The sequence below is a fragment of the Sandaracinaceae bacterium genome, assembly GCA_020633055.1.
Taxonomy (GTDB): Bacteria; Myxococcota_A; Polyangia; order Polyangiales; family Houyiibacteriaceae; genus JADJJE01.
In genome coordinates this window covers 346,030-403,700 of the sequence record JACKEJ010000011.1, presented here as the reverse complement: position 1 = coordinate 403,700, position 57,671 = coordinate 346,030, and the positions used below count along the sequence as shown (strand labels likewise).

Sequence of the window (57,671 nt, the reverse complement as noted above, 5' to 3'; positions counted from 1 at the left end):
CCGATCATCCTGAGCAACCACGACGACCTGCGTCCCGTGGCCGAGCAGTTCGGCGTGCGCTTCGAGCATCTCCCCGTCTCCAAGGCCACCAAGGCCGAGCAGGAGCGGCAGGCCCTCGCGCTGCTCGGCGAGTGTGGCGTGGAGCTCGCGGTGCTCGCGCGCTACATGCAGATCTTGAGCGACGACTTCCTGCGGGCGTTCGAGGGCGACGTGATCAACATCCACCACTCGTTCCTGCCTGCGTTCGTTGGCGGCAAGCCCTACCACCGCGCCTACGAGCGTGGCGTGAAGCTGATCGGCGCTACGGCGCACTTCGCCACAGCCGACCTCGACGAGGGGCCCATCATCGAGCAGGACGTCGTGCGCTGCTCACACCGCGACAGCGTCGACGACCTCGTCCGCAAGGGACGCGACCTCGAGAAGGTCGTGCTCGCTCGAGCCGTGCGCCTGCACCTGTCCGACCGCGTGCTCGTCTATGGCAACAAGACCGTGGTCTTCGACTGAGGCGCGCGCGGGGGCATGGTGCTGGCGCGCCCGCAGCGTGTTCGGAACGTCGCGGGCGGCATCCCGGTCCAGCGCTTGAACGCCCGCTGGAAGCTCGATGGTTGCGCATAGCCCAAGTGGTAGGCGACCTCGTCGATGGCGAGGCGCTGCTCACCGAGGAGGCGGATGGCGACCTCTCGGCGGGCCTCTTCCAAGAGGAGCCTATGGCTGGTGCCTTCGTCGGCCAGCTTCCGGCGCAGCGTGCGCTCGCTCATGTTGAGCTCGCGCGCGACCTCCACGGCGGACGTGCCGCGCAGGGGGAGCTCCTCCACCAGCAGGGCGTACACGCGCGGTCCGAGCGCGCCGCGGGCCTCGAGCTTGCCGAGCTCGCGCCGTAGATGCTCTGTCAGGATGGTTCCGATGCCGTTGTCCCCCGCGCCGTGGCGCAGATCCAGCGTGCCGGCAGGGAGCACGATGGCCGTGGACTCGGCGGCGACCCGCACCGGGCATCGGAACGTCTGCTGGAACGCTTCGGCTGCCGTGAGGCTCGAGTGAGCGAAGTGCACCGCGGTGAGCGGGAAGTCACCGAAGATGAAGCGCGCCATGCGGTAGAGCGCCGCCACGGCGAACTCCACCAGCGACGCCGGGACCCCGTCGGGGTCGACCAGCGCGAACCTCAGCGTGGCCTGCTCTGGCGCGAGTGCGGCGCTGACGGTGACGTTGCCGTACACCAGCCGGTGATAACGGCAGGTGAGGTCGATCGCGTCGCCGAGGCGGCTCGCTGCGTTGATGACGTAGCCTTGCGGGTCGATGTCCCCCACGTGCAGTTCGCGCGCCGCGATGAGGCCGACGTCGGGCCCTACGCGGGCCTCGGCATCACGCCACGCGGCGTGCACGCTTTTCACGGGGACGCGCCCCGCGGTGCTGACCAAGCGCACGGGGGCGCGACGTGGCCCGCGCGACGCTCCCTCTTGCGTGCTGGGACGGGCACCTTCGACGACACTGGAGGGGACGCTCGGCAGCACGCGCTCGACGGCGCGCGCCAGCACTCCGAGGAGAAGCGGAGACGCAGTGCTGATGTCCCTTACGTTCACGTGTTCGACCCGTCCTGAGATCAGGCGGGCGACCACGGGAAACGTCCCAACCCTGCCTGCTGTCGCGGGCCGTTGTAGCGCTGTACGTGGAAGCCCGGGGGCTTTTTCGCACCGCAGAAACGGCCAACAGGTCAGGGGTTTGTGCGCTCGGGCACGAAGTTACATAGACGCCAGCTGCTCGCCGAAGAGCCACACGAGCTGCGCGACACCCGCTGCCAGACCGAGCACGGCGCCCGCGAGGATGAGCTTCCACTCGTCTTGTTGGAACGCGGGGCGCAGCACCCCTTCGAACGACTCGGCATCGAGTGCCTTCATGCGGTCGTTGAGCTCGCCGCGGATGTCGACCGCCTTCGCGGCGAACGTATGGAGTAGGCCACCGTCGCGCGGGAGCTCGGTCTCGATCATCCCGAACACCTCGGCGCGCAGCGGCTCGCGCTGGGCTTCGGGGAGCAGCATCCCAGCCATCGGGTGCTGCTCGTACTTGGACACGAGCTCGTTCACGCGACCCTTCACCAGGTCGAGCACCAGCTTGCCGGAGTCGCCCTGCGTGACCGTGCGCACGATGTTGTCGGCGTTCAGCACCCGCCCTGCGGTGAGCTCGCTGAAGCGCTCCGCCACGACGGCCTGGCGCTTGTGGAACAGACCGTGAAGCGTGAAGGGCCCCACCTTGCGGGGGTTACGCGGCTCGAAGATGAGCTTGAGCGCGATCCAGTTGGTGGCGTAGCCCACCAGGAAACCGAAGAACGGGAGCACCCAGGTGGCGGGGAACAGCACCCAGATGACCATCTGCACCATCCCGAACAGCAGGCCGAGCCAGATGCCCGACCGCTCGATGAACTTGAACTCTGCCTCGCCCACCTCGAGGAACATCATGGTCATGAGCGCGCGGTTTGCGATCACGGCGTCCAGCGTGACCTGCTCGAGGTCGAGGATCTTCGTGATGTTCTCGCTGAAGTCGTCGGTGATCTTGATGACCACGCCGCGCACCTCGGTGCGGAGGTTGTCCCGCACCATGTTCTGCATGACCTCACCGGCGTTCTCCCACATCACCTTCGCGTGCTTCTCCGCGACCTCCTTCAGGATCTGCTCCGTGATGTCGTCCACCACGACGTCCATCTCGGACGCGAACGCCTCACCCTTGAAGTTCTCGAACAGCTGCTCGAGCGAGAGGAGCTTGGTGGTGATGAGCTTGGTGCTGAAGCGCGCGAGGCGCTCGGCGCTCGCGGGTACGATCCCCTGCCAGCCGAGGTAGGGCGGGATACCCACGAAGTCGGTGGGGTAGAACATCATCTTCACCGCGACGACGTTCGTGAACCAGCCTACGAAGGCCGAGATCAGGGGGATGAGGAGGACCGTGTAGTCCGATTGGATCAATTCAAAGAAGCGCACGGCAGACGCGAGTCTGTAGAATACCTAGTGAAAGTCAACGTGTTCGGCGGGGGGGCCAGCTGCGGCGCGCGCGGCCGTGTCAGGGGCGCGGGGCGACCTGCACGAGGTGCGCGCCGCGACCGTGACACGGGACGGCGACCAGGCCGGTCGCTGGGTCGCGCTCCACGTCGCGCGCGCGACCATCGCAGCGGACGCTGAAGGCGTCGGTGTAGTCCGCTGCGCCAGGGATGTAGACCTCGGTGGGGTCGTGGACCGACGGATCCCCCTCGTACGCGATGTCCAGGGTGCGTGACTCGCGGTCGTACCGCCACCACAGCGGCTGGCCCGCGATGCGCTCGGGCATCGGGCGCGACAAGACGGCGCGCAGGTCGTCGCGCTCGATCCATGCGGCACCTTCCCGGTCGAACAGCCCCCAGGACCCTTGGGAGTCCTCCTTCCACACCCAGAACGCCCCGCTCGCGCCGAACTCGTCCTGCAGGTCCAGCTGTAGCTCGAGGTACTCGAGGCCGCGCGTACCGCGTGGGTTGATGCCGAACTCGCCCACCAAGAGGGGAGTCTGCCACGCGACCGCCTCCTCGTACGCGCTGCGGTTCGCGGGTCGCAGGGACGCGCGGGTGAACGCCAGGAGATCCGCCTCGGTCCCGGAGAAGGACAGGGTGTAGATGTGCGGCGCGTACACGCCACCGGGGACGTCGAACGGCGCACCCACGCTGCCGCTGCGGTTGAACACCACGCGGAACGTCGCTTGCGGTTCGAAGACGATCAGGTGCCCCGGGTCCACCGCGAGGATCGCGCGGCCGACGTCGCGGTTCAGGCGTAGCGTGTCGGCGTCCCCAGCCACGGGTTCGTTGAAGATCTCGTAGCCGATGACCGTGTCGTCGCCGACATAGTCCGACGCGACGCGCGCCGCCATGCTGGCGAACCGCCCGCGCAACGTGGGGCCCGGCTCCGTGTCACCGAAGAACGTGCGGAACGCCGCCAGGGTCTGACCGGCGCCGCGTCGGGCGCCGAGGTCCGTCAGGGGGCCTTCGAGCAGCATGTTCGGCTCGGGGGAGATGGCCCACAGGGGGGCGCCGTCCTCGCCGATCTCTTTCGAGTACGCGTCCTGGTGGAAGTCGATCAGGACGAAGAGGCCAGCCTCGCCGCACGTGTCCACGACCTCGCGCAGCCGCGCCAGGTAGGTCGGGTCGTACGTCGGTGGCTGTGTGTCGGCGGGCTCGATTCCACTCCAGTTCACTGGCAGTCGCAGGAGGTTGAAGCCCATGGCGCGCATCCGTCGGGCGTCCGCCAGCGTGAACTCGGGGATGTCTTCGAGGGCGACGCGCCCGTCGTCGAACGTCACGTCGAACAGCCCCTCGACGCGCGCGTTGATGCCGTGCAGCACCACCGTGCGGCCCTCGGCGTCGACGAACTGTTGGCAGCGGGTGGAGAGCGGTCGCTGGTCCCCCGGGTCCAGCTCGCACAGGGGGAGCGCGAAGCGGTCCGCCGGGGGCGTGACGTCCGGGGCGACGCTGCCTGTGCTCGTGCACGCCGTGGGCGTCAGCGTCAGCGCCGTGATGAGCGTCGCGCTGGGCAGCCAGGAGGGAAGGCGCACGCTGCGGGGAGAGGGCGTTTGGATCATTGGCCGCCCCCCGTCGCGGGAGCGACGAACGACAGCCAGTAGAGGCCACAAGCCAGTGTCTTGCCGTCCGTGATGCGTCCGTCGCGCAGCATCGCGCGGAACGTGACGACGTCCACGGGCTCCACCTCGATGTGCTCCGTCGCGTCGAGGTGCTGCGCCGTTTGCACGAGGCCTGTTGCGACGAAGCCGATCATCTCTTCGTCGCAGAACCCCGGAGAAGCGTAGAAGCGCACCAGCGGCGCGAGTGACTCGGCGCGATAGCCGGTCTCCTCTTCCAGTTCACGAAGCGCGCCTGCGCGATCGTCTTCGCCCGGCTCGCGCGTCCCAGCGGGGAGCTCCAGCAGCGTCCGGCCGACGGCGAAGCGCTGATTGCGGATGAGCAAGACCCGCCCGTCGGGGAGGATGGGCAGGATCACGACTGCGCCAGGGTGGCGCACCACCTCGCGCGCCCGCAGCCCGCCTTCGCGGTCCGGGACGTCGACCGACTCGACGCGGAATTTGCGGCCCTCGAGGAGTGTCCGTGTGCTCATCCGGGCAGCGTAGCAGCCCGTTGACCGGATCCCGATCGGGCTGCAATGCTGCGGCGTGCAGTTTGGACCGTACACGCTGACCGAACGCCTCGCCGTAGGCGGGATGGCGGAGGTATTTCGTGCTGTGCAGCGCGGCGACCAGGGCTTCGAGCGGGTGGTCGCCATCAAGCGCATCCTGCCCGACCTCGCGGACGACGAGGCGTTCATCAACATGTTCGTGGACGAGGCGAAGATCTCCGTCCAGCTGAGCCACCCGAACATCGCCCAGGTGTTCGACCTGGGCTGCATCGACGGCGCCTACTACATCGCCATGGAGTTCGTGGAGGGGCGCGACCTGCGCTCCATCCAGCGCCGCTACGGCGACGGTCGAGCGCTGCCCATCGACATCACCTGCCACGTCGCGCTCAAGGTCCTCGAGGCGCTCGACCACAGTCACCGCGCCGAGGCGCCTGGGCTCGGGCACTTGGGCATCATCCACCGCGACGTCTCGCCCCACAACCTGCTGCTGTCGTTCGACGGCGAGGTGAAGGTCATCGACTTCGGGCTCGCGCGGGCGGCGGGTCGCGCAGTCCGCACGCGGGCGGGCGTGGTGAAGGGCAAGACGCCCTACCTGTCGGCGGAGCAGGCTCGCGGCCAGGAGATCGACCATCGCAGTGACCTGTTCAGCATGGGCACGTGCCTGTACGAGTGGCTGAGCGGCACGCGGCTGTTCCTGCGCAAGACCGAGACCGACACCATTCTGGCGGTGCGGCGGGCCGAGGTCGCGCCTTTGTCCAGCAAGGTGCCGGCGGTGCCCAAGGCCCTGTCGCAGATCGTTCACCGCGCGCTCGAGCCCAACCCCGCCCATCGCTACCAAACCGCGCGCGAGATGCACGACGCGCTCGAGAAGTTCGTGTTCAAGAGTGGCAACGTGGTGACCCAGGCGCAGGTGGCGGACTGGCTCGCCGACTTGTTCCCAGCGGAGACACACTCGCACGCCGCTGCCGTCGCGCAGGACGAGTGGTCGGACTTCGAAGACACACAGGTGACCGAGATGACGTTCTGGGACACCGAGGAGCTGTCACGTCCGACGATCCCGGGGACCCCGCGCGAGGGGTAGAACGCCACGCGGCCCTTCACGCTGCCCGCCCACATCCTTGCGGTGGTTCGCGTAGGGTGGGGCCGGCCCGTGCGACGACCCCCACCGGCAACTCCCCCGTCTGGTGGGTTGCCGGTCGCGCCTCAGCGCTCGAACCCCTCCATCATCGCGTCGTGCAGGACGTTGCCCAGGCGCTCGTAGCCCGCGCGGGTGAAGTGGACGTGGTCGGGGGCGCCGTAGGCAGGTGTCGCGGCCGACCAGGTCACCATGCTGAGCGGGCCACCCATGAACGCCACCAGGTCGAAGAAGCCGCAGCCCATCTCGACCGCCACGCGGTGCTGCGCCTGGATCAGCTGCGCGGTACGGGGGCGGTCCTCGTAGGAGCCGTCCTCCAGCTCGGTGGGCCGGTCCGAGGGGCCGATGAGCAGGCACGACGCGTTGGGCACCGTCTCGCGCACGCGACCGACCACTTCGCGCAGCTGGGACTCGTAGGCCGCGATGGGCTGGTCATCCCCGCTCTCGTTGGTGCCGTAGGCCAGCACCACCAGGTCCGGATTGCGGCGCCGCAGGTGCTCCCGGTAGAGCTGGTCTTCCCACATCAGGTGGTAGCGCGCGCGCGCGCCGTTGATGCCGAGAGTGTCCACGATGACACCCGGGCGCTCGCGCTCCACAGCCAGGCCGAACAGGCGGACGTTGCCATTGCCGTTCGCGCGCACGCGCAGGGAGTGCGGGCCGTCCGGCACCTCGTAGCGAGCGTAGCCCGCGCCGGTCTCGGTCGCGCGCGTGCGGATCCGCTCGACGGGCCGGCCATCGAGGTAGACCTGCAGATCGCCTCCGCGGGGCTGCTTGTAGTAGAAGAGCTCGAACACCGAGGCTGCGCGCCCCAGCTCACCGCGGCTGGTGGTGCTGGCCTCGGCCCACGCGTTGCGTGTGGAGGTCTCGACGAAGACGCCGTGCAGGCCGAAGCTCTCGACGTCACGCGTGTCGCCGCGCACCTTGGTGGACTCCCAGCGCTCGGCATCGCCGCGGATGCGCACGCCCTGGTGACGGTAGCTGCGCCATGGCGCGACGGGCAGCACGAAGCCGTGCCCCGCGTCGCCGAAGCGGGCCTGCAGCCGTGACCGCACGACGCCCGTGAACAGATCGCTCGCCACGTGCGAGGCCCCGTAGAACACCAGCCGGGCCTGGCCCTCCCCGCGTTCGGCGCGCCGGAGGGCGGCGTGCAGGGCGTCCATGGAGTGCCCGTCGCGATCCTCGATGGCGATGTCCACGCCGAGGGGCTGGTCCTCCGGGCGGGGGTGCCGGACGCGGGGGCCGGTGCGCAGGACTTCACCGTTCGCGGCGCGGATGTCCGCGCTGGACTCTCCGCTGGCCGGGGCCTCGGCGGGGTCCGACGACTCGCCGCTGGTGTCCACCGTGCCTGTCTCGCTCTCGTCCACCGTGGCCTCGGCCCCCGACGAGTCGGTCGCCGGGACGGGCTGTCCCACGGCCGAGTCGTACACGCAGGCCCATAGGAAGGCCACCGCGAGGGGCGTCACGAACACGGCGAGGGGGGAGCGGAGCGGACCTGGCACACCTTCGTTGTTCATGGTCGAGGGCCTCTCGTCAACTTTCCGCGGCGCTCCGACGAAACGCGCCGCCCAGTCGACGCAGTCCGAAACGTCGATGGGGTCGGCCGGAGCAGGCCTGCTCGCGAGGGCGGCGGCGCGGGCCAGCCCGAAACGCCAACAGGCGACCCGAGGGCCGCCTGCTGGAAGAACAACCCTCGGTGAGGAGGGGACGGGCAGCGCCCGCCGGAGTTCAGGGGGTCTGGTTGCGGAGCTCGGTCACGCTGAGGGTGCCGCGCAGGTTCTGGCCGGCCGTGTAGCTGCTGATCCACACGTCGTACTGGCCGCTGGGGGGGTTCTCGATGGAGACCATGGGGTTGGTGCCCACGGCGTCGTCGTTGCAGTGCCAACGGCCCGACGCGTCGTTGACGACGAGCGCGGTGTCGCCGCTGGCCCGCACGAAGAAGCGCAGGAAGCTCGCGGCGTTGCTGTACTGCACGATGACGTCGGGGTTGGCCGTGGCAAAGCCCGTGCAGCCTGCGCCGAGGTTCATGTTGCGGACGCTGAGGCTACCGCCGGACACGACGTTGACCGTCATGGGGTCGGGCATGAAGCCGCCGTTCAGGCGGTGCACACCGAAGTTCGCGGTGCTCCCGCCGATGTTGAGGCTGCCCTGCGCGATGGTCTGCGCGTGGGAGCCGACGACGAGAAGCCCGGCCGCGAGGCCGAGAACCATGTGTAGCTTGCTGAGTCGAGTCACTGAGTCCTCCAATATCCGATGAGCTGGGAGCTTGCGGGTTGTGCCTGGCTCGCGCGTTGCCGTTGCGAGCAGGGCCTAGACGGCGGGGGTGTGCGGCTATTCACGCCGCTTCGAAATATTCTTACGCCGCCCTACGAGTACGATTCCCTGACGGGGGTACTTTAGTTGGGGGGCCTCGAACAAGCCTTTTCGTCCCGCGTCTCGCCCCGGGTGTGGGTCGTGCTAGATCCGGCCCCGTGTTGGTCGCAGCCCACGTCTTCGAGATCCTGGTCATGCTGCTCTCGGGAGCCGCCCTCGCGCGGCTCGTCCGCCGAGAGCCGCTGCCGTGGGCGCTGTTCGGCGCAGGGATGCTCGCCTTCGTATTCGCCGAGGTGGCGCAGATGGGCGCCTCCAACCTCCTCGCATCGCTGCAGGCCGAGCAGCTCGTCCCCGTGCCCACGCGCGAAGGTGCACGTCGCGTCAGCTTCATCCTGATCGGCGTGTTCACGGGCCTCACCCTCGAGCCGCTCCGCTGGTTCGTGTTGTCGCGCTACACGCCTGGCTATCGCTCACAGCGGGCAGCGTTGCTCGTGGGGGCCGGCGCGGGGGCCATGGAGGGCATCCTGATGGGCGCGGTCGTGCTCATCATGTTGGTGCTGGCGCTGGTGTTTCGTGGGGAGACGCTGGACTCGCTCACCGCGGCAGGGCTCTCGGGGAGGGCCGCCATCAAGGTGGGCCTGCGCGTGGTCGCGTGGTGGGACTCGTCGCCGCTCGGCGCGATCCTCGCCGCGGCGGAGGCGCTCGTGCGGCTCGCGTTCCAGGTGGGCTGCACGTGCGTGGTGATGGTCGGCGTGCGCCGCCGCGCGCCTGGGTGGTTGCTGCTCGCGGTTCTCACGGATGCCGCGTACGAAGTGGCGAACGCGTGGGCGTCAGACCCGTCGAGCGGGCTCGGTGACTGGGCTGCGTTCGGCGTGGTGGCGACGGGCCTGCCGCTCGCGTTCGGCATGACCGCTCTCGGCCGCACGATGGCGCAGCAGGACGGAGCCCTCGAGCACCCTGCTCCCTCCCTTGCCGGCGATGCGGGAGCGCCCGCCGCCTGAGGCGGCGCGTGACGAGGCCCGCCAATGCTGTTCAACAGCCTCGACTACTTTCTCTTTCTCGCCCTCGCGGTGCTCGGTTTCTGGCTGCTCGCGCGGCACCGTGTCGCGCGCCTCGCGTTCGTCGTGGTCGCCAGCTGCCTGTTCTACATGGCGGCCAACCCCCGCTACATTTTCCTCATCCTCGGCAGCACGCTGGTCGACTACCTGGTGGGGCTGCAGCTGGGACGCACCGACAACGAGCGCGCCCGCCGCGGGCTGCTGCTGGTCAGCCTGGTGTCCAACCTCGGGCTGCTCGCGCTCTTCAAGTATTTCGACTTCTGGAGCGGCGCGCTCACCAGCTTCTACGCGTCACTGACCGGTGAGCCCCACACGCCCTTCCTGCTGCGCTGGGCGCTGCCCGTTGGCATCTCGTTCTACACGTTCCAGACGATGAGCTACTCCATCGACGTGTATCGACGCACGCTCGCGCCCAAGCGCAGCCTGCTCGAGTTCGCGTCGTACGTGACGTTCTTCCCGCAGCTGGTGGCCGGTCCGATCGTGCGCGCGTCCGAGTTTCTCCCGCAGCTCGACGGAGAGCCCAGCCTGCGCCGCGAGCAGGTCAGCCGCGGGCTGTTCTTGTTGGGGACGGGGCTCGTCAAGAAGGTCGCCGTCGCAGACTACCTGTCGGCGAACCTGGTGGACCGCGTGTTCGCGCAGCCGGAGCTGTACACTGGCACCGAGGTGGTGGTCGCGCTCTACGCGTTCACGATGCAGATCTACTGCGACTTCTCGGGCTACACGGACATGGCGCGCGGCTCGGCGCTGCTGATGGGCTACGACCTGCCCGAGAACTTCGACCGCCCCTACCAGGCCACCAACCCGGCCGAGTTCTGGCGCCGCTGGCACATGACACTCAGCCGCTGGCTGCGGGACTACCTCTACTTCCCGCTCGGTGGCTCGCGCGCGGGTCCGGTGCGCGCTTACTGGAACCTGTGGCTCACGATGATGCTGATCGGCATGTGGCACGGCGCGTCGTGGACGTTCGTCCTCTATGGCTTCCTCCAGGCCACGGTCATGGTCATCCACCGCTTCGCGCGGAGGCGCTTCGGCGGGCAGGGTGACGGCGACGGCGCGGAAGACGCGCTGCCCATGCGCGCGTTCAAGGTGTTCTGGGCGCTCCAGTTCGTGGTGTTCTCCCGCATCCTCTTCCGCGCCAGCAGCATGGACAACGCCCGCGCCATCACCGACCGCCTGTTCTCCGGCACCTCCTCCACCGCGCAGATCACCACGGCGCTGTGGGCGATGCTGGGGGTGACCTTCGCGCTCCACTTCACGCCGCGCGCCTGGTTCAAGTCGGTGGAGCGCGCGTTCCTCGGGCTGCCCGCGCCGGTGCAGGGGCTCGCGCTCGGCGGGGTGGGTGCCATCCTGTCCCAGGTGGCCGTCGGGGAGGCCGCCCCCTACATCTACTTCCAGTTCTGATGACCCCACGACGCACTAGTAAGCGGCCTCGGCGCCCCTCGATCCCTCCCGCCGGCGGCGCGAGCCAGGCGGCTTCCGCAGCAGCTGTGACGGACGGGGCGGAGGGGGTGACTGGCCCTGCGGAAGGCGCTCTCGCCAGGGAGCGCAAGCAGGCCCTGCGGCACCTCGGGGCGGCGACGGGGGTCATCCTGGCCATGGCGGCGTCGTCCTACCTGGTGCCCTCGCTGGCACGTTTCCGACCGTGGGTCCCCGGAGAGCGTGTCCCTCTCACGCACATGAGCGAGCGCTTCGATGCCGTGCCGGCGTCCGCAGGTGCGGGCGGTGGCTATCACGCGGCTTCCTCGTCGGCCCAGACGGAAGAGGTGCTGGGCGCCGAGGTCGCGGCCGCCCTGGCCGAAGACCGGGAAGGCCAAGCGCGCCAGCCGCCGCCGCCACCCGTGGAGCAGGATGAACGCGGCGAGCGCCGCGTGCGCATCGACCCGAGCGAGTACGAGGGCATCCGCATCCACATCGAGGACCCGACAGGCCGCGGCATGCGCCCGTTCTACGAGGCGCTGCGTCGCGCGGCGTTGGGTGAGCCGGGGGCGCTCGCGCGGGCGGCGCACTACGGTGACAGCACCATCGCGACGGACCACCTCACGCACACGGTGCGGCACCGTCTCCAGCGGCGCTTCGGCGACGGAGGGCACGGCTTCATCTTGATCTCCAAGGGCTTCATGCCCTACCGCCACCAGGACGTGTTCCACTCGGCCAACGAGGGCTGGAGCATCAAGGAGGTCACGCGGGCCGCCATCGACAACGGCTACTACGGCTTCGGCGGCGTGCAGATCCAGGCCCGCGCGGGTGGCGTCGCCCGCTTCGGAACGCACGAAGAAGACGAGCCCGAGACGGGCCGCAGCCTGAGCCGCTTCCAGCTGCTGTTCCAGCGCCAGCGGGGCGGCGGCGACGTGCGACTCACGGTGGACGACGGCGAGCCGGTGGTAGTCTCCACGGGTCTGACGGCCGACGAAGAGGCGGTGGGCGTGAGCGGTCCGGTCGACGCCGAGCACACCATCTCCGTGCCCGATGGCCCGCACCAGATGGAGGTGCGCTACGTCGGCGGCGGCCGTGTGTCGCTCTACGGCGTGGTGATGGAGCGTGAGGGACCGGGGGTGGTGTACGACTCTCTCGGCCTGGTGGGGGCGCGGGCGAGCCGCATGCTCAACTTCGACGCGGCGCACCTGCACGCGCAGCTGGCCGCGCGGGGCACCAACCTCTTGGTGCTGGGCTTTGGCGGCAACGACTCGAGCGACAGCACCACCGAGGACCGCTACTACGAGAGCTTCAAGGAGGTCATCCAGCACGTGCGCGGCGGGCGTGACGACCTCGGCTGCTTGATCTTCGCGCCCCTCGACCAGGCCGAGCGCGACGAGCGGGGCAACATCCGCACCATGCCGATGGTGCCGCGCATCGTGGCGGCGCAGCGGCGCGCGGCGTTCGACCTGGGCTGTGCCTTCTACGACACCTGGGAGGCGATGGGCGGCTCGGGGGCCATGCAGCGCTGGTCACGTGCGCGGCCGTCGCTGGCCTTCACCGACTATCGCCACGCCACGCCGGAGGGCTACCGCGTGATCGCGGACTTGTACTACAAGGCGCTGCTCGCGGGCTTCGCCGACTACCTCGCCTCGCGCCCCGCCGACGCGCCGCCCGCAGCGGGTGCGCCATCAGCCGCCGATGCGCCGCTCGCGGCCGGTGCGCCGCCCGCGGCCGGTGCGCCGTCAGCCACCGATGCGCCGCCTGCCACGCCGCCCGCCGCTCAGTAGAGCCCCGGGACGATGCGGTAGGGGACGCGCTCGCAGTAGCGCGTCCAGTCCTCGCCGTACTTCTCGCTGCAGAAGTGGTGGTCGCGGCGCTCGCGGTGGATGAGCAGAATGGCGAAGTAGATGGGGTAGAAGTACGGCAGCACGGAGCCGAACAGGCACGGCAGCGACCAGCTGAGCGCCATCAGGATGTCGCCCACGTAGTTGAAGTGGCGTGACCAGCCCCAGAAGCCGCTCACCAGCAGCTTGCCGCCCTGGGCGGTGGGCATGTACTCGGCCTTCTTGCCCCAGATGACCGCGTTCTCGGGGTCGCTGCGGAAGTGGTGCTTCTGGAGGTTCACGGCGCGGAAGATGTAGAGCCCCAGCACGTTGATGCCGACGATGACGCCCGCGGCCCAAAGGGGCAGGTCGTGCACGCGGTCGATCAGATAGTGCGCCTGCAGCGAGTAGGTCATGGGCACCCACGCCAGGTCACCGAAGCACAGCATGAACCCGAAGTTCTCGTGCTTGATGTCCATCGTGGTGAGGATGGCCGGCTCGTTCACGAAGTAGTCGACGATGTAGAGCAGCTGGAACGCACCCACCAGGATCATGCTGGTGCTGACGAAGCCGTAGCGCTCGTACTGCACGACCGCGAAGGACGCGTTGAGCACGACCCACAGCAAGAGCCCCGGACGCGCCTCGCAGAAGAACTTGAGGTCCAGGCCGTCGGGACCGGGCGGGACGCGCGGGTTGTGCCCGGTGCCCATCCAGAAGTCGTGGATGAAGCGCCCGCTGAGCCGCCCCGCCTGACCGTGCTTCTGTCCGTACACGTACAGGAACGCGCTGAACGCGTAGCAGAAGATGGTCATCACGCTGAGGATGGCGCCGAACTCGTCGTGCAGGCGCGAGAGCGGGTACACCCCCGTGACGTGCAGCGCGGCCACGCTGGCGAAGGTGATCACCATCGAGGCGAGGCCGTTCATCTTGTACGGGAGCGTGCCGCCCCCGGGGAGCTCCGTGCCCTGCACGCGCTTGCCCGGGGCCCACTGCTGCAGCGCCGCCTGCGCGGCGAACCAGCTCAGGTAGAACGCGGCGGCGCTCCACGTGGGGACCAAGCTCCGTAGGAAGCCGTCCACGTCGGCGCGCGGCCCGGGGAGCAGCTGCCCGTCGTTGAAGCGCACCGCGAAGTAGAGGTACGCGGTGAACACCGGCAGGCCGAAGATCATGGCCAGGTTGCCCGGGATGCCGCCGAACTCGAGCTTCTTCTCGCTGCCGCTGCTCATGCTGCCTCGCTATCGGATGTGGCCCGCGGATCGCAGCCAGGCGGTGGTGTCGCCGAGCGTCTCGGCTGCGGGTCTGTAGTCGAGCCCAAGCGCGGCCAGCTCGGGGGAGGAGTCCACCGCCGTCCAGCGGGTGGCGTACTGCATGGCCTCGCGGGTGATGGGGAAGGGCACGGGGACCGCCTTGCGCACGCCGTCGAGCACCACGCCAGTGGCCCGTAGGAGCCCGCCCGGCAGCGGCATGGCGATGGAGCGCGCACCGGCGGCGCGCAGCCCGCGGTGCAGGTCGCGCCAGGGGAGGTAGTGCCCCGGGACCAGGTGCCGCTTCACGCTCGGGCCGTCCTCCAGCAGCAGACGATGGGCGATGGCCAGATCGCGTGCGTCCACGAACTGAAAGCCCCCCGGGGTGAGCGGCACGAAGCGCCCCGCGAAGATGCGCAGCGCGTTGGTGGACTCGGTCATGCCCGGGTCGTCCGGAGCCAGGACGGCGCTCGGGTAGGTGGTCCAGATGGGCGCGCCCGCGGCCTGCTGCTCGCGCACCCAGCGCTCCGCCATGGCCTTGCTGAGCCCGTAGGCGTGCTCCGACTCGTGCGGCTCCGTGTCGGGCGTGATGGGCGCAGCCTGACCGCTGGGCTCCACATGGAACAGCGCGCTCAAGCTGGAGACGTGCACGATGTGCCGCAGCCCCGCGTCGAGCGCAGCGCCCAGCACCTTCTTCACGCCGCCCACGTTGGCTTCGATCAGCGCCTCGGTGGACGCGTTGTCGATGCTCACGATGGCCGCCGCGTGCACCAGTCCGTCGCACCCGTCGAGCGCAGCGCGGACGGAGGCTTCGTCCGCGATGTCGCCGACGACGGAGCTGAGCCCGGTCGGTGCGTCCGGGAAGACGCGCGCAAGCTTGGACTCGCTGCGCACGAGGGCGCGCACGCTGTGGCCCGCCTGCAACAGCTCTCGGATGGTGTGCGAGCCCGCCAGACCCGTCCCGCCAGTGACCAGTACCTTCATGGGGTCACGTGGTGACATGAGTCGCCGTGTCTGCATAGTCCCGAACGATCTCACGCGCCGCGCGCAGGCCGATCAGCATGCTGGGGGCGTTCATGGCGGACACGGGCGTGGAGGGGGTGACCGACGCGTCGGCGATGCGCAGGCCCCGCACCCCCCGCAAGCGCAGGCGCAGATCCACGGGGGCGTGCGCGTCCGTGCCCATGCGACACGTCCCGGCGAAGTGGAAGGTGGTCATCACGTTCTTCTCGATGAACGTCTGCAGCGCCTCGTCGCTGGTGGCGCGCTTGCCCGGCATGAGGGGGCTGTTGCCGAACTCGGCGAGCGGCTCGGCCTTGGCCACCCGCTGCGCGAGGCGCACGCCCGCGAGCATCGTCTGCATGTCCTCCGGGTGCGTGAAGTAGGCCGGGTCGATGGCGGCCTGGGCGCGTGGGTCGTTGCTGGCCAGCCACAGCTGCCCGCGGCTCTTGGGCTTCCCGAGGATCACCACGATGCCGTACATGTGCTTGATGAAGTCCTCGGCCGCGTTCGTGCTGAGCGCAGCGTCCACGGCCCCACGGAGCCAGCGCTTGGCGCGCGTGTCGAACAGGCTCGGTGGCAGCACCTTGCCCGGCAGCATGCGCTTGGCTGCCTGCTTCATGGCGGAGGGTGCGGGCCAGTAGACCAGGCACGTGTCGCTCTGCTTCGGGGGCAGGTCGGTCGCCGGGTTGGCGCGGCAGAAGCTGTAGAGCTGCGGATAGTACGCGTCCACCTCGGCCTTGCTCTTGTAGAACAGGGAGACGTTCGGGTGGTCTTGCAGGTTCTGGCCAATCTCGGGCACGTCCACGATGGGCGTGATGCCGACGGCGTTCAGCCGTGAGGCCGGGCCAATGCCGGACAGCATCAGCAGCTTGGGCGTCTCGAGGGAGCCCGCGCACATGACCACCTCGCGCCGCACGTTCACGCTCTTGAGGTTGCCCCCCTGCTCGTAGCGCACGCCGGACACGCGCGGGCCGTCGTCGATCATGATGCGGTGCGCGCGCGCGTGGGTCTCGATGACCAGGTTGGGCCGCGCCTCCGCGTCGCGGATGAAGGCCACGTAGCTGCTGCGCCGCGCCTGCCCCTCGTAGCTCATCCACTCGTGCCCGATGGCGTCACTCAGGTCGCCGTCGTTGAGGTCCTCGCTGCGTCGGAACCCACAGGCCTGCGCGCTGCGGATGCAGGTCTCGGTGAAGTTCGTGCCGCTGCGTCGGTGCGGCCGCAGCGTGCGCTCGAGCTCCTCGAACTCGCCCACCACGTCGTTCCAGCGGAAGCCCTCGGGCCACTCGTCCCAGTCCTCACGGGCGCCGCGCGTGTAGACCATGCCGTTGACCGCGCCGCTGCCACCCATGCCGCGGCCCGTGCCCAGGAACAGCCGCTGCTTGCCCGCGTTGGGCTGGGGCACGCTGAAGCGGTCCCAGATGACCGCGTCGTTCGCGAACGCGTGCTTGTAGCCGTCCGCGTCGAGGGTCTCCGGGTTCTCGTCGGCACCGGGGCCGCACTCGAGGAGCAGCACGCGCACGCGCGGATCGCGCGCCAGCTGGGCCGCGACGATGCAGCCGGACGAACCGCCACCGACGACGACGTAGTCAAAGGTCTCGCTCATGGGACTCCTGGTGCCACGTGGAATGGCGGTTTCAAATCGTGAAATAACCATATCACGAATCGCGGGCCCGACAAGTCGACCCCCGCTCGGGGGCGAGCGCGTCCGTTGTGAGTGGACGTCCGCGATGTGACGTGCGTACAACGATGCCTCATGCGTTTGCTGGAGCGCTACCTCCTTGCGGGCTTCGATCCGGCCGAGCTCACGGGCCTGGAGCTGCACCGCTTGCGCTCCATCACGGGATCGATCCTCGGGCTGGGCGCCATCGCGGTGTTCTTCTTGGTGCACTCGCTGATGCTCGGTCTGCCCTTCCAGGCGGGAGCCCTGACGCTCGGACTGCTGATGGCGGGGGGCGGCTACCTGCTCACCGCCAAGACCGGGCGGGTGGCCTATGCGGGGCACGCGGTGACTGGCGCGCTGATGGTGGTGCTCGTTGGGCAGGCCTTCGTCACGGGGGGCTTTCGGAACCCGCAGTTTGCGTGGTTCGTCGTGGCGCCGCTCATCGCGGGCTCCTCGCTGGGGCTCAGGCAAGGGGTGCTGTGGGGGGTACTCAGCGGCCTGGCCGTGGTCGCGTTCTGGGCCCTCGACTTTGCGGGCGTGCAGCTGGACAACCTGGTGCCGCTCGATCAGCGGCCGTACGCCGAGGCGCTGACCCTGGTGGGCGCGTTGGTGGCGGCGCTGACCGTCATGACGAGCTTCCTGCGCGGGCAGCACTATGCGGAGAGCGCGCTGCTCGAGACGAACGAGTCGCTGCGCCGCGAGATCGAGGTGCGCACGGCCGCGGAGCTCACGGCCAAGCGGGCGGCGCAGTCACGCAGCGATTTCTTGGCGACCATCAGCCACGAGATCCGTACGCCTCTCAACGGGGTGCTCGGCATGACGAGCCTGCTCTTGGACACGGAGCTCACGCCGCTCCAGCGCGAGTACGCGGAGACCGCGCGCCGCAGCGGTGACGCGCTGCTGACCGTCATCCAGGACGTGCTCGACTTCTCCAAGGTGGACGCGGGCAAGCTGGTGATCGAGCGCGCGGAGTTCCACCTGCGCGACGCCGTGGAGGACGTGGCCAGCCTCGTCGCGGAGAGCGCCCACGCCAAGGGGCTCGAGCTGATCGTGGACGTGGATCCAGCGGTGCCCAGCGTGGTGGTGTCCGACGCGGGCCGTATCCGGCAGGTGCTGCTCAACCTGCTCTCGAACGCCATCAAGTTCACGGCCGAGGGCAGCGTGCGCCTCGACATCCGCGCCGAGGAGCTCGGCCCCGACGACTACTGCGTCCGCTTCGAGGTCACGGACACGGGCATCGGCGTGTCGGAGGAGCAGCAGGCACACCTGTTCGAGCCGTTCGTGCAGGCGGACAGCACCACTACGCGCACCTACGGAGGCACGGGGCTCGGGCTCGCCATCGTGCGGCGCCTGAGCCAGGCGCTGGGCGGAGACAGCGGGGTGCGCTCGAAGCTGGGCGAGGGGAGCACGTTCTGGGCGTCGATGCGCGTCGCGGCGCACGACGATCGCGTGACGCTCGAGACCATGCTGCTCGGCGTGCGGGTGCTGGTCGTCGTGCGCGACGCGGCGTTCGGGCGGGCGCTGCTGGGCGTGCTCGGCCGCTGGGGGTGCCTGGCGACCCTCGCGACGACGCTCGAGCGGGCGGACGCGTCCCTCGCTACCGGCGAGACGGACGTCGTCCTCGCCGACGCCGAGGCCCCCGGTGGCTTCACGGAGCGGCTGCTGACGCGGGCTCCTGCGCGTCGGCCGCCGGTGGTGGTCCTGGCGCCCGTGGCGGGTGCCCTCGCGCGCATGCCAGACTGGGGTCGCGAGGCCGCGCGCTGGGTCACCAAGCCGCCCCGGCGGCGCGCGCTCGAAGCCGCGCTCGAGGCTGCGACGCAGGGCGCTCGCCGAAGCACCGGAGCGTCCTCGAAGCCGACGCCCGCCACAGCGCTCCGGGGGCGAGTGTTGGTGGTGGAGGACAACCTCGTCAACCAGCAGGTGGTCCGAATGATGCTCACCAGCCTGGGCGTCGAGGCGGACGTGGCCGCCAACGGTCAGGAGGCGCTCGGGATGGTCGCGCGGGGCCGCTATGCCGCCATCTTGATGGACTGTCAGATGCCCGTAATGGATGGCTTCGAGGCGACGCGGCGCCTGCGCGCTGGAGGGGACACGACGCCGATCATCGCGGTGACCGCCAACGCGATGCCGGGCGACGACGAGCTCGCGCTGGCCGAGGGCATGGATGACTACCTGAGCAAGCCCATCTCGGTGGACGCGCTGCGGCGGGCGCTGATCAAGCACTGCGCGAACGGGGCGTGACGGCGGCTGAGGCGATGCGCGGTTCTTGGACCTCGGGCGCGCCGGTTGCGGCATGCTTCCGCCCATGACGTCACCGTCTCCATCCCAGTCCAGCGCGTGGCGCGCCCTCGAGACCCACGCGCGCGCCGAGGCCCCGCACGCACGCGCCCTGTTCGAGGCGGACCCAGAGCGCTTCGCGCGCATGCACGTCGAGCTGGACGGGCTGCTGTTCGACTACTCGAAGCACGCGGTGACCCAAGAGACGCTGGACCTGCTCATGGACCTGGCTCGTGAGCGTGGCGTACCGGAGGCGCGCGCGGCCATGTTGCGCGGTGACGCCATCAACGTGACGGAGCGGCGTGCGGTGCTGCACACGGCGTTGCGCGCCGGGCGCGACGAGGGGCTGGTGGTGGACGGGGAGGCGGTCCATCCGTTGGTGCAGGCGCAGCTGGGCAAGATGCGGGCGCTGAGCGAGAGGCTCGGGCGAGGCGAGCTGCGTGGGCACCACGGCGATCCGATCACGGACATCGTGAACATCGGCATCGGGGGCTCCGACCTCGGCCCCGTGATGGTCAGCGAGGCGCTGCGTCCCTACTGGCGTCAGGGCCTGCGGGCCCACTTCGTGAGCAACATCGACGGCGCTGACCTCGCCCACACGCTCTCGCGGGTGACGGCGCGCTCGACGCTGTTCCTGGTCGCGTCCAAGACTTTCACCACCGACGAGACGCTCACCAACGCCCACAGCGCGCGCGCGTGGTTGTTGCGCGAGCTCGGCGCGGGGCAGGAGGTGGTGGCCAAGCACTTCGTCGCGCTCTCGACGAACGCGCGTGGCGTGACGGACTTCGGCATCGACCCGGAGAACATGCTCGAGTTCTGGGACTGGGTGGGGGGACGCTACTCGCTGTGGAGCGCCATCGGCACCTCCCTCGCGTGCGTGCTCGGGATGGACCACTTCGAGGCGCTGTTGGCGGGGGCGGCCGACGTGGACGCGCACTTCCGCGACGCGCCCCTGGGCGAGAACATCCCCGTGCTGATGGCGCTGCTGGGCGTGTTCCACCACACGTTCCGTGGGGCCGCCACGCACGCGGTGCTGCCCTACGACCAGCACCTGCACCGCTTCCCGGCGTACCTCCAGCAAGCCGACATGGAGAGCAATGGCAAGCGGGTGCGCCGCTCCGGAGAGGACGTCCAGGGCTACGACACCGGCCCCGTGGTGTGGGGGGAGCCGGGCACGAACGGACAGCACGCCTTCTATCAGCTGCTGCATCAGGGCACGCGCGTCGTCCCAGCGGACTTCTTGGTCGCCGCGCGCAGCCACTACCCGCTCGGGCAGCACCACGACAAGCTGGTGGCCAACTGCCTGGCCCAGACGGAAGCGTTGATGCGCGGGCGCACGCTGGAGGAGGCCGAGGTGGAGCTGCTGGCGTCGGGGATGACCGCCGACGAGGCCTCGCGCCTCGCGCCACACAAGGTCTTCCCTGGGAGCCGACCCACGTCCACGTTCATGTACCCCACGCTGGACCCGCGCACCCTCGGCCGCCTCATCGCGCTCTACGAGCACAAGATCTTCGTGCAGGGTGTGGTCTGGGACGTGAACAGCTACGACCAGATGGGGGTCGAGCTGGGGAAGCAGCTCGCCAAAGCCATCTTGCCAGAGCTCGAGGGAGCGGCGCAGGGTGCGCACGACGCGTCGACGGCGGCGCTCATCGCCCGCTACCAGCAGCTGCGGCAACGCTGATGGTGCGCCGCGTCGCGCAGGCCCCCCTGCGCGCCATGATGATGCGCAGGCCCCGTGCGCGCCATGCTGATGCGCGGGCCCCCACGCCACGAGGACGCGCGGGGGCGTGGGCGCGCCGCGAGGACGCGCACGCCCGCGTGACCGTGCGCCGCAGCGTTACAGCACGTCGATGTAGGCCGCGAGCGAGAGCTTCACCATCCAGGTGTCCGGCGACCCATGGTCGCCGCCGCCGGGGGCGCTGTGGACCAAGTTGGGGAAGCCGAACTCCAGGTTGATGTCGGCCAGGATGTCCGCGACGGTGAGCGAGTACCCCCCACCGAAGAAGAGCGGCATGAACATCTGGTCGCCGTCCATGTCGAGCACGCCGAAGCCGGTGGAGAGGCGGAAGTGCAGCGCCTCGGTGGGGTTGAACGTGAACAGCGCGGGCAGGAACAGGTTCGCTTGCGCGTCGTTGGCTTGCACCTCGAACGTCACGCCGGTGTCGAACATGAAGCCCCCGAAGCGCAAGCGCACCGGGAGCGACGCGCGGAACGCGTGGCGCTTGGGGCCGTGTTCGTGCGTGCGGATGTACATCTCGACGTCGGCCGCGATGGCGACATGCTCGGTGGTGAGGAACTGGTAGCGCGCGTAGATGGGCAGCGCGATGAAGTGCACGTGGTCGCCATCCCAGAAGAGGGGCAGCACACCGCCGCCAACGCGCGGCCAGAACCACTCGCGGTTCAGGCTGATCCCGAACTCGAGGTTCTCGACGAGGGAGATGCCGCCGCCGAGGTCGTGCGCGAAGAACTCCCCGTTGGGCGCGTTGCCGTTCTGGTCTCCGAACGACAGGGCCAGGTCGCCGCGGACGTAGCCCTCCGGGAGCACCAGCTCGCGCTGGGTGCGCTGGGTGGGCATGGCGCTGGCCGAGGTCGGTGGCGCTTCCTCGGCAGGGGCGTAGACCTGAGCCTCGGCGCGTCCGGCCAGGGTGAGCAGGGCCACGGTCAGCAGCGGGAGTGCGTGGGTTCGTTTCATGGGTGTTCCTCCGGAGGTGGGCGCCCGTGGCCCTCCCTGAACAGGGGTGTACAGCGATTCCAGCCTCACCATACCCCGATTCAGTGAGCTGGGCGACGAAACGTGGCCGCGCGGTGGCGTGGGGGAAGCGCACCTTGCGGGGCCCCGCGCTCTCTCCTAGAGACGTCGTGGCACACGCCATCGCGTCACCGCCCGCCCCTGGAGGATCCCGTGAGCATCTACGACCACGACGTTGAGACCCTGAGCGGAGAACCCACGTCGCTCCGCAAGTACGAAGGCGATGTCCTGCTGATCGTCAACACCGCCAGCAAGTGTGGGTTCACGCCGCAGTACGAGGGCCTCGAGGCGCTGCACAAGAAGTACGGCGAGCGCGGGCTGCGCGTGCTGGGCTTCCCCTGCAATCAGTTCGGCGCGCAGGAGCCGGGCGGCGCCGAGCAGATTGGGGCCTTCTGTCAGAAGAACTACGGCGTGTCGTTCCCCATGCACGCCAAGATCAACGTGAACGGCGCAGACGCCCACGGGCTGTTCCGCGAGCTGAAGCGCGCTGCCCCCGGGGTGCTGGGCACCGAGGCCATCAAGTGGAACTTCACCAAGTTCCTCGTGGACCGCAGCGGCAAGGTGGTCGCGCGCTACGGGAGCCGCACGCCGCCCGCCGACCTCGAGCGCGACATCGAGCGCCTGCTCTGAGCCTGCGCCGCCGCCGGCCGTTCAGCGGCTACGCCGACCGCTCAGCTGGTGGGCCGTGAGCCGACCGGTCAGCCGGTGCGCGGGACGCCGACCGCTCAGCGGCTACGCCGCACGCGCATGAGGCTCTCCTGGGCGACGCTGGCCACGAGCGTCCCGTCGGCGGCGTACATGCGCCCCGTGTTGAAGCCGCGGCCGCCCTCGGCGTTCGGGCTCTTCATGCTGTAGAGCAGCCAGTCGTCGGCGCGCAGCGGCCGGTGGAACCACAGGGCGTGGTCCAGGCTGGCGATCATGAGGTTCGGGTCCAGCCAAGTGTGCCCGTGGTGCTGGATGCAGTTGTCCAGCAGCCCCATGTCGCTGGCGTAGGTGACGACGGCCTGGTGCAGCGACTGGTCGTCGGGGATGCTGCCGGCGCCGCGGAACCACAGGCGCTTGAGGCCGCGGTGGGGCTTCGGGTCCACCAGGTCGATGGGCTCCGGATCGCGGTGCTCGATGGGCCTCTCGAGGCGCAACAGAAACGGGAAGACGGGGTTCTGCGTGCGCTCGGCGTACTCGGCCAGGCGCTCGGCGTTGTTGGGGAGGGCATCGGGGGGCACCGTGTCCGGCATGCGCTCCTGGTGCGAGAGCCCGCCCTCGTTCACGTGGAACGATACGGCCATGTTGAAGATGGCCTCGCCCTCCTGGCGCGCGACGACGCGGCGCGTGGCGAAGGACTTGCCGTCGCGGATGCGGTCCACGTCGAACAGGATCGGCCCGCGCGGGTTGCCCGGGCGCAGGAAGTACCCGTGCAGCGAGTGGGCGAACTTGTCGGTCTCGTCCACGGTCCGGTAGGCGGCGATCAGGCTCTGCGCGGCGACGAGCCCTCCGAACACGCGCTGCCGCCCGTCGTTCGGGGTGTGGCCGCGGTACAGGTCGCGGTCGAGGCGGTCGAGGTCGAGGCGCGCGAGGAGGGTGTCGATGGCGTGCATGAGGGCTCCGGGTGTCCCAGAGTGTGCCCCGCGAGCCCCTCGACGCCACCCTCGGCCCAACCCCCGACCCAAGAGACCCCGCATGCCCACCAAGCGCACCGCCCTCGTCACGGGAGCCAGCTCCGGCCTCGGCGTCGAGTACGCCAAGCTCCTCGCCAACGACGGCTGCGACGTCGTCCTGGTCGCTCGCAGCGAGGACAAGCTGCGCGCCGTCGCAGCCGAGCTCGAGCAGCGCGGTGTACGCGCGCTCGTGTACCCCGCCGACCTGTCGCGGCCTGGTGCCCCGAGCGCTCTGTTCGACGCGCTCGTGCGGGATGGCGTGACGGTGGACATCCTGGTCAACAACGCCGGCCTCGGCTACGTGGGGGCGTTCCGAGAGAGCGAGCTGTCATCCGAGCTCGAGATGGTGGAGGTCAACGTGACGTCGCTCACGGCGCTGACGCACCTCTTCGTGCCGGGGATGGTCGCGCGTGGCTTCGGGCAGGTGCTGAACATCGCGTCCACCGCGGCCTTCCAAGCCGGCCCGGGGATGAGCGTGTACTTCGCGACCAAGGCCTACGTCGTGTCGTTCAGCGAGGGCATCGCGCACGAGCTACGGGGGACGGGGGTCACCGTCACGGCCCACTGCCCCGGTGCCACACACACGGGCTTCGCCGCCGTGGCGGGGGCGGGGGACACGCTGCTCTTCAAGGGCGCGGTGGCGACCGCCGACAGCGTGGCGCGCCATGGGTACGTGGCGATGCGGCGTGGCCGCGTGCTGTCCATCCATGGTTTGCTGAACCGGCTCATGTACTGGGGCGGGCTCCTCACGCCGCGCTGGCTGCTCACGCGCATCACCGCGCGGATGATGAAGTAGCGCGCGGCGAGGCATGGCTGCGAGGCCGCGTCGGTGCACCGGCCGATGCCCGAGTCCGCTCGCGTCCAGCGCCTCCCCCGTCGGTCTGCCGGGGCTGTGGGCCGCGTTGGCTGGCCGCCCGCGCTTCAGCGCTCGAACATGGCCCGGGTGCTCTGCCCGTACAGCGAGACCAGCGCGCGTCGCGGCAGCAGCGTGCGCATGAGGCGCGTGGACCACCTCCCGCGCCGGCCCGTCAGGTGCGAGGGGACGTGCCCCAGGGCGGCGAGCGCCTCCTCCGCGACCTCCTCCGGGGTCTGGATGGGGGCCACCCACGTGGCGGTGTCGCGCGGCCCCTGGCCGCGGTAGGTCGGCGTCTCGGTGCGACCAGCTTCCACCGCGAGCACGTCGACGCCGTGGGGGCGGTACTCCCACCAGAGGCCCTCCGCCAGCACGGTGTTGAAGGCCTTGGTGGCCGCGTACGTCGCGACCCAGCCCGTTCCCTGGTGTCCGGAGGCCGACGACATGAGAATGAGCCCGCCTCGTCCACGCGCACGGAGCCGCGGGAGGAACGCGTCGCACGTCGCGAGCGGTCCACGGCAGTTCACCGCCAGCGCCCGCGCCTTGTCTGCGGCTGCGTGCGTCTCGAAGGCGCCCACCAACGAGACCGCCGCCACGTACACCACGAGCCCGACGTCCAGGTCGGACACCTCGGCGAGCACCCGCGCGATGGCGTCCTCTTGCCCCAGGTCCACGGCCACGGCGCGTGCGTCCACCCCCGTGTCCTGCGCGATGGCCCTCGCCACCTCGGCCGGGCGGTCGGCGTCTCGCGCCACCACCACAGGGGCGATGCCCTCGCGGGCCAGGGTCCAGCTGAACCCGGCCCCGATGCCGTCCGTGCCGCCCAAGACGACCGCGTACGGTCCGTACTTCGCCACCATCTGCTCGCGCGCGCCCTTCATCACGCCGTGCTATGCCACATTTTTGCCGTTCCGTGCCTCGCCGGACTCCGCTATCGTCGCTGGGTGAGACTCATCGCGTCAGGGTTGTCGGACGTCGGCCGCGTCCGTGAGATGAACGAGGACACGTGGCTCGCTGCGCCCGAGCTCGGGCTCTACGTGGTCTGTGACGGGATGGGCGGCCACGCCGCGGGCGAGGTCGCGAGCCGATTGGCTGCAGAGACCGTCATCGCGGCCGTGCGCGCCCAAGCGCAGATGCTCGTCGAAGACCCGTCGCAGCAGCAATGCGATGCCCTCAGCGGGCTCCTGCGACACGCCATCGAGGCCGCCTCCGCTGCGGTGTATCGGCGCAGCGTGGAGGAGGGCAACCGCGGCATGGGCACGACGTGTACCGCGCTGTTGGTGGTCGGCGCCAAGGCCATCATGGGTCACGTCGGGGACAGCCGCTTGTACCTGTCCCGCGCCGGTCAGCTGCATCACGTCAGCCAGGACCACACCTACGTGGCCGAGGCCGTCCGGCACGGCATCATGACGCGCGAGGAGGCCATCGCGAGCGGCTACGGCAACATCGTCACGCGTGCCGTGGGCCCTCACGAGAACGTGCTGGTGGACACGCTCGTGTTCGACCTGCTGCCCCAGGACCGCCTGCTCCTGTGCAGCGACGGACTGCACGGCTACTTCCCGGACGATCTCGAGTTGGTGAAGATCCTGCGCGAGGACGCGACGGACCGCGTGGTCGAGCAGCTGGTGGGGATGGCCAACGAGCGTGGCGGCGAGGACAACATCACCGCCGTGGTCCTCCGCGTGGAGCCCCCCAAGTCGGCCCCCGCGCACGTCACGGGCCGCATGACGGAGATCTCGCAGGACTTTCACGCCCTCCGCCAGTTGATGCTCTTCTCGGACATGGACCTGCCCGAGCTCGCGCGCATCAGCAGCGCGCTCAAGAGCGCCGTCTACGACCCGGAGATGGTCATCCTCGACGAGAACGACGAGCGGTGTCGCCTCTTCATCATCGCGGAGGGCACCGTCGCCGTACGGAAGGACGGCAAGACCGTGGCCGAGCTGCGCACCGGGGCGCATTTCGGGGAGATGTCCCTGCTGAACAACTCGCGCGCGAACGCTGCCGTCGTCGCCGTGCGTTCTACGCGCGTGCTGTGCTTGGAGCGCGCCGCTTTCTTCCAGTTGGTGCAGCACGACGCAAACATCGGCGCCAAGTTTCTCTGGCGCATCGCCCAGGCGCTGAGTCAGCGCTTGGACGACGCGCTGCCGTTCATCGTAGGCCGCGAGGACAGCCGACGCACCGTCCCGATGGGGGGCCACATGCCCTCGCCCTTCGTATCTCGCAGCTGAGCCCCTCGCGAAGTCAGAACGTCACCAGGGACGGGCTGCGGGCGTAGTGGCTCACCCCGTTGCCGAGCTGTCCATCCCGCGCGTCGCCCCAGCACAGAACGCGGCCCGTTGCGGTGAGCGCGCAGCTGTGTGTGTCCCCGCAGTGGACCTCCGTCACGTCGGTGAGGCCCGTCACCACCACTGGCGCTTGGCGAGACTCGGTCGTTCCATCGCCCAGCTGTCCCAGCGACCCGAGGCCCCAACACATGACCCCTCCCTCCCGCGTCCGTGCGCACGAGTGCTGGCCGCCCACGCTCACCTGCGTGGCGCTCCCCAGCGTCTGCACCGCGACGGGCGCTGCGTACGACGCGCGAGCTCCGTTGCCGAGCTGCCCCTCGTTGCCGCGGCCCCAGCAGTATACCTGCCCGTTGGGCAGCGCAGCGCAGCCGTGCTCCCGCCCCACGGCCACGCTGGTCCACGCAGGCGGACCGACCACGCGCGACGGCGTCGGTCCCGATGCGCTCTGCCCGTCGCCTCGCTGCCCGCCGGCGCCTCGTCCCCAGCAGCCCAGTTGTCCTTCGGCGCCCATCGCGCACATGGTGTATCCACCGCCGCTGACGCTCACCGCAGGGAAGCCAAGGCTCACGGCGCTCGGCCTCGCCGAGAAGCTCTCGGTCCCGTCCCCGCGCACCCCATCGACGTTGATGCCGACGCAGCGCACCTGGCCCTCGTCGTCCACACCACACGCCGTCCCCCCGGCGACGGCCAGCTGGCGGGTGGTCGGGAGGGCGAGCGCGCGCGGGTTGCGGACGCCCGGGTCGCCGTTGGCGCTACGACCGAGGTTGGCACCCCAGCACGCGACCAGTCCGTGACCCCCCAGCGCGCACGTGTCGATGCCGCCCGTCACGACGCGCATCGCTCCAGCAACTCCGTCGACCGGCGTCGGGTGTTCGCGCACACCGAACACGTCGCGGTGGGCGCCCACCTGAACGCCCGCACGGTCGATGCCCCAGCAGTAGATCGCTCCCGCGGAGGTCGAGATGCAGCTCTGGCCACCCTCCACCGAGAGGCTGCGGACGGGCGCGGCGCCCGGAGGGAGCACGACCTCCACAGGGGTGGCGGCGAACGTAGGTGTGCGTCGCCCACACTGGTGCGCGGAGTCGTCACCCCAGCACGCGACGCCACCGTCGCGGCCACGCGCGCACACGTGCATCGCCCCGACCGCGAGCTCGACGCTCGGGCTCGAGCCTTCGATTCGCGCGGGTCGGTCGACCGGGTCGCGGCTCGCGTTGCCCGCCTCGCCCGAGAGGTTGTCGCCGCGACAGCGCGCGACGCCAGTCGCGTCGAGGGCGCACGTCGTGTTGCCACCTGCGAAGAGCGACACGCTGCCGTCGAGCGTCGTGACGTGTTGCGGGCGGGCGCGGGCGGGGTCTCGCTCACCTGCAACGGCGAACGGCTCGTAGCCCCAGCAGTAGGCCCCGCTCGCGGTGAGCGCGCAGGTGTGTTGGCGGCCGAGGGCGAGGCCCGTGACCCCGCGCGGCAGGCCACGCACAGCGCGTGCGCGCGCCGCGTTGTTGTGATTGCCCGTGCCGAGCTGCCCAGAGCTCCCGTCACCCCAACATGCGACGCCGCTCGGTGCGATGACACAGGAGTGGTAGAGGCCCGACCACAGACCCGTCGCGCCCCGGACCCCGGCGATGTCGGTGGGAGCGGTGTCCTCTCGACCGCCGCTCTGCCCGCTGCCGTTGCTGCCCCAGCAGCGGGCCACCCCGCGGGCCACGAGCGCGCAGCTGTGGTACCCCCCCACGCTGAGGCGCGTGGCGCCGCTGACGCCTTGGACTCGGGTGGCGCTGCGCACGCTCCTTGCGGCGGTGGGACCAGCGACTTGACCGTGGGAGTTGTCACCCCAGCAGAACACGTCGCCTCCCGAGGTGCGCGCACACGCGTGGGATGCCCCCGCCGCGACCTCGACCACATCCGCGACGCCCGGCACGGGCGTCGGGGCGGCTCGGGACGTGGTGCCACCGTCACCCAGCTGGCCTTCTTCGTTGCTCCCCCAGCACACAGCGTGTCCTTCGTGCACGGCGCACGTGAAGTGCATGCCGGCGGCGAGCGTGGCGGGACCCTGGGGCGCTTGCGCCTGGGCGGCCGAGGGCGTGACACACGCGTACAGCGCAGCGAGCGCCACGGCTGCGACGCCGACCGACGTGTCGGTCGCGGCGGGGCGAGCGGGGGAGGGGGGGGCATCATCGGACCTCGTCTCTCACGGGGGGGACCAGGCCGCACCACGCGCTCGCCGCTCTCTGGCGGAGAGCGCGCGCGCGGCGCGCCCTGTCACCCTACACGACGGCTGCGGGCCGCGTCAGGCCGAATCCCTCGACGTCGCGCGCACCTTTCGTGCAAGAACGCGGCTTCGGCCGTCTCACGCGGACAACCACGGGACGTCTTGCCGCGGCGCGTGGTCCCGGCCGACACGCACGCAGAGGTCCGCGCGTTCTGCCATGGTGTCCAACGCCCAACGCGAGACGCGCTCGTAGCGCTGCATGAACTCGGCCACCTGCGCGTCCGACATGCCTCGGCCTGTCCGCGCCCGCAGTCGGTGTTCCTGCGCGAGCCGTTGCGCGCACGACGTCTCGAACGAGTCCACCAAGAGCGCGAGGAGCCACCCGACGCGCTGGGTGAGCGCCGCATAGTCGTGTGCCAAGCGGTGGTTCACGCAGCGTCGAAAGCGGCCGCTCGCGTCGCGCTGCCGTTCGAGGTCGTTGCATGGGGTCGTCAGTAGCTCGGCCGGTTGCGCTGGCACGCCGAGGCACCAGCCCTCGAGCACGACCAAGTCGACTGGCGCGGGCAGCCCGTCGGGTTCGGGTGCGCGGTCGTCGGCCCCCTTGTCGAAGCGCGGCACGGGGACCGTGTGTTGGACGGCGCCATCTGACGCAGGCGCGAGCAGCGCGTCGAGCGTGCGCAGCAGCAGCGGGACGTCGTGCGTTCCGGGCGGGCCGCGAGTCTCGAACAGCGGATGCAGACGCGCTGCCACGCGCATGCGGTGCGCCTGCGTCATGTAGAAGTCGTCGAGGGAGAGGTTCGCCACCCGCAGGCCCGCGTGCTCGCGCAGGAGGGCCTCGAGGCCTGCGGCCAAGGTGGACTTGCCGCTCCCTTGAGCGCCGTAGATGCCAAGCACGCGCTCGCCCGCTGCATGGCGGTGCAGCGCGTGGCTGGCGACGGGCGCGAGCAGGCGGTGGGCGAAGCGCTCCCGGGCGGCCTCGTCGAGGCCCGTCAGCTCCGCCGCGGCGGCCTCGGCAGCGCGCAGGAGCGTGGCGTCAGCGGTGGCGTTCATCGTAGGGGCGACGGTAGCACGGTCCTGTGCGTGGACTCCCACGGCTGGCAGTTCTCGAAGGGGCTGCTGGGGGACGGCGGGCACGGTGCGTGCGCGGAGGTGCGCTCCGACCGAGCCTCCTCGTCGTTCTGGTTTGTCATCGCCCCCGCGCCCGGAGTAAGACCACGCCATGCACACCGATCGCGCTCCCCGCTCCCCTTCGTTCGACGGTGAACACCGCTCGCTCCCGCTCGTGCTGGTGCTCCTGCTCCTCTGGGCGCCCCTGTCGGCGTGCGTGAGCCAGCTGTATCCGGTGCCCCCGGCGGGTGCGTCCCCACTGACGCAGATGCCCGCGGAGGTGGACGTCGAGACGTCGACGGTCCAGCTGGTCGTGCCGGTCGACTTCCAAGAGCTGAATCGGCTGCTCAGCGAGAGTCTGCCGACGGAGATCGCGGCACTGCGCAACATCACCATCGCGTCCGGGCTGACGGGCTCGTTCCGGCTCGCGCGCTCGGGCAACAGCATCCTGCTGGCCACGCAGGGGCGCCTCCAAGTCATCATCCCGCTCACGCTCGACATCGAGGCCACCGTGAGCACGCGCGTGCTGGGCTTTCCCGTGGGGCACACGGAGCGCGCGACGACCTCCTTCGCCATCCGCATCGACACTGCCCTGACCGCGAACGAGAGCTGGGAGGCGCAGAGCGAGTCCACCATCGACTACCAAATTGCCAACGCGGACGTGGGCATCGGTCCCGCGCGCTTCGATGTGCGTCGCCTGCTGGACGGTCAGCTGCGGCCCTACGTGAACTCGCTGCGCGACATCCTGGACGAGCGACTGGGTGCGGCGCTGGACTTGCGTGGACGCATGCAGCGGCTGTGGCCGCGCGTGCTGCAGCCCATCCAGGTGCTCGACTCACCCGCGGTGTACATGCAGCTGCAGCCAGTCGAGGTGCAGTGGGTCCGCCCGCGGATGGACTCCGGGTCGTTCATGTTCGGTCTGGGCGTCGCCGCGCGTGTCCGCACATACATGGGCTCGCCCCCCACGTTGCCCGAGATCCCCCCCCTCCCAGCGCTGCGCGAGGTGACCGAGATGGGCAACGCGTTCCACCTCAGCGTGCCCATGCAGGTGCCGTTCTCCGAGCTGACCGCTCAGGCGCGCGCCGAGCTGGTGGGGAGCGAGCGCGTGCTCGACTCGGGGGCCACCATCCGCATCACGAGCGTGGAGCTGCGCGGTGCATCGGACGGACGCGTCCACATCCTGTGCGGCATCAACGCGCACAAGGGCTTCTTGCGGTCCGCCGAGGGGACGCTGCACATGCTCGGCGTGCCGCGCTACGACCCGGGCACGCGCGTGCTGCGCTTCGAGGAGGTGGCCTACGACCTCGACACGCGCAACGTGCTCCTGCGCATGGCCAACTGGGCCATGCACGACGACTTCCTCGCGGGCGTTCAGGCGGCGCTCGAGTTCAACGTCGGTGAGTCGCTCGACAGCACGCTCGCGGCCGTCAACGAGAGCGCGGCGAACCTGGTCGTCTCCGATCAGCTCACCCTGCACGTCGCGCTCGCCCGTGTGGACATCGGCCCCATCCTGGTGAGCGACGACGCCGTCGTCATCGTCGGGCTGGCGGACGGTACCGTGACCGCCGACGTCTCGCTCTTCGGGCGTCGTCTGGACCTCGTGCCCGCCGAGGGTACGGTCGCCAACTGAGTCTCTCCGTGCGCGCGCGCCCTGGAGCGCGTGGGTCCCGGGGGGGCTTGGGCGCTGGACTCGGCGCGTCGCCCTCGCCCATCCGAGTTGCTCACATCGCTGGCGCTCGACGCGTCGCAGGCATACGCTCGGCGCCATGACCAATCGCAGCCGACGCATGTCGTCGAGCGACCGACGGGCGCAGCTGATCGAGGTGGGGCGCGCGACGTTCGCGGCCCACGGGTACGACGGAACCTCCGTCGAAGAGGTCGCCAAACGCGCCAAGGTATCCAAGCCCATCGTCTACGAGCACTTCGGGGGAAAGGAAGGGCTGTACGCGGTCATCGTCGACCGCGAGATGGACTACGTGGTGCGTTGCCTGACGGATGCCATCTCGACCGGCACGCCGCGGGAGCGCGTGGAGTGCGCGTCGCTGGCGTTCCTGCGCTACGTGAAGGACCACCCGGACGGCTTCGCGGTGCTCTCCCAGGACTCGCCGCTCACGTCCAACAAGGGCACGATGAGCAGCCTCTTGAACGACATGGCCGAGCGTGTGGGCGACGTCTTCGTCAAGTCCCTCGCCGACGCGGGCTACGACCCGAAGGCAGCGCCCATCTACGCGCACGGGCTGGTGGGGATGGTCACGTTCGTCGGCAAGTGGTGGACCGAGGCACGCAAGCCCCCCATCGAGGACGTCGCCAAGCACATGGGGGCGCTCGCTTGGATGGGGCTCCGCCACCTCCCGAAGAGGCCCACCCTGCAGGGGACAGAGCGCTAGCGACGGGTGCAGGGCACCGGGCACTTGTCCGCTGGGACGGCATGTGAGGTGCAACCTGGTGGGCCGTACCAGGTCGCGATCACCTCGACGCGCCGGTCGGCGTCGGCTTCGCTCATCCCCTGTGGCGCGTCCACCTTCGCCCAGTGCGACCCGAAGCCCACCGCCTGGAGGCGCGCCGTGTCGACGCCCAGCGCCGCGAGACGGGCGATGACCCACTCGGCGCGCTCGCGACCCAGCTCGGGCGGCTCGTCCGGGCTGCTGTGCCCCGAGACGTACGCGTCTCCGCGCTCCCCGAGGGCGGCGGCGAGCGCGGGGATCTGCGAGGTCAGCCCGGCCACGCGGCCGCGCGGGAAGTAGAGCACCGGGAGCGCGGGCGCCTCGCGGATGCAGTACGACTGCGTGCACTCGCGCGCGCGGCACGCGAACTCGGACCATGCCTCGGGGGTGCCGTCCATGTCGGCGTCGTACGGTGGGCAGCCGCCTGCGACCGCCTCGCCTCGCTCCTCGACGCAGCGGTCGAGCGCGTCCGGCGTGCCGTCGCCATCCGTGTCCGGCCCCGTCGGTGTCAATGCGTGCTCGCCGCCCGTGGCGCCTGGCTCGTCTCCGCCTCCGCCTTCGACCGCGCTGCCACCACACGCGAGTGAGGGTGCGCTGATGCTGAGCGCCACCACGACCCAGAGGCCGGCGAAGCGTCGGGCGCCCGCCGCGGGGCGGTGCACCGTGGGAGCACGTGTGGCGGTGCGCACGACCAGAGCGGGAGGCGTCATGCGTACGAGGATACCGACGTTCTCAGCCGGACACGATGGGCAAGCTCCGTGCACCCTCCGTGCGCCGCGGGGCCGTGCTGTTCTCCAGCTTGAGCACGCCACGCGGGCACATGTGCGCGCACATGCCGCAGCCCACGCAGCTGGCGCGCGTGAAGCTCTCGTTGCGCTGGGCGTAGGCGCGCACGTCGATGCCCATCTCGCAGTAGGTGCTGCAGTTGCCGCACGAGATGCACATGTCGGGCTTGACCGTGATGCGGTACCGCCCGAGCTTCTGCACCAGCCCCAGCAGCGCGGCCATGGGACAGAAATTGCGGCACCAGGAGCGGGGCCCCAGCAGGGGGTAGAGCCCGGTGCCGACCACGCCCGCGAGCACCGAGCCCACCACGAAGCCGTACAACTCTTTGACCGAGAGCGGGCCGCCCGTGGCCAGCGCGTGGAGTCGAGGGTTCGACTCGCCCCAGAAGAAGTCCGCGGCGACGAGCGCCGTCGCGACCAGAGCGATGACGAGCACCGTGTGGATGGACACCTTCTCGAAGCGCCACGCGGCGCTGGACTTGCTCGTGAGGTGTCGATACGGGTCGCCGAAGGTGTTGGCCAGCCCGCCGCAGCCGCACACCCACGAGCAGTACCAGCGCTTGCCGAAGAAGTACGATAGCGCCGGCGCGGCCACCACGCTGCCGAGCACCGCGTAGACGGACAGGTACGTGGGCAGCTGCACGAGCGTCTGCGGGTAGAGGTAGTCGTACTTCAGCGGCCAGAAGTAGCTGAAGTAGAACTCGGGCCCATCAAACAGGGGCATGACGAAGGGCAGGGTGAACCCGAGCACCACCTGCACCGTGACGTTGACCGCGATGCGCACGCGGTTGTAGCGGCTGTTCCCGTGCCTCCGCAGGTAGTACGCGCCCCCCGCCAGCATGGCGACGCAGTACAGGAACCCGTAGAGGTACCAGCGGTTGCGCAGATGCAGCGCCTCGGCGACCGTCGTCAACGGCCGGCCCAGGGACGCGCTCAGCCGGTCCTCCCAGTACAGCACCGTGTAGAACCCCACGAGCGAGGCGGCGACGAGCCACGCCAGCGGCCCCCGCGCGCGGTAGCCCTCGCGGTAGGTGGAGAGGAGCCCGTTCTGTCCTTGGAGGTCCATCGGTCTTCCCTTCTCGCCCCGCGCCTAATGGGCCTGGAACTCGGGGTGTGGGCCGCGCTCCTTGGGGAGCACGAGGGGCGGCACGAGCTCCGTGTCGAACGCCGCTTCGTGGAGGTGCTCGAGGGCGTACGTGAGCGAGCGCCCCTGGTCGATGAAGCCGGCGAGCACGCTGTGGTCCCAGCGCCGGCCCAGCATGTTGAAGCCGATCACGCCCGCGTCGGTGTACACGATGCGCGTGGTGCTGCGCACGTCCGAGCGCTCCTCGAAGAACCACTCGCGCTCACCCGGCTGCTGCATGTTCACGAGCCCGACCGTCGTGTACTCGATGTCCATCAGCTTGGCGCTGTTGTACCAGGTGGGGCGCGCGTAGGTCGCGCGGGGCCCCGTGTCCCCCAGCAGGGCGCGCGCCGCCACGCGCCCTTGGTCGCGGCCCGTGTACCAGAGCTGCTCGGGGCGTTGCGCGCCGGTGACCCAGCGCACCGAGGCACAGTCGCCCGCGGCGTACACGTTCGGAACGTTCGTGCGCTGCTGCGCGTCCACGATGACGCCGCCTCCGTGGTCGAGTGCCACGCCGGACCCCGACAGCCACGCCGTGTTCGGGACGACGCCGATGGCGATCACGGCGCAGTCTGCGTCGTAGCTCCCGCGGTCGGTGACCACGCGCGCCACGTTGCCGTGGGCGTCGCCCTCCAAGCGTTCGACTTCGTGCTCGAGGTGCACGTGGACCCCATGGGCGCGCATGCGCTCCGTGATCCATCCCGCCTCGGCGGCGTCGATGGCCATCGGCCAGAACCACTCGTCGCGGATGAAGAAGCGCGGGTGCAGCCCCCTCGCGTGCGCGACCTCCACGGCCTCGATGCCGATCAGCCCACCCCCGATCACGGCGGGGGCCTGGCTCAGGGACCCCCGCGTTCGCGCAGCGACCTCACGGCGACGATACGGCGAGTCGGGGGGACACGCAGCCAGGTGCTGATCTGCGCGAGGCGGGCCACCCGCGTGGCTGGGCCCGCCGTGCAGCTCGGCCTCGTACCACTCGAGGTCCTGCAGCGTGACGAAGTGACCGACGCCACGCAGATCGCTGCCGGGCCACGGCCCGGGACGTGGGCGTGAGCCGCACGCGATGAGCAGCCGGTCGTACGAGAGGGTCTCTCCACCGAGGAGTCGCAGGCCGCTGCGTTCGACGTCGACGCCGACGGCGCGTGCACGCAGGCGCTCGAGGCCGCGGCGTGGGTACGCGTCGCGCTCGAGCGGCTCGATGTCGCGGTGGCTCATCTGCCCCGAGGCCACCCACATGAGGGCCGTACGCGAGAAGAAGTGGTCCGACTCTTCCGAGACCAGCGTCACCTTCGCGTGCGGGTCGAGCGCACGCACGGTCAGCGCCGCCTCCATGCCTGCCACCCCGTTGCCCACGATCACCACGTGCATCGCGCCATCCTATGCGCTCGTCCGTCGCGTCGTTAGCCGCACGTCCCACAATCGGTGCGACTGAATCGTCATTCACTTTTTGTGGGGCGTGGCGGGCCGAGATCAGTTACAAACCTCTCGCCGCGCCGCATCAGCACCAAGCGTCGCGGTGACCCCTTCCCCAACAGTCTCAAGCAACGACTGAGGAGTGCCCCATGACGACAGTGAACGAGTTCTTCGAGAAGGTCAGCGCCGCCGCGACCGCCAACCCCGCTGCCGCGACCGAGGCGGACGCCATCTTCCAGTTCAACATCACGGGCGCCGAAGAGGGCGTGTACGTGCTCGACCTCTCGTCGGGTCGCACCGCGGACTTCCTCAGCCGCGAGCCCAACGACGCCGCTGGCGCCAAGATCACGGTCAGCAGCGAGGATTGGCTGTCCATGCTGGACGGCTCCCTCGACCCGATGGCGGCGTTCATGGGTGGCAAGATCACCATCGACGGTGATCTCAACCTCGCCATGAACCTGCCCAAGCTCATGAAGCTCGCGCAGTGATGTCTGCGGCGCGCCCGGTCCACGGGCGCGCCTCCCTACGCGTGGCTACTTTCGCAGCCCGATGGCCCACGCGACGCCACCGAACGCGGCAGCCGCGACGAGGTAGAGCAGCGCTCGTCGGCGAGTGCGAGTGAGCGTCTGCGTGGGGTCGGCGGGGCGCTGCCGCAGCCCCTTGGCCGCGATGGCGCCTACCGAACCGACGGCGGTCGCGCCGCCCACCACTGCGACCAAGAGCCTGGCGCCGAGGGCGGCGTCGCCCCAAGTGGCGCGGTAGCGTGCGTCCGACCCGAGCATCGGCGCGACCAGCGCCAACATCAGGCCGCCGGCGAGCAGCACGCTCCAATAGGCGATCCGGGTGATGCGCTGGCGCGGCGGGGGGGCCGGTAGTGCATCCACGATGGCGTGGTGGGCAACGGTCCAAGTCGAAGCGGGACGCAGGTGACGCAGCGCCAGGGTCGCGTACGCAGCCCACGTGCCCGCGATCATCACCGCGGCAAGCGCCGACGGGGTCGCGCCTTGGCTCCACGCGGCGGATGCGCCCACGGTCAGCGGGTACAGCACCAAGAGGCCGAGCGCGGAGCGCGTCGCGGGCGTCCACAACAGCGCGACGAGCAGCAGCGGCGCGAGCAGGCCGAGCGCGTGGGGCGGTCTGACCCCAGCGGTGAGCGCGCCGGGCAGCGCGGCTGCCAGCGCGAAGGCCGTGCCGGACGCGAACACGGCGAGCCGGCGGAACGCGGCGGCCTCCATGCGGGGAGAGGCGACGGCCGGGTCAGCTACGGTGGGGGCGGGCATTTACATGATTTCTTTGAGGTTCGAACCACATCCTATATCCTCCGCCGGTGCGAGTTTGCCAGCACTGCGGTACGGCCGCCGATGAATCCGACCGATTTTGTGCGGTTTGTGGCGCTCGCCTACCGGACGAAAGCTCTTCGGGCTCCTCGGACCCGCTGATCGGTCGCACCGTCGGTGGCTCGTACACGCTTCAGGAGATCGTGGGCGTTGGCGGCATGGGCCGCGTGTACCGCGCCGAGCAGGGCACGCTCGGCCGCACGGTCGCCATCAAGGTCATCCACCCGCATCTGCTCGGCGACGATCAGACGGTGGCCCGCTTCTACCAAGAGGCGCGCGCCGCCAGCCGCCTGAACCACCCGAACAGCGTCAGCATCATCGACTTCGGTCGCACCGAGGACGGCATCCTCTATCTGGCGATGGAGCACCTCACGGGGCGCGACCTCTCGCTGGTGATGCACGAGGAGGGCCCGCTGCCGTTCCGGCGTGTGTGCAACATCCTCATCGCCGTGCTCGACGCGCTCGGGGAAGCGCATCAGCTGGGGATTGTCCACCGGGACCTCAAGCCCGAGAACATCATCCTCACGCGCACGCGCTCGGGCAGCGACCTGGTCAAGGTCGTCGACTTCGGGCTCGCGACCATCGTGGGGGGCGAGACGTCCATCACGCGCCCCGGACTCGTGTGCGGTACGCCCGACTACATGTCGCCAGAGCAAGGCCGCGGGGACGCGGTAGACGGGCGCGGGGACCTCTACAGTCTGGGTGTGATGCTGTTCGAGCTCCTGTGCGATCAGCTCCCGTTCATCGACGACACGCCCACCAAGGTCGTGCTGCGTCACCTGAACGACCCCGTGCCCGACCCGCGTGAGGTGGTGCCGCATCGCGGCATCCCCGACTCGCTCGCCGAGATCGTGCTCCGCGCGCTGGAGAAAGACCCCGACGACCGGTTCCCTGACGCCCTCGCCATGCAAGAGGCGCTGCGCGCCGCCATGGAAGAGATCAAGTCGATGAAGGGCTCCACGCGCTGCGGCGCGTGCGGCGAGCTCAATCCGTCTGGTATGCGCTTCTGCGGGGCGTGCGGCGCACGCATGCCCAGCCACCTGGGTCCTCCCGCAGTGACGCCACCGCGCACGTCGCGTCGCTCGTTCTACCCCGTTCTGCTCGACCAGCGGCCGCTCGTGGGCCGGGCGACCGAGCTGGCGCGGCTCGTGGAGATGTGCGATCGGGCGACGGGCCGGACGCTGTGGACACGCATCGACGGTGAGCCTGGTGTGGGCAAGACGCGCCTCGTCCAAGAGGCGGGGCGCGTGCTCGCCGAGCGAGGCGACGTGGTCATCGCGGTCGGCGGCGCGCATCCCAGCGGGGCGCCGGTGCCCTATCACGGCGTCATCGCGCTGCTGAAGACGCTGCTCGGGGTGCCCGAAGAGCGGTTCCGCGAGCTGGCTACCGAGGGGAACGGCTTCGACGCGCTGGCGCAGGCGGGCATCGACGACGTGCTGGACCCCAAGGGGCTCCCGGGAGCGGACAACGCGGGGCGCAGCGGCGCGGCGGCGGCGGCGGTGGCGGCGGCGCTGGTGCTCTCGATGTCGCGTCAGAACGCGCGGCGCGCCATGTTGGTCATCGACGATCTGCAGCGCTGCGATGGACTCACACAGCTCTGTGCGGCGTCGCTTCCGACCGCGCTCGAGGGCGTGTCCTCGCTGCTCGTCACCATCGGCCGCGAGCGCTACGGGGATCCCGAGCCCATCGTGCTCCGCGGGCTCGACGTCGAAGAGACGGGTCTGTTCCTGGCTGGGAAGGCCTCCGCCCCCGTGGGACCCGCGCGGCCCTCGGAGGGGGCGCTTGCAAAGCGCATGTTGCCCCTCTACCTGGAGCAGATCCTCGCGCTGGGGGCCAACAAGAACGAGGAGGTGTTGCCTCCCCGACTGGCGGACGCCGTAGGCTTGCGCTTCGATCGCATCGGCGGTTCGGCGCGCCGCATGTTGCAGGCCGCCGCCGTGCTCGGCACGGAGTGCGAGACGTCGGAGCTGCAGGGCATCACGGAGGCGGCCCACCACGCGGGGCTCGGCGAGCTCGTGCAGGCGGGCCTGTTGGCGCAGGGAGACGGGGACACCGTCCGCTTTACGCACCCGTTCGTGCGGGACTTGGCGGAGGCGTTCATCCCCGCAGAGGCTCGGCGCGAGCTACATCGCGCGGCGCTCGCCATGCGTCAGGCCTCGGGTGCGTCCACCGAGGTGTTGGCAGAGCACGCGTATCGCACGGGCGAGGCCATGATGGGCCTGATGGTGCTCGAGCGCATGGGGGACGCCTCGCTGTCCCGCGGCGACGGTGTGGGCGCGGTGCTCGGCTATCGGCGCGCGCTGGAGGTGGCGCGCCGCGAGGTCCTCGAGACGGGTGACATGATGATGGACGCCGCGCTCGTCACGTTCAGCCGAAAGCTCGGGCGCGCGCTCGAGCTGGTGGGCGACCTGGCTGGCGCGGACGGCGTGCTGCGCGAGGCGCTGGACCTGGTCGCCCCCACCAGCTCCGAGCACATCCGTATGTTGGTGGACCTCGCGCGCGTGTCCTTGCGGCGCGAGCGCGGACGCGACGCGATGCGTCACTGCGGGCTTGCGCTGGAGCGCGTCGCCGGCGTGAATCCGGAGATCGAGTCCGAGGTGCAGCTCACCATCGGCCGCATCCGTCGGGCCGACGGCAACGCCACGCATGCCGTGATCGCCTTCCGCCGTGCGGTCGAGCTGTTCACGGAAGTGAACGCCGCGCCTGCCGTCGTGCTGCGAGCGAGGCTCGAGCTGAGCGAAGCCCAGGCCGACCACGGGGACGTGGCGGAGGCCATCCTCGGCCTCACGGATGTGGAGCAGCTGGCGCGCGCGGCCTCGTTGCCCGCCCTCTCGGCCCGCGCTCTCGGGGTGCTCGGCGTGCTCGAGTCGAAGCGTGGTGACGCGCACGCGGCGGTCTCGCGCTTTCGCGCAGCGGGGCGCCTCGCAGCCGAAGCTGGCGACGCCGACGGCGTCTACCGCTACGCGGGCTTCGCGGCCTCGCTGTAGCGCGCCCTGACCCGAGGGCGACGCACGTGGCTCCGCTGGTGGCGTGAGGCCGCGGGGTGCTACCATGCCGCCGTGCCCGCCAACGACCCCCGTCACGAGCTCCGCGCCTCGCTGTCGTCGTTGCTCGCCCCGGCCGTCTGCCTGCTGGGGCTGGTGGGGTGCGTCCAGCTCGACGGCTTCGACACCGGCGTGGAGCACGAGCTGGTCGGGCCTGTCTTCGGCCCGGACGACCGGGACTGCGACGATCTCGCGCGGTGTTCGTTCATCCGTCGCGGCTTCGGCGCCGAGACGGAGCTGCACATGACCTTCGATCCCGAGAACGTCCAGGCCGTCGCCGGTTCGCTGTCCTCGTCGGGCGAGGCCTGTGGCCAACCGACGTTCACGAACGTGCCTCTGATCGCGATCGAGGCGCTCCAGCACGACCAGCTCTCACGCTTCGAGGTCCCCGGCGACGGCCGCGTCAAGAACTACATCTTCTCCCTCTCGCCCATCAGCGGCCCGCTCGCGGGCCGCGACGTGATGGCGTTCGTGTCGCTGTTGCGCTCCGAGCGGGTGGAGGTGCGCATCATCGCAGGCTCGGGCCAGAACGCTTGCGACCCAAACGACTGTGACCAGATCGCGGCCGGCGGCTGTGACTACTTCGGTGTGTTCTCGCTGGAGCGGAAGCGCTTGTGATAGTCCTCGGCATCGAGAGCTCGTGCGACGAGACCGCGGCTGCGCTGGTGCGAGGCGATGGCGAAGTGCTGTCCGATGTGGTGGCGAGCCAGGTGCGGCTGCACGCGCCCTATGGAGGCGTGGTGCCCGAGATCGCCTCGCGCGCGCACCTCGAGAGCATCGTGCCCGTGGTGCAGCAGGCGCTCGCCGTGCTCCCCGGGGGGCTGGCCGACGTCGACGCGGTCGCCGTGACCAACGGCCCTGGGCTCTCGGGCGCGCTGCTGGTGGGCATCCAGTTCGCCAAGGCCCTCGCGTTCGACGCGGGCAAGCCGTTCGTGGGGGTCAACCACCTGGACGGTCACTTGCTGGCCGTCTACTTGCGCCGGGGCGAAGGGCCGCACCCTGATCCGCCCCCGTACCCCTTCGTGGCGTTGCTCGCCAGCGGCGGCCACACCGCACTCTACCGCGTAGACGCCCCCCTCGAGACGACGCTGCTCGGCCAAACGCGCGACGACGCAGCGGGGGAGGCGTTCGACAAGTGCGCCAAGCTCCTGGGCTTGGGCTACCCGGGCGGGCCTGCGGTGGATAGGCTCGCCGCCACTGGCGACCCCAACGCCATCTCGCTGCCCATGCCCATGGCCCAACGGGGCTCACTCGAGTTCAGCTTCTCGGGGCTCAAGACGGCGATTGCGCGGCGCGTCGAGCTCGAAGGCGTCCCGACCGGCCAGGCCCTCGCGGACACGTGCGCCTCCTTCCAGCGCGTGGTGGTGGAGACCCTCGCGCGCAAGGGGGTCGCGGCCTGTCAGGCCGAGGGCGTGTCCAACTTGGTGCTCGGGGGCGGCGTCGCGGCCAACCGCGGCTTGCGCGAGACCGCCGTCAGGCTGGGCGCGCGCGCGGGTGTCTCGGTGCACGTGCCTCCGCGCTCGTCGTGCACGGACAACGCCGCGATGATCGCCTACGCTGGCGCCATGCGCCTCATGCGGGGCGAGCGCGATGGCCTCGACCTGCAGTCGTTCACGCGCGACAAGGCGCGCGCGCGGGGCCGCTTCCGCCCCGACGGAACGCTCAATCGCCCAGGGTGAGGCGGCCTCCCACGCTCGGCGATCGTCGCGCTCGGACGGCGACCTACGACGCGACGGGCAGGGCGACCTTGCCCTTGCCGCCCTCCGTCGGCGGATAGAACTGCTCGGCCCAGCGGCGGTAGGCCGCGATCTCTCCGTCTCCCTGCGCGAGGGCAGGCTTCGCCTCGTAGCGCTTGGCCTCCCAGATGGGCACGTCGGCCGAGACCTCGAGCGTGAGGAAGTGCAGGGCGATGCGCTGCGCGAGCTGGGTCAAGCCGGGCACGGCATACCGGCTGGTGGTGGCCCCGACGCGCAGGTGGATGCGCGAGTCGTGGATGGGCGTGGCCATGATGAGGAACTTGAGGTCCAGCTTGACGTGCGGGATGTGCGCCTCCACCAGCGAGTAGCCGAGGCCGTACACGAAGACGTTGAAGCTGGCGCCCAGCCCGCGATTGGGCATGCCCAGGAAGTCGAGACGCCGCTTCACGCTGTACTTCGTGCGCAGCAGCGGGCCATCCAGCTCGAGCGACCCCTCGGAGCGCGGCTCCATGAAGTCGTGCAGGATGGCGAAGTGTCCGATGTCGACGCTGTTCTCGCTGGTCTCCTGTGGGTGGCTGTTGAGCTCGAAGCTGTTCCAGCGGAAGCCGGGGGACACGCCCGTGTCCAGCTCAGGCGCCTCCCACGTGGGCTCGCGGCCGAGCGCGTCGTAGAACGCCAGCAGCATCCCGTTCAGCTCCCGCGTGGGGTAGAGCCGCAGGCTGGCCTTGCGCGGGGGGCGCCCGCCCGGGTACGGGGTGCCGGTGCAGTTCCCGTCGGTGTCGAACCTGAACCCGTGAAACGGACACTTGAGCTCCTCACCACACACGGAGCCTTGCCCCAGATGCGCGCCGAGGTGCGGGCAGAACGGGTCACTCGCGCGGAAGACCCCCTTCTCCGTCCGAAACAGCACCAGCTCGGTGCCGAAGTACTTGCGCGTGAGCACGGCGCCGGGCTTCAGCTCGTCGCTGGTGCCGACCATGTACCATCCCGTCGGGATGCCGCTGAAGGGGAAGCGCTGCTCGCTCATCAGAACTCGTCCTTGCCGGTGATCTCTTGCTCCAGCTTGTCGGCGGTGCGGGCCACCACGTGCAGTGGTAGCTCGAATTCGTCCATGTCCATGGTGTCCAGCTGCACGCTGTAGCGCACCACGTAGACGCCCTTGTCCAGGCACAGCCCGCCGACGGCGAAGCCGAAGTTGCGCTGCAGGGCCACCTCGGGGTCGAGGTCCTCACGCTTGGCGCAGGCCGACGCGAAGTCCACCCACTCCCGGCCCATGGCCTCGAAGCGCGAGACGATGACGGCCTGCAGGCGGTCATTCTGGTACTCGAAGATCAGCTTGAAGCTGTTTTCATTGTCTTCCGTGAGCTCGTACTTGGAGCGCGCGTACTCTTGAACATCGGACCAGGTCGGCATCGGTCGTCTCCGTGTGGCCCCGAGTGTAGGGCCACTTCGTCGGGAGTGAAGGCGGCGGGGCGCTTGGTGCCCGTGCTTCCGTCGGAAGTGTAGCCCAGCAGGCATCGAAGGACCGCCATTTCTGCTGCGCGTGCCCGAGGCGCGCCGGCGCGCGCGTCGGTTGGCCCGAACGCCGCCGCTTGGCGTATCCTCCCGCGCATGAGTAGCTCGTTCAGCCCCCTTGCCTTCCTCCAGAACGTCACGGATGTCATGAAGGGGGCGGCCCAGAACGCCGCCCACGCGGAGTGGCGCGACTCGGTACGCGCGGAGCTGGCCCTCCTGCCGCGAGCCGCGCGCCACACGCTGCCGTTCATGGTGCAGATGCGCCGTGGGGAGCGCACCACGTTGCTCGAGGTCGTGCAGCAGAACGCCCAGGAAGCGCCGCTCGACCTGGCCCTCGAGATGGGCGACGAGCAGCTGACGTGGCGCGCGCTGGAGCGTAAGACCTCGCGCATCGCCCACGTGCTGCGCGCCCACGGCGTGCGTCCGGGCGACGTGCTCGCCCTGGTGGGCACAAACTCTCCCACGTACGTGGCCATCGTGCTGGCGGCAACGCGCGCCGGGGCCACGACCGCCATGATCAACAGCAACCTGCGCGGGCGCCCGCTGTCGCACGCGCTGTTGGTGAGCAAGGCGCGCGTGGTCCTGTGCGAAGCGCCCCTGGCCGCTGCGCTGTCGGAGCGCGACGACCTCTCGGAGCTGGACGTGGTCACCTACGGGCGCGGGGCGCTCGAGACCGAGCTGGAGCAGGCGCCCGCCGCGCCGTTCCCGCCGGCCCAGCTCAACGTGGACGACGACTTCATCTACATCTACACGTCGGGCACCACAGGTCTCCCCAAGCCCTGCCGCATCTCGCACGGACGCGCGCTCTCCGCCGCGTCGGCCTTCGGTCCGCTGATGTTCGACTGGAAGCCCGGCGACAAGCTCTACTGCGTGCTGCCCCTCTACCACGCCAGCGGCTTCATCATCGGCATCGGCGCCAGCATCGTGGGGCGCGTCCCTTGCGCCATGCGCGCCACGTTCAGCGCAACGAACTTCTGGAGCGACGTCAAGCGCTACCGCGCCACGGCCATGCTCTACATCGGCGAGCTCTGCCGCTACCTGGTCAACACCCCCGAGCACCCGGACGAGCACGGCAACACGCTGCGCGTGGCGGTCGGCAACGGTCTGCGGCCGGACGTCTGGGGACCCTTCCAGGACCGCTTCGGGATCGCGGATGTGCGCGAGTTCTACGCCGCCACCGAGGCCCCCGGTTTCTTGCTCAACTTCAGCGGCAAGCGTGGCGCCGTGGGCCGCATGCCCATGAACGGGATGGGCTGGATGACGCTCGCGAAGTACGACGTGGAGGCCGACGAACACGTGCGTGACGCTCAGGGCTTCTGCGTGCCCGCGGCCCCCGGCGAGCCGGGCGAGCTCCTGGTCAAGCTGGGTGTCATCAATACCCCCGCGACCGAGTTCCGCGGCTACACGGACGAAGAGGCCACGCGCAAGAAGGTGCTGACGGACGTGTTCGAGCGGGGCGACCGCTACTTCCGCTCGGGTGACCTGCTGCGCCGCGACGAGCTTGGCTTCTACTACTTCGTCGACCGCATCGGCGACACCTTCCGCTGGCGTGGCGAGAACGTCTCCACCGCCGAGGTCGCCGACGTGCTGGCGCAGGCGAAGAGCGTGGCCGAGGCCACCGTGGTCGGCGTGCGCATCCCAAACCAGGAGGGCGCGTGCGGTCTCGTCGCTGTCGTCCCGGAGCCTGGGCAGAAGGTGGACCTCGCTGAGCTGTGCAAGGAGGCCGAGGCGCTCCCGAGCTACGCGCGCCCGCGCTTCGTACGGGTGCTGGGCGCCATGGAGACGACCGGGACGTTCAAGGTGCAGAAGAACCACCTCAAGCACGAGGGCGCAGATCCGAGCGTCGTGTCCGACCCGCTCTATCTCTTGCAGGACAACGCGTACGTGCCGCTCACGAGCGAGCTCTGGGAGGGGATCGGGCGGGGCGAGGTCCGACTTTGAACACAGCAGCGCTGCTGTTCACGCTCGTGAGCGGCGTCGCGCTCGCCTTGGTGCTGCACGGCGAGAGGCGCGAGCGGACGCGGCAGGTCCTGTTGTCGAAGCCCCTCGCGTCCATCGGCTTCCTCGGGGTCGCGCTCACGGGACAGGTCTACGGCCGCGCGTTCCACGTCGCGCTCTTCACGGCGCTCGTGTTCTCGTTCTTCGGCGACGTGTTCCTCATGTGGCGTTCGCGGGGGCCTTTTCTGGCAGGGTTGCTCAGCTTTCTCTTCGCGCACATCGCCTTCGCGGCGGCCTTCGTGCTGGGCGGGGTCGACGCCGTGTGGTTCGGTGGTGGTGTCGCCGTGATGCTGCTGGTGGGTCTCGCGGTGGGCACGTGGATCCTGCGTCACGTCGAGGACACCATGCGCGGTCCCGTGCTGGCCTACATGGCGATCATCTCGCTGATGGTGGCGCTCGCTGTCGGTCACTTCGGCCGGAACGGTCAGCTGGCCGTGCCCCTGGGGGCGCTTGCCTTCTACGGGTCCGACATCTCCGTCGCGCGTGATCGGTTCCTCGGTGCGGGCTTTGGCAACCGCCTCTGGGGCCTGCCGCTCTACTATCTGGCGCAGTTCGTGTTCGCGTTCACCGTGGCGCTCTCCACCCCACCCTGAGCGACGCGCGCGCCCGACGCGGCGTGGCCCCGCACCGAGGAGCGCCCGACCCCTCGCTACCGCCCGGGCGACGCGCGGGTAGCCGGACCCTGGCTGCGCTCAACCCGGTCGGTGTGCGCCGATCCAGCTACGGTAGTCGGTGTACCCGACGGCCACATGACGCTCGCTGACGAGCGCTCCCACCTTGCGCACCTCGTCCGCGCCGAGCGTGCGGCCGTGCAGCGCAGCCTCCACCGCAGGCTCGACGTCCACCCGCACGCCGCGGGTCACTTCGTCGCCCGCCTCACCCACGCCCAAGAACGCGCTCGCCACTTGCTCGCTGATCTCGAGGGCGTTCTGCCGACTGTCCTTGATGTTGCCCTGGCCGGTCAGCACGTTCCCGAGCCCGAAGATGCCCTGCCTGTCTCGCACGGCGCCCGTCTTCCAGTCGGCATAGTCGTAGAGCTCGCCTCGCGTGGGGATGCCCGGCAGCGGCTCTGGCACGCTGCCGATCGAGGACACCACCAACGGCGCCTGCACCTCGAAGTCGGCGCCCTCGATGACACGGACGCGACCGTCGACGACCTCCGTGCGGCTGAAGCGCAGGCCCGTGAGACGACCGTCCGCCGTGAGGGCGCCCGCGGGGGCCGCGTTCCCTTCGAAGTGGACGAGGTACTTGCGCATCACCCGCTCCATGATCTTCACGCGGGCCGCGCGCAGCTTCAGTTCTTGCTCGGGCGACGGATCGTCCGCGGTCGCGACGGGCATCTCCTCCATGCTGCGGCGGTAGTACAAGGTCGCGCCGTGGATGCCGAGCGACGCCGGGTCGACCCCGTGGTCCTCGCAGATCTTGGGGATGCCCTTGACCTCCAGCTCGGTCAGGTCCACCTCGTGGCCCAGCTCGCGGAGGGCTGCGGCGTACAGCTCCAGGTTGATGACTTTCACCACGTCGACCGACGCGAGCCCGCCGCCGACCACCACGGCGCGGTCAACGACCTCGTAGCGCGGGCCGTCGTACTCGGTCTCGTGATAGTGGTTGAACCAGTACACGAACGGGTTCTGGTAGAGCAGGCCGCGCCCCACGTACGCGTCGATGCCATCGATGGGTAGCGGCCGGTCGCGCCAGGCGCCGTTTGCCAAGAGGATGGCGCTGAGCCCGTAGTCGCGACACAGGGTCGCCAGTTCGACGTGCTGCCCAATCTTCGTGTTTGGCACGAAGTACACCCCTTCGCGCGTCAGGTTCGCGTCGATCCGCTCGTACTCCTTTTGGCGCAGCTTGTCGTGCCAGCGCGGCAAACCGTCTTCGATCTTGCCGTAGGGGCGTGCGCCCTGCTCGAAGACCACCGCGATGGCGCCCTTCGCTGCGCACAGCGCCGCCGCCTCCGAGCCGGCCACGGCGCCACCGATGATGCCGACGACGTGCGTCGGCTGCGAGTCGTAGTGAAGCAGGTCCATGTGCTTCGCCGAGGGTACCATCAGCGTCTGCGCGTTGGCGCATCACTTCATGCTGGGGTCGCCGGAGACACGCGGGGCTCTCGACCTCACGGCGCCGCCACGGCTCGCGCCGCCTGCGAAGTCTGGTCGGCTCACGCGCGATCGGGGCGACGGAGCTGCGCCGTCACGATCATGCGCTCACAGTCCTCGTCCCACGCGCTCTGGTCGAAGTCGCCGTGGCGTACCAGCGGCTCGAGCCCGGCAGCATGCAGCAGGGGCTCGAGCTGCTTCGTCAGTACGTAGCGGCTCATCACCTCGCTGCGCAGCGTCTCACCTCCACGACGAGGAACGAAGCGGTACGTCGCGTCCACACGCTGCGCTGCGCGGTCCCAGCGGGTAGCTTCGTAGACGTCGTAGTCGCGTCCTTCGTAGCGGATCTCGGCGACCGGCTCATCACCGCCATCGCCATCGCCATCGCCATCGCCGCCACCATCTCGTTCGTCGAGGTCGTCGCCGCCGTCCGGGTCTGCCTCGCCGTGCTCGTGGAACGGGTCTGCCACCCAGAAGTCGAACACGAAGTACCCATCGTCCGTCAGGTGCCGCGCGGCGTTCTCGAAGCACGCGTGCACGTCGTCGTCGGTCGCGAGGGTGAAGAGCCCGTTGTACGGCAGCAGGATGCGTTCGAAGCGCCGCCCCAGCTGGACGTCACGCATGTCCCCCACGATCCACTCGATGCGCGGGGACGGATGCAGCCGTCGGCCCAGCCGGACGACGTCCTCGTCGCGCTCCACGCCCACGACGCTCACACCGTCACGCGCGAGCGCCGCCGCGATGCGCCCCGAGCCCACGCCCAGCTCCAGCACGGAAGAGACGCCCACGCAGACCCCCCGATAGAAGTCCACGTCGCCCTCCGTGCCGCGGTGCAAGAGCGCGTACAGCTCGGCTTGCTGCGCGCTCAGAGGAAGCGCTCCGTGCCTGCGACCACGGTGCCCTCGGGGTCGCCGCCGTATTGGTAGCGCGGCTCGAGCAGGTCGTTGATGCGGTCCATGACGAAGTCGACGTGGCGCTGGAACACGGCGCGGTGGGCGTGCTCTGCGGCTGGCGTGAACGGCTCGTAGGGCACGTCGATCGTGCAGTCGGGGACGGCCCCGTAGGCGATTGGCTCGCCGATGCGGTAACGAACGTGTCCGGGCTTGGCCCAGGGGCTCTCCCCGGGGTAGAGGAGGTCGCTGCCGCTGCACCCGATGGGCACGACGGTCTTCTTGTAGCGCAGGGCCACTTGGGCCAAGCCGACGTGCCCGCGAGTCAGCGCCACCGAGCGGGTGCCTTGGGGGAAGATCAGGAGGTCGAGGCCACAGCCGAAGGCCTGCTCGTGGAGCCCGATGAACTCACGCATCATCGCGGCGTACGTGGCGTTGACGGCCTCCGCGTAGCTGTGCTGGGACGGCTCGAAGGGGCAGCCGAGTACGCTGCGAGCCTGGCGTAGCAGCTCGGAGGGGACCTCGACGGCAGGCGTCGGGCCCGGCTGGCGATCGATGGCCGCCGCGTCATCGACCCAATGCCGCAGCGCGTCATACTCGGGCACCGTGGGCTTGCGTCCGACGGTGCTCAGGAAGTCTCGAGCGATGATGTAGCCCCGAGAGACCGTCGGGAGCTGGTTTGTCCACTCCATGAACGAGCCTACCGCGCGGCTCTCGTAATACTTGCCTTTGACCCAGGTCGCGGTGAGGCGTCCGGTGCGCTTCCACAGGTAGTACTGGAACGGGAAGTAGTTGTACTTGTCGGTGTGGTTCATCGCGAAGATGACCGGCTCCTGGGGGATACGCTCCAGCCCCTCGACGTCGATGCGCACGTTTCCGGGCGGGACGTTGTAGTTGGCGTGGAGCAGGACGCCGCCGACCAGACGCTGCCCGAGCGGCTCGGGAGTGAGGCGAATTCGCTTCAAGCGGGCGAGGTCGAGCATCTGGCCGAACGCTCGCATGCTGGTCTGTGATGTCAATCACCCACTTCCGAGAAAATGAATCGTACGTATGATTAGTTCTTGCTATCATACGAACGTTCGATTACTCTCACCCGCATGGCTCGACCCGCCAACGCCGACGCCCAAGCCACCAGGGCCCGCATCCTGGCTGCCGCGCTGCGTCTCTTCGCCGATGTCGGCCGGGGACAGACCTCGGTGCGCGACATCGCCCGTGAGGCGGGCGTCAGCCTCGGGATGGTCAACCACTACTTCGGCAGCAAGGACGAGCTGTTCGACACCTGTCGCGCCACCACCATGGCCGAGCTGGCCGAGCTGCGAGGCCACCTGGCCCCCCTGTTCCTGCGCGCGCAGGACCCCCGCGCTGCGGTCGACGCGGCCGTGCGGATGGCGTTCCGCTTCGCGTGCGAACATCGGGACGCCGCACGCTTTGCGCTGCGCGGAGTGCTGGAGTCTGGCGAGATCGATCCGGGCCACCGCGAGCAGCTGCTGGTTCCCTATCTGGACGCCGCCTCCTCGCTGTTGTCTGGCTACGGGGGCGTCCCGGCTCCCGCGCTCCGGCTCCCGCTGCAGAGCCTCGTGTTCCTCGTCGGTCGCTACGCCATCAGCGGCGAGGCCGAGCTCGCAGCGTCCACGGGTGCGCACGACGCGGAGGCCGCACGCGCGGCCGTCGCCGAGCACCTCGTGGCCCTCGCGCTGAGCACGCTCTTGCCCCCTCCTTGAGCGACCCACCCGTTCACCTCTCATCACCGCCGTCTCCCAACCCTCCGAGGCTCGCCATGACCACCACCGCCACGCCAGTCACCACGGCCCAGGCCACCACGCCATCCCTCTCCGCGCTCGACCCACACCCCCCCGCGGCCAGCGCGATCGCGGGCTCGTCGTCCAAGCACCTCCCGGGCCCCCAGGTGTTCGAGGACGAGGCACCCCCACTCGATGAGTCGGACCTGCTGACGCTCCCCCCCGTGGACGCGCGCAAGCTGGCGAGCGAGCTGCCGCTCGGCACTCGGTTTCAGCTGCGCGACATCATCACGCCGGTCCAGTACGCGTTCCTGCAGCTGAACGGCTGCATCGTGTTTGCGCGCGTGGCCACGCCCGAGGAGGTGGCGCGCGTGCTCGACGAGGTGGATCAGGTGGAGGCCAAGCTGCTGCGCGAGGGCATCGAGACCGTCTGTGGGGTGCCGGTGTGGTTCGGCACGGGCGCGGACGGGAAGCCGTTCCTGCAGCGCATGGGCTTCTCGTCGTTCTACTCCGAGTGGCTGGAGGCCTTCGTCACCGACGCGCGCTTCGAGCCCATCCGGCGACTGATCGGTGAGGACGCACGCATCGGCACACGCGAGAAGGATGGCGTTGTCTTCAACCGCTACATCAACCTACCGGGAAGCCTGCGCCCCGATCTGGGGTGGCACACCGACGCGCTGCGTGACGTGTTCTACAACCGCGAGATGCCGGGGCCCATGCTGAACGTGGGGCTGCACTTCGACCGCATCCGTCCATCCGACGGCGGCTTGCGCGTGATCCCCCGGACGCACACGCAGAGCGCGTTGGACACGGTCTTCCACAAGGTGCACTTCGTGAGCAACGACGACGACCCGCGCGAGGTCATGATCGAGACCTGGCCGGGGGACCTCACGGTGCACGACGGACGCATGTGGCATCGCGTCAAGGGCTCACCCTACGACGGCGCGCGCAGCCTGCGCCGCAGCATGTACGTGCCCTACGTGGTGGACAGCTACCAACCCAAGGACGCCGGGACGGCCACGAACGCCTACATGAAGGTCTTCGACGGGATCATGAAGGTGCGTGGCGCCGTCGCGAAGCGTCGGCAGCAGCAAGCCCGTCGTTGACCGGGGCGGAGCGAGTCTCCGGGGGGGCTCCACCCACGTGCGCCGTGTCGTCGCGCTGGCGCGTGTGTCAGCTCGCGCCGCGCGCGCGTGTCGCCTTGCCAGCGAGGGCCGTGGTGTTACCCTGCGCGTGCCGAACGTCCCAGGTGGACGGCGGATGCTCTGAAACGGAGCACGCCCATCCACGACGGACCTTCGAAGCTGCTCGTGCAGCCAGCTCTCTCGCGAGGGCGTCTTCACGAGGGCGGCGCACCCAAGGAGTAGGAATTTGGCGAATAGGAACAGCGGGCGAGGTGGTGGACGGCGCGGCAGAGGCCGCCCCTCCTTCGGCGAGCCCGAAGAAGAGAAGCGGGACGATCACGTCAAGCTCGAGGGCACCATCAGCCAGGTGTTCGCGGGCGGGCAGTTCGAGGTCACCACCGACGCGGGCGCGCAGGTTCGCGCCCAGCTCTGCGGGCGGATGCGCAAGTTCCGCATCCGCGTCATCCTGGGGGACCGCGTGACGGTGGCCCTCTCGCCGTACGATCTCACGCACGGCATGATCGTCTTCCGCGCGAAGTAGCCCCGCAACACGCGGCCCTGCATGCCGGGGCCCCGGGACGAGAAGAGCGCCCGATAGCGATGCTGGGGCGCTCTTCGGCGTTCTGCGAGGCGGGAGACCCGGCCCGAGACGAGAAGAGCGCCCGACAGCGATGCTGGGGCGCTCTTCGGCGATCGGCTGCGGCCTCAGACCGCGTCGATGATGGCGTTCAGCGTGCCGCTCGGGCGCATGGCCTTGGCCGCCAGCGCCGGCGTGGGCGCGTAGTAGCCGCCGATGTCCACAGGGGACCCCTGCGCGCCGTTCAGCTCGGCCACGATGGTGGCTTCGTTGTCGGCGAGGGCCTTCGCCACGGGGGCGAAGCGTGCCTTGAGCTCGGCGTCGTCGTCCTGCGCCGCCAGCGCCTCGGCCCAGTAGAGCGCGAGGTAGAAATGGCTGCCACGGTTGTCGAGCTCGTTCACCTTGCGCGAGGGCTCCTTGTTGGAGCTGAGGTACTTGCTGGTGCCAGCGTCCAGCGTGTCGGCCAAGACCTTGGCGCGCGGGTTGTTCTGCGTCTCGCTCAGGTGCTCGAAAGACACGGCCATGGCCAGGAACTCACCCAGCGAGTCCCAGCGCAGGTGGCCCTCCTTGGTGAACTGCTGCACGTGCTTGGGGGCCGAGCCACCCGCGCCCGTCTCGAACAGCCCGCCGCCGTTCATGAGCGGGACGATGGACAGCATCTTGGCGCTGGTGCCCAGCTCGAGGATGGGGAACAGGTCCGTCAGGTAGTCGCGCAGCACGTTGCCGGTGACCGACACTGTGTCCTGGCCGGCGCGCACGCGCGCGAGCGAGAATTTGGTGGCCTCGGCCGGGGCCAGGATCGGCAGCTCGAGGCCCGTGGTGTCTTCCTCCGCCAGGTAGGCCTTCACCTTGGCGATGACCTGCGCGTCGTGCGGGCGGTCGGCGTCCAGCCAGAAGACGGCCGGCGTGCTCGTGGCGCGGGCACGCCGCACGGCCAGCTTGACCCAGTCGCGCACGGGCGCGTCCTTCACCTGGCAGGCGCGCCAGATGTCGCCCTCGTTCACCGTGTGCTCGATCAGCGTCGCGCCCTCGGCGGTGACCACGCGCACGGTGCCAGCCGCCTTGATCTCGAAGGTCTTGTCGTGCGAGCCGTACTCCTCGGCGGCCTGCGCCATCAAGCCCACGTTCGAGACGCTGCCCATCGTGGCGGGGTCGAAAGCTCCGTGGGCCTTGCAGTCGTCGAAGACCGCCGCGTACACGCCCGCGTAGCTGCTGTCCGGGATGACGCACTTGGTGTCCTGCAGCTTGCCCGCCGCGTTCCACATCTGGCCCGACGTCCGGATCATGGCTGGCATGGACGCGTCGACGATGACGTCGCTCGGGACGTGCAGGTTGGTGATGCCCCGGTCGGAGTCCACCATCGCGATGCTCGGGCCCTTGGTGTACGTGGCGGCGATGTCCGCCTCGATGGTGGCACGCTCGGCCTCGGGCAGCGTGGCGATCTTCGCGACGACGTCGCCGAAGCCGTTCTTCGTGTCCACACCGAGCTTGTCGAAGGTGGCGCCGTGCTTGTTGAACAGGTCCTTGAAGTACGCACGCACCGCGTGGCCGAAGATGATCGGGTCGGAGACCTTCATCATGGTGGCCTTCATGTGCAGCGAGAAGAGCACACCCGTCGCGCGGGCATCCTCCACCTGCGCGTCCAGGAACGCCACCAGCTCATCGCGGCGCATGACGGTGCCGTCCAGGATCTCGCCCGCCTGCAGCGCCACCTTGTCCTTCAGGACTGTCACGGTTCCGTCGGACGCGACGTGCTCGATGCGCGCGGTGGTCGCGGCGCTCAGCGTGGTGGACTGCTCGTTGTTCCGGAAGTCGCCGGCGCTCATGGTGGCCACGTGCGAGGCCGAGCTGGCCGTCCACTTGCCCATCGAGTGCGGGTTCTTGCGGGCGAAGTCCTTCACTGCCCGCGGTGCGCGGCGGTCGGAGTTGCCCTCGCGCAGCACGGGGTTCACCGCGCTGCCCTTGACCTTGTCGTAGCGGGCCTTGGCCTGCTTCTCTTCGTCCGTGCTGGGCGCGTCCGGGTAGTTCGGGATGTCGTAGCCGTCGGCCTGCAGCTCGGCGATGGCGGCCTTCAGCTGCGGCATCGACGCGCTGATGTTCGGCAACTTGATGACGTTGGCCTCGGGCAGCACCACCAGCTTGCCCAGCTCGGCCAGCGCGTCCGGGGTCTTCTGCGCGTCGGTCAACCGCTCGGGGAAGACGGCCAGGATGCGCGCTGCGAGCGAGATGTCGCGGGTCTCGATGGCCACCCCGGCGGGCGCCGCGAAGGCCTGGAGGATGGGCAGGAGGGAGTAGGTCGCGAGGGCGGGGGCCTCGTCGGTGAACGTGTAGAGGATCGTCGGCTTGTCGGTCATGGTCGCTGTCTTGAATGCCAAAGGAGGGCCGAAGCATGCCCCGCAGAGGCCCGCCGACGCCAGCCGAAAGCGGGCTTCCGACGCGGCCGCAGAGGGGCTATCCGACCGCTCGCGTGCCGTGCAGCACGCCGCGCTCCACCAGCTCGAGCGCCTCGGTGCCCATCTCGAGGAGGTCGCCTAGGGCTCCTTGCGCGAACCACTCGTCGAGCGTCGCGCGGATCACGCCCATCATGGCGGCCGCGATGAGCCGTGACTCGCGGCCCCCATGCTCGTGCCGCAGCGCGTCGGCGATCACGTCGGCCCACACTCGGTCCACGTCGCGCTGGTACGCGATCAGCGAGGTGGCGGCGTTGGCGATGCGGTGCTGCGCGATCATCGCGTCACGGTGCTCCATGAACGCCCCCGCCATCCCCAGGAGCGCGCGGCGCACCGTCTGGTACGCGGGCTCCCCTGCGCGCTGTGCCGTGAGCGCATGGAACTGCTCCAGCCAACGGTCGCGGTTCGGAAAGGCGGCGGCCTCCTTGGTCGCGAAGTAGCGGAAGAACGTGCGTCGGGAGACGTTCGCCATCTGCGCGATCTCATCCACCGTCACGCTGTCGAAGCCGCGCTCCAGGAAGAGGTCGCGCGCCGCGTGGACCAGCGCCTCGCGGGTCTGCACCTTCTTGCGTTCGCGCAGCCCCTGGGGGTCCTCGTCGTGGCCCTCGCGCTGAACCTCGGAGTTCATGGGGTGGCCTCCTCTTCGGGGACGAAGCTGGCCCGACCGGGGTCGACGGCGACCTGCAGCGCGCGCAGCTGAGGGTCCGTGCCGCGGGCCACGGTCACGTACATGAGCGCCTCGCTCACGCCCTCGTGGAACGGGCGGATCGCGGGTTGCCCGGGAGCGTCACGGGCCTCCTGCGCGGGCAGGCGCGCGCGTTCGAAGGTAACTCCGTCCAGGCTCGCGAGGGCCGCCACGACGCGCTGGTCCTCGTTGCCGTTCTCGGGCTCCTGCTGGCACTCGACGTAGAGGCGCAGCGTGGTGCGCCCCGTGGGGGACGTGGCCACCAGCGCGGCCGGGCTGACGTGGGCCAGCTCGCGGGGGTCGTCGTCGTCGATCGGATCGGGGATGCGCAAGGGGTTCGTGCCCGCCGCCGCGTCGTCCGTGTCCAGCAGCGTGAAGGTGAGGCCGTCCACCGACGTCGCGACCCAGATGTCCGTCCCGTCGTCTGCGTACAGGTAGTAGATTCCGTCGAGCACGGTGACCGTCGGCGACCGCAGCGCCCCACCTTGAACGCCTAGGTCGTTTGCCAGCACCAGACCGTCTCCCGCGCGGGAGAATGTCCCGCCGACGTTGGGGGCCGTTGCCAGGCCGATGCCGCCAGCACCGGCGTAGTAGAGGCGGATGCTGCCGTCTTCCATCTCGAACGCGAACGGCTGGGTCACGAACCCGCCCTCCCACGCTTGGCTCGCGTCCAGCACCACGCTCCCGGTGTCGAACCCGAATTGCTCTTCGACGCTGCTCCGAAAAATGCGCATGGGCTCGAACTGCCCAGGGTCGAGCGCACGCGCGGGCAGGTCGACGTCCCGCGTGGGGAGCGGGCTGATGACGGCGCCCGCCGCGTAGAAGAGCGACCCGGCCGCCCACGAGGCACCGTCGAGCCCGACCTCGCCGAGGCTCAGGGCCGCGCCCCGGAAGCGGGTCTCGTCCGAGCTCAGGCGTCGGAACGGCCCGACCCCGCTGGTGCTGACGGGCTCGGAGAATGGTGTCTCTTTGCCGAGGGCCGCACAGCCCGCGAGCAGCGCGAGGACCACGCCGAGGAAGCGCGCAGCGCGTCGTGGAGGATTGGGAGAGGGTGTGTGCTGGGTCATTCGAACACCACCTCGAGGCTGAGCCCGAAGCCGTACTGCTGCCCACCCGCGCGGTAGTCACCGACGGGGTCCACCAGGCTGTCTTTCTGGTGGTAGCGCGTGGGAAGGTACGCGTACTGAAAATACGCGTCCAGCTGTAGGTAGCCCGGGATGGTCGGCTCGAGATCGGTCAGGCGCAGTCCCGCCCCGAGCGAGATCGTGTGGCGGTCCGAGTCCACGAAGTTGGTGGCCCCGCGCTGGAGGGGGAAGGGCGTGCCCTCGTACACGTACCCGAGCCGGGTCTGGAACAGCATGCGGTCGTTTCGGAACGCGTCGAACTCGATGCCGACGCGCGGGACGAGGGTGTCGTGCATGTTCATCGGGATGGGCGAGCGACCGCCGATCTCCTCGGGGATGTCGAGCATCACCGGGAGCTGCGAAAGATCGATCTCCAGCGTGATGACCTCGGTCGGGATCAGGCTCGGGTGCTTGGACCAGTCCATCCAGGTGAGGTCCATGCTCACGCGCAGGCGCTCGACGGGGCGCGCGGCCACGCCCAGCGTCAGCTGCTGGGGCATGTAGGTGCTCACGCTGTCGCTCACCAGCGAGAAGTCGAGCGGCGCCATCACCGTGCCCACCACGACGTCTCCGTCCACCGTCGCCGAGAGCTTGTTGCGCAGGGTGAGCGCGCCGCGCCACGAGATGCCGAACGAGAGGCTGTCCGACGCGATGATCTGGGCGCCCAGTTGCGGATAGCGCGTGCTGGTCAGGTCACCCTCGAACTGGTGCCGCAGGCGCGTGCTCGAGACGCGGAACAGGTCGGCGCTGCCGTCGATCACGAGCTGCAGGTCCGATGGGGACTGGAAGGTGATGCCCGCGCCGATCAAGAGCCAGTCGATGGGCCGGAAGGCGATGTTGGTGGACAGATAGACCTTGTGGGGCCGCGTGTCGTAGCGCTCCCAGCGCGGGCGGGACTGGATGGTGGAGCGCGTACGACTCAGGCGCTGGTCCGGCAGGTGGACGCCGACACCGAAGCCAAAGCGGAAGTCGCCGATGCGCAGCGGCGCGACGATGCCCAGGGTGATGCCGCTCATGCGCTCGACGTTGCTGTCTCGTCCGTTGATCTCGAGCGCGGAGTTCATGGACACGTAGCTGAGCGTCAGGCGTAGCCCGGGCCCGCGGACGATGCCTGCGGGGTTGTAGTAGTTGCCGCCCACGTCCTCGACGTCCGCGGTGACGGCGCCCGCGAGGTTGATGTTGCGCGTCCCGAAGCCCAGCGTGTCACCGGGCGTCGCGCTTGCGCGACCGACGAAGCCGAGCGTGAGCAACACGCCGAGCAGGGGGCCGAGGGTCCTGATGGGTCTCACCATGACAGGCCTCCCACTCCGCCGAAGACGAGCACGTAGCCGCTGGTTCGCATGTTCTGTGTCTCACCGGGGGCTGGGACACGGTGCGTCCGCGCCTGGAGCGCCTGGGCCTGTCCGAAGACGTCGATACGAAGCACTGGCTCGTGCGCCGTCTGCCACTCCAGCCCGAAGCCAGCCGACGCGATGAAGCGGTTGTTGTCGAGGCGTCGCTGCGGCTGCATCACGACTTGCCCGTTCATGTCCAAGAGGGGCTCGCGGTTGAAGTCGCGCACGGCCGCCATGGCGGCGCGGGGTGCGGGGGTCGGCTCGTAGGCGACGCCTGCGCGCGCCATCAGGGACAGGCGTTCGCGGCGCGAGGTGTACTCCATGCCCAGTCGCGGAGAGACCGTGTCGTGGAAGTTCATGGCCGGCGGGAAGTTGCTGCGG

At 69.8% G+C, this 57,671-nt stretch carries 49 protein-coding genes (2 of these 49 only partly in view); 21 read left to right on the top strand and 28 right to left on the bottom strand.

The features are described from left to right. Positions 1-504: the 3' portion of a formyltetrahydrofolate deformylase gene (gene purU / locus H6726_26230; GenBank protein ID MCB9661174.1), read on the top strand. 351 nt of this gene lie to the left of the window's left edge; only the last 504 of its 855 coding nucleotides appear in the window; its start codon lies off the left edge, out of view; the stop codon is at positions 502-504. Here the strand turns inward: purU and H6726_26225 are convergent. The 4 genes from H6726_26225 to H6726_26210 form a co-directional block, all read right to left on the bottom strand. After that, the gene (locus H6726_26225) at positions 474-1,577 is read right to left on the bottom strand and encodes an AraC family transcriptional regulator ligand-binding domain-containing protein (protein ID MCB9661173.1); all 1,104 of its coding nucleotides are present in this window, start codon (positions 1,575-1,577) and stop codon (positions 474-476) included. The genes purU and H6726_26225 overlap by 31 nt on opposite strands. A 159-nt stretch (positions 1,578-1,736) precedes the next feature. After that, positions 1,737-2,966, bottom strand: a complete 1,230-nt coding sequence (locus tag H6726_26220) for a DUF445 family protein (GenBank protein MCB9661172.1) — start codon at positions 2,964-2,966, stop codon at positions 1,737-1,739. A 79-nt stretch (positions 2,967-3,045) separates the two neighbouring features. Continuing rightward, on the bottom strand, positions 3,046-4,560 hold the full coding sequence (locus H6726_26215; protein ID MCB9661171.1) for a cellulase family glycosylhydrolase: 1,515 nt from the start codon (positions 4,558-4,560) through the stop codon (positions 3,046-3,048). 23 nt (positions 4,561-4,583) lie between these two features. Continuing rightward, the gene (locus tag H6726_26210) at positions 4,584-5,117 is read right to left on the bottom strand and encodes an NUDIX hydrolase (protein MCB9661170.1); all 534 of its coding nucleotides are present in this window, start codon (positions 5,115-5,117) and stop codon (positions 4,584-4,586) included. Positions 5,118-5,172: 55 nt separating this feature from the next. On the opposite strand from H6726_26210, the gene H6726_26205 reads away from it, so the two are divergent. Further along, the gene (locus H6726_26205) at positions 5,173-6,216 is read left to right on the top strand and encodes a serine/threonine protein kinase (protein MCB9661169.1); all 1,044 of its coding nucleotides are present in this window, start codon (positions 5,173-5,175) and stop codon (positions 6,214-6,216) included. A 122-nt stretch (positions 6,217-6,338) separates the two neighbouring features. Here the strand turns inward: H6726_26205 and H6726_26200 are convergent, their stop codons facing one another. Together H6726_26200 and H6726_26195 are read right to left on the bottom strand one after the other, a co-directional pair. Beyond that, entirely contained in the window at positions 6,339-7,784 is a 1,446-nt protein-coding gene (locus H6726_26200) for a hypothetical protein (protein MCB9661168.1), read from the bottom strand. 211 nt (positions 7,785-7,995) lie between these two features. Further along, positions 7,996-8,478: a peptidase S1 gene (locus H6726_26195; GenBank protein MCB9661167.1), complete on the bottom strand. Its 483-nt coding sequence runs from the start codon at positions 8,476-8,478 to the stop codon at positions 7,996-7,998. Positions 8,479-8,738: 260 nt separating this feature from the next. Here H6726_26195 and H6726_26190 point away from each other — a divergent pair, with 260 nt between their 5' ends. From H6726_26190 to H6726_26180, 3 genes are all read left to right on the top strand, one after another. Beyond that, the gene (locus H6726_26190) at positions 8,739-9,581 is read left to right on the top strand and encodes a YhfC family intramembrane metalloprotease (GenBank protein ID MCB9661166.1); all 843 of its coding nucleotides are present in this window, start codon (positions 8,739-8,741) and stop codon (positions 9,579-9,581) included. Positions 9,582-9,605: 24 nt separating this feature from the next. Continuing rightward, positions 9,606-11,039, top strand: coding sequence for an MBOAT family protein (locus H6726_26185; GenBank protein ID MCB9661165.1), 1,434 nt, complete (start codon positions 9,606-9,608; stop codon positions 11,037-11,039). A gap of 107 nt (positions 11,040-11,146) precedes the next feature. Next, positions 11,147-12,841 carry a hypothetical protein gene (locus H6726_26180; GenBank protein ID MCB9661164.1) on the top strand — a complete coding sequence of 565 codons (1,695 nt, stop codon included), beginning with the start codon at positions 11,147-11,149 and terminating at the stop codon, positions 12,839-12,841. On the opposite strand, the gene H6726_26175 is transcribed toward H6726_26180, so the two are convergent. The 3 genes from H6726_26175 to H6726_26165 are packed head-to-tail and all read right to left on the bottom strand — an operon-like array spanning position 12,835 to position 16,726. Continuing rightward, entirely contained in the window at positions 12,835-14,103 is a 1,269-nt protein-coding gene (locus tag H6726_26175) for a DUF1295 domain-containing protein (protein MCB9661163.1), read from the bottom strand. The genes H6726_26180 and H6726_26175 overlap by 7 nt on opposite strands. Before the next feature lie 9 nt (positions 14,104-14,112). Next, the gene (locus tag H6726_26170) at positions 14,113-15,105 is read right to left on the bottom strand and encodes an SDR family NAD(P)-dependent oxidoreductase (protein MCB9661162.1); all 993 of its coding nucleotides are present in this window, start codon (positions 15,103-15,105) and stop codon (positions 14,113-14,115) included. 4 nt (positions 15,106-15,109) lie between these two features. After that, complete coding sequence (locus H6726_26165) at positions 15,110-16,726, bottom strand: GMC family oxidoreductase N-terminal domain-containing protein (protein ID MCB9661161.1); 1,617 nt, start codon at positions 16,724-16,726, stop codon at positions 15,110-15,112. A gap of 150 nt (positions 16,727-16,876) precedes the next feature. Here H6726_26165 and H6726_26160 point away from each other — a divergent pair, with 150 nt between their 5' ends. Together H6726_26160 and pgi are read left to right on the top strand one after the other, a co-directional pair. Then, the gene (locus H6726_26160; GenBank protein MCB9661160.1) at positions 16,877-19,024 is read left to right on the top strand and encodes a response regulator; all 2,148 of its coding nucleotides are present in this window, start codon (positions 16,877-16,879) and stop codon (positions 19,022-19,024) included. 52 nt (positions 19,025-19,076) lie between these two features. Beyond that, the gene (pgi, locus tag H6726_26155; GenBank protein MCB9661159.1) at positions 19,077-20,741 is read left to right on the top strand and encodes a glucose-6-phosphate isomerase; all 1,665 of its coding nucleotides are present in this window, start codon (positions 19,077-19,079) and stop codon (positions 20,739-20,741) included. A gap of 156 nt (positions 20,742-20,897) precedes the next feature. Here pgi and H6726_26150 read toward each other — a convergent pair whose 3' ends face one another. After that, the gene (locus H6726_26150) at positions 20,898-21,752 is read right to left on the bottom strand and encodes a hypothetical protein (protein ID MCB9661158.1); all 855 of its coding nucleotides are present in this window, start codon (positions 21,750-21,752) and stop codon (positions 20,898-20,900) included. A gap of 210 nt (positions 21,753-21,962) precedes the next feature. On the opposite strand from H6726_26150, the gene H6726_26145 reads away from it, so the two are divergent. Further along, a complete protein-coding gene (locus tag H6726_26145; protein ID MCB9661157.1) occupies positions 21,963-22,439 on the top strand; it encodes a glutathione peroxidase in 477 nt (158 codons plus the stop codon). Between the two features lie 95 nt (positions 22,440-22,534). Here the strand turns inward: H6726_26145 and H6726_26140 are convergent, their stop codons facing one another. Continuing rightward, complete coding sequence (locus H6726_26140) at positions 22,535-23,404, bottom strand: acyl-CoA thioesterase II (GenBank protein MCB9661156.1); 870 nt, start codon at positions 23,402-23,404, stop codon at positions 22,535-22,537. An 82-nt stretch (positions 23,405-23,486) separates the two neighbouring features. Here H6726_26140 and H6726_26135 point away from each other — a divergent pair, with 82 nt between their 5' ends. Then, on the top strand, positions 23,487-24,260 hold the full coding sequence (locus H6726_26135; GenBank protein ID MCB9661155.1) for an SDR family oxidoreductase: 774 nt from the start codon (positions 23,487-23,489) through the stop codon (positions 24,258-24,260). Between the two features lie 125 nt (positions 24,261-24,385). On the opposite strand, the gene H6726_26130 is transcribed toward H6726_26135, so the two are convergent. Beyond that, a complete protein-coding gene (locus H6726_26130) occupies positions 24,386-25,198 on the bottom strand; it encodes an SDR family NAD(P)-dependent oxidoreductase (protein MCB9661154.1) in 813 nt (270 codons plus the stop codon). A 63-nt stretch (positions 25,199-25,261) separates the two neighbouring features. Between H6726_26130 and H6726_26125 the strand changes: the two genes are divergently transcribed. Continuing rightward, positions 25,262-26,545: a protein phosphatase 2C domain-containing protein gene (locus H6726_26125; protein MCB9661153.1), complete on the top strand. Its 1,284-nt coding sequence runs from the start codon at positions 25,262-25,264 to the stop codon at positions 26,543-26,545. A 13-nt stretch (positions 26,546-26,558) separates the two neighbouring features. Here the strand turns inward: H6726_26125 and H6726_26120 are convergent, their stop codons facing one another. Both H6726_26120 and H6726_26115 read right to left on the bottom strand, forming a co-directional pair. Further along, positions 26,559-28,712: a hypothetical protein gene (locus H6726_26120; protein ID MCB9661152.1), complete on the bottom strand. Its 2,154-nt coding sequence runs from the start codon at positions 28,710-28,712 to the stop codon at positions 26,559-26,561. A gap of 234 nt (positions 28,713-28,946) precedes the next feature. Next, positions 28,947-29,756 carry a kinase gene (locus tag H6726_26115; protein MCB9661151.1) on the bottom strand — a complete coding sequence of 270 codons (810 nt, stop codon included), beginning with the start codon at positions 29,754-29,756 and terminating at the stop codon, positions 28,947-28,949. Between the two features lie 271 nt (positions 29,757-30,027). Between H6726_26115 and H6726_26110 the strand changes: the two genes are divergently transcribed. Continuing rightward, the gene (locus H6726_26110) at positions 30,028-31,545 is read left to right on the top strand and encodes a DUF4403 family protein (protein MCB9661150.1); all 1,518 of its coding nucleotides are present in this window, start codon (positions 30,028-30,030) and stop codon (positions 31,543-31,545) included. Positions 31,546-31,702: 157 nt separating this feature from the next. After that, the gene (locus H6726_26105) at positions 31,703-32,302 is read left to right on the top strand and encodes a TetR/AcrR family transcriptional regulator (GenBank protein ID MCB9661149.1); all 600 of its coding nucleotides are present in this window, start codon (positions 31,703-31,705) and stop codon (positions 32,300-32,302) included. Here H6726_26105 and H6726_26100 read toward each other — a convergent pair. From H6726_26100 to H6726_26090, 3 genes are read right to left on the bottom strand one after another with little or no spacing between them, the layout of a single operon-like run. Continuing rightward, the gene (locus tag H6726_26100) at positions 32,299-33,069 is read right to left on the bottom strand and encodes a hypothetical protein (protein ID MCB9661148.1); all 771 of its coding nucleotides are present in this window, start codon (positions 33,067-33,069) and stop codon (positions 32,299-32,301) included. The two genes, H6726_26105 and H6726_26100, sit on opposite strands and share 4 nt — an antisense overlap. 22 nt (positions 33,070-33,091) lie before the next feature. Next, entirely contained in the window at positions 33,092-34,210 is a 1,119-nt protein-coding gene (locus tag H6726_26095; GenBank protein ID MCB9661147.1) for a 4Fe-4S binding protein, read from the bottom strand. Positions 34,211-34,234: 24 nt separating this feature from the next. Then, a complete protein-coding gene (locus tag H6726_26090; protein MCB9661146.1) occupies positions 34,235-35,635 on the bottom strand; it encodes an FAD-dependent oxidoreductase in 1,401 nt (466 codons plus the stop codon). Between the two features lie 194 nt (positions 35,636-35,829). On the opposite strand from H6726_26090, the gene H6726_26085 reads away from it, so the two are divergent. Further along, entirely contained in the window at positions 35,830-36,168 is a 339-nt protein-coding gene (locus H6726_26085; GenBank protein MCB9661145.1) for an SCP2 sterol-binding domain-containing protein, read from the top strand. Between the two features lie 45 nt (positions 36,169-36,213). Here H6726_26085 and H6726_26080 read toward each other — a convergent pair whose 3' ends face one another. Beyond that, positions 36,214-36,960: a hypothetical protein gene (locus H6726_26080; GenBank protein MCB9661144.1), complete on the bottom strand. Its 747-nt coding sequence runs from the start codon at positions 36,958-36,960 to the stop codon at positions 36,214-36,216. 200 nt (positions 36,961-37,160) lie between these two features. Between H6726_26080 and H6726_26075 the strand changes: the two genes are divergently transcribed. The 3 genes from H6726_26075 to tsaD all read left to right on the top strand — a co-directional run bounded on the left by H6726_26075 (position 37,161) and on the right by tsaD (position 41,740). Beyond that, the gene (locus H6726_26075) at positions 37,161-40,004 is read left to right on the top strand and encodes a protein kinase (protein MCB9661143.1); all 2,844 of its coding nucleotides are present in this window, start codon (positions 37,161-37,163) and stop codon (positions 40,002-40,004) included. A 72-nt stretch (positions 40,005-40,076) separates the two neighbouring features. Beyond that, the gene (locus H6726_26070; protein ID MCB9661142.1) at positions 40,077-40,679 is read left to right on the top strand and encodes a hypothetical protein; all 603 of its coding nucleotides are present in this window, start codon (positions 40,077-40,079) and stop codon (positions 40,677-40,679) included. Next, positions 40,676-41,740: a tRNA (adenosine(37)-N6)-threonylcarbamoyltransferase complex transferase subunit TsaD gene (tsaD, locus tag H6726_26065; GenBank protein ID MCB9661141.1), complete on the top strand. Its 1,065-nt coding sequence runs from the start codon at positions 40,676-40,678 to the stop codon at positions 41,738-41,740. Before H6726_26070 ends, tsaD begins: the two co-directional genes overlap by 4 nt. 43 nt (positions 41,741-41,783) lie before the next feature. On the opposite strand, the gene H6726_26060 is transcribed toward tsaD, so the two are convergent. Both H6726_26060 and H6726_26055 read right to left on the bottom strand, forming a co-directional pair. Then, entirely contained in the window at positions 41,784-42,785 is a 1,002-nt protein-coding gene (locus H6726_26060) for a Rieske 2Fe-2S domain-containing protein (protein MCB9661140.1), read from the bottom strand. Continuing rightward, positions 42,785-43,171, bottom strand: a complete 387-nt coding sequence (locus H6726_26055) for a hypothetical protein (protein MCB9661139.1) — start codon at positions 43,169-43,171, stop codon at positions 42,785-42,787. The genes H6726_26060 and H6726_26055 overlap by 1 nt, the downstream gene beginning before the upstream one ends. 198 nt (positions 43,172-43,369) lie before the next feature. Here H6726_26055 and H6726_26050 point away from each other — a divergent pair, with 198 nt between their 5' ends. Both H6726_26050 and H6726_26045 read left to right on the top strand, forming a co-directional pair. Beyond that, the gene (locus H6726_26050; GenBank protein ID MCB9661138.1) at positions 43,370-45,214 is read left to right on the top strand and encodes a long-chain-acyl-CoA synthetase; all 1,845 of its coding nucleotides are present in this window, start codon (positions 43,370-43,372) and stop codon (positions 45,212-45,214) included. Beyond that, positions 45,211-45,864 (top strand): lysoplasmalogenase, encoded by a 654-nt coding sequence (locus tag H6726_26045; GenBank protein ID MCB9661137.1) that lies wholly within the window; start codon positions 45,211-45,213, stop codon positions 45,862-45,864. The genes H6726_26050 and H6726_26045 overlap by 4 nt, the downstream gene beginning before the upstream one ends. 99 nt (positions 45,865-45,963) lie before the next feature. Here H6726_26045 and H6726_26040 read toward each other — a convergent pair whose 3' ends face one another. The 3 genes from H6726_26040 to H6726_26030 form a co-directional block, all read right to left on the bottom strand. Then, entirely contained in the window at positions 45,964-47,298 is a 1,335-nt protein-coding gene (locus H6726_26040; protein MCB9661136.1) for a hypothetical protein, read from the bottom strand. 131 nt (positions 47,299-47,429) lie between these two features. Next, positions 47,430-48,179 carry a class I SAM-dependent methyltransferase gene (locus H6726_26035; protein MCB9661135.1) on the bottom strand — a complete coding sequence of 250 codons (750 nt, stop codon included), beginning with the start codon at positions 48,177-48,179 and terminating at the stop codon, positions 47,430-47,432. Positions 48,180-48,232: 53 nt separating this feature from the next. Then, a complete protein-coding gene (locus H6726_26030; GenBank protein ID MCB9661134.1) occupies positions 48,233-49,258 on the bottom strand; it encodes a 1-acyl-sn-glycerol-3-phosphate acyltransferase in 1,026 nt (341 codons plus the stop codon). A gap of 96 nt (positions 49,259-49,354) precedes the next feature. On the opposite strand from H6726_26030, the gene H6726_26025 reads away from it, so the two are divergent. The 3 genes from H6726_26025 to infA all read left to right on the top strand — a co-directional run bounded on the left by H6726_26025 (position 49,355) and on the right by infA (position 51,661). Further along, complete coding sequence (locus H6726_26025; protein ID MCB9661133.1) at positions 49,355-49,978, top strand: TetR/AcrR family transcriptional regulator; 624 nt, start codon at positions 49,355-49,357, stop codon at positions 49,976-49,978. Positions 49,979-50,034: 56 nt separating this feature from the next. Continuing rightward, positions 50,035-51,102: a phytanoyl-CoA dioxygenase family protein gene (locus tag H6726_26020; protein ID MCB9661132.1), complete on the top strand. Its 1,068-nt coding sequence runs from the start codon at positions 50,035-50,037 to the stop codon at positions 51,100-51,102. Positions 51,103-51,367: 265 nt separating this feature from the next. After that, a complete protein-coding gene (gene infA / locus H6726_26015) occupies positions 51,368-51,661 on the top strand; it encodes a translation initiation factor IF-1 (protein MCB9661131.1) in 294 nt (97 codons plus the stop codon). A 164-nt stretch (positions 51,662-51,825) separates the two neighbouring features. On the opposite strand, the gene H6726_26010 is transcribed toward infA, so the two are convergent. The 5 genes from H6726_26010 to H6726_25990 all read right to left on the bottom strand — a co-directional run. Next, complete coding sequence (locus H6726_26010; protein ID MCB9661130.1) at positions 51,826-54,051, bottom strand: NADP-dependent isocitrate dehydrogenase; 2,226 nt, start codon at positions 54,049-54,051, stop codon at positions 51,826-51,828. 97 nt (positions 54,052-54,148) lie between these two features. Beyond that, positions 54,149-54,775, bottom strand: a complete 627-nt coding sequence (locus H6726_26005; GenBank protein ID MCB9661129.1) for a TetR family transcriptional regulator — start codon at positions 54,773-54,775, stop codon at positions 54,149-54,151. After that, on the bottom strand, positions 54,772-55,899 hold the full coding sequence (locus tag H6726_26000) for a hypothetical protein (GenBank protein MCB9661128.1): 1,128 nt from the start codon (positions 55,897-55,899) through the stop codon (positions 54,772-54,774). The genes H6726_26005 and H6726_26000 overlap by 4 nt, the downstream gene beginning before the upstream one ends. After that, positions 55,896-57,248, bottom strand: coding sequence for an outer membrane protein transport protein (locus tag H6726_25995; protein MCB9661127.1), 1,353 nt, complete (start codon positions 57,246-57,248; stop codon positions 55,896-55,898). The genes H6726_26000 and H6726_25995 overlap by 4 nt, the downstream gene beginning before the upstream one ends. Continuing rightward, positions 57,242-57,671, bottom strand: partial view of a hypothetical protein gene (locus H6726_25990; GenBank protein ID MCB9661126.1) — the end only. Its footprint extends 791 nt past the window's final position; only the last 430 of its 1,221 coding nucleotides appear in the window; the start codon falls outside the window, past its right edge — the gene reads right to left on this strand; the stop codon is at positions 57,242-57,244. Before H6726_25990 ends, H6726_25995 begins: the two co-directional genes overlap by 7 nt.

Coding starts and splice junctions, on each gene's coding strand:
- H6726_26210 (MCB9661170.1), bottom strand. CDS start 5,117: ATGAGCACACGGACACTCCTCGAGGGCCGCAAATTCCGCGTCGAGTCG.
- H6726_26200 (MCB9661168.1), bottom strand. CDS start 7,784: ATGAACAACGAAGGTGTGCCAGGTCCGCTCCGCTCCCCCCTCGCCGTG.
- H6726_26195 (MCB9661167.1), bottom strand. CDS start 8,478: ATGGTTCTCGGCCTCGCGGCCGGGCTTCTCGTCGTCGGCTCCCACGCG.
- H6726_26185 (MCB9661165.1), top strand. CDS start 9,606: ATGCTGTTCAACAGCCTCGACTACTTTCTCTTTCTCGCCCTCGCGGTG.
- H6726_26175 (MCB9661163.1), bottom strand. CDS start 14,103: ATGAGCAGCGGCAGCGAGAAGAAGCTCGAGTTCGGCGGCATCCCGGGC.
- H6726_26170 (MCB9661162.1), bottom strand. CDS start 15,105: ATGAAGGTACTGGTCACTGGCGGGACGGGTCTGGCGGGCTCGCACACC.
- H6726_26165 (MCB9661161.1), bottom strand. CDS start 16,726: ATGAGCGAGACCTTTGACTACGTCGTCGTCGGTGGCGGTTCGTCCGGC.
- H6726_26160 (MCB9661160.1), top strand. CDS start 16,877: ATGCGTTTGCTGGAGCGCTACCTCCTTGCGGGCTTCGATCCGGCCGAG.
- pgi (MCB9661159.1), top strand. CDS start 19,077: ATGCTTCCGCCCATGACGTCACCGTCTCCATCCCAGTCCAGCGCGTGG.
- H6726_26150 (MCB9661158.1), bottom strand. CDS start 21,752: ATGAAACGAACCCACGCACTCCCGCTGCTGACCGTGGCCCTGCTCACC.
- H6726_26140 (MCB9661156.1), bottom strand. CDS start 23,404: ATGCACGCCATCGACACCCTCCTCGCGCGCCTCGACCTCGACCGCCTC.
- H6726_26135 (MCB9661155.1), top strand. CDS start 23,487: ATGCCCACCAAGCGCACCGCCCTCGTCACGGGAGCCAGCTCCGGCCTC.
- H6726_26130 (MCB9661154.1), bottom strand. CDS start 25,198: ATGAAGGGCGCGCGCGAGCAGATGGTGGCGAAGTACGGACCGTACGCG.
- H6726_26110 (MCB9661150.1), top strand. CDS start 30,028: ATGCACACCGATCGCGCTCCCCGCTCCCCTTCGTTCGACGGTGAACAC.
- H6726_26105 (MCB9661149.1), top strand. CDS start 31,703: ATGTCGTCGAGCGACCGACGGGCGCAGCTGATCGAGGTGGGGCGCGCG.
- H6726_26100 (MCB9661148.1), bottom strand. CDS start 33,069: ATGACGCCTCCCGCTCTGGTCGTGCGCACCGCCACACGTGCTCCCACG.
- H6726_26095 (MCB9661147.1), bottom strand. CDS start 34,210: ATGGACCTCCAAGGACAGAACGGGCTCCTCTCCACCTACCGCGAGGGC.
- H6726_26090 (MCB9661146.1), bottom strand. CDS start 35,635: ATGCACGTGGTGATCGTGGGCAACGGGGTGGCAGGCATGGAGGCGGCG.
- H6726_26085 (MCB9661145.1), top strand. CDS start 35,830: ATGACGACAGTGAACGAGTTCTTCGAGAAGGTCAGCGCCGCCGCGACC.
- H6726_26080 (MCB9661144.1), bottom strand. CDS start 36,960: ATGCCCGCCCCCACCGTAGCTGACCCGGCCGTCGCCTCTCCCCGCATG.
- H6726_26060 (MCB9661140.1), bottom strand. CDS start 42,785: ATGAGCGAGCAGCGCTTCCCCTTCAGCGGCATCCCGACGGGATGGTAC.
- H6726_26055 (MCB9661139.1), bottom strand. CDS start 43,171: ATGCCGACCTGGTCCGATGTTCAAGAGTACGCGCGCTCCAAGTACGAG.
- H6726_26050 (MCB9661138.1), top strand. CDS start 43,370: ATGAGTAGCTCGTTCAGCCCCCTTGCCTTCCTCCAGAACGTCACGGAT.
- H6726_26040 (MCB9661136.1), bottom strand. CDS start 47,298: ATGGACCTGCTTCACTACGACTCGCAGCCGACGCACGTCGTCGGCATC.
- H6726_26030 (MCB9661134.1), bottom strand. CDS start 49,258: ATGCGAGCGTTCGGCCAGATGCTCGACCTCGCCCGCTTGAAGCGAATT.
- H6726_26025 (MCB9661133.1), top strand. CDS start 49,355: ATGGCTCGACCCGCCAACGCCGACGCCCAAGCCACCAGGGCCCGCATC.
- H6726_26020 (MCB9661132.1), top strand. CDS start 50,035: ATGACCACCACCGCCACGCCAGTCACCACGGCCCAGGCCACCACGCCA.
- H6726_26010 (MCB9661130.1), bottom strand. CDS start 54,051: ATGACCGACAAGCCGACGATCCTCTACACGTTCACCGACGAGGCCCCC.
- H6726_26005 (MCB9661129.1), bottom strand. CDS start 54,775: ATGAACTCCGAGGTTCAGCGCGAGGGCCACGACGAGGACCCCCAGGGG.
- H6726_26000 (MCB9661128.1), bottom strand. CDS start 55,899: ATGACCCAGCACACACCCTCTCCCAATCCTCCACGACGCGCTGCGCGC.
- H6726_25995 (MCB9661127.1), bottom strand. CDS start 57,248: ATGGTGAGACCCATCAGGACCCTCGGCCCCCTGCTCGGCGTGTTGCTC.